Raw genomic sequence first — 54,964 nt, forward strand, 5'->3', positions numbered from 1 at the left:
CGCAACGTCAATTACCGTCCCCTCTTGTCGCAGCGCGACATCTGGACAACCTTCACCACCGCATCCGCGGCGCTCATCATAGTTGACGCCCAGCGCTCATCCCAATCGACGTGCTACAAAGCTTGCAGGGGCCGTGCGAACGGGAAGCAGAACCACGCCGGGACCGTGCGCAGGACCGCGCACGCCGCACCTTAGGTGCAATGGTGTATGGAGACCCCTTTTCTGCGTCCAGGTGACGTCCAGCAAATGGTCAGCTGATGGCCAAGAGGCGTCCAGCCGACGACCAGGGTGCGGCCACGTCGCGTCCAGATGATGTCCAGTCAGCCAGGTCCCGTTCGCACGGTTGGGACTGACAATGCCCGGCAGCAGCAGCGAGGCGCGAGCATGAAAAACATATCCGAACGGGACCTGAGATGGCTCGACGAGCATGGCCTGAAAGGCAGGTCGCCCCTTTACAAGTTCATTAGGAAGAACTTCGCCAAGCTGAAGGCGCGACGCGCAGGAGAGGACGACGGCCCGAGCTGGGCCCGGCTAGCCGAATGGCTGGCCAGCCAGGGGCAGACCAATAGCCGCGGCGAGCCGCTCTCTTGGGACGCCGTCCGGAAGGTGTTCACGCGCGTGAGCCGTGACCTTGAAGCCGAGGACCGTGCCCGCCGGTTTGGCGTAGCAGCCAAGGCCAAGCCCGCCAGGGCGCCGGCCGGCTGGCAACCGCCCGTCGTATCCCCAAGGCCGGCGGCGCCCACATTGCCGACCACCCCACGACCTGAAGCCCCCCGAAAAGACGTGGCGCCGTTCGCACGCTCCCCCACTACCGATGGAGAGCACGCCACGGACGATGAGGTGAGCCCGGAGGAGCTGATGGCTGGGTTCAAGGCGATCGTGGCGCAGCGGAGCGGTCGATAAGAGGAGCAGACCATTGAACGAGATAAGCAAGCCGAAGGGGGCGGCCCCAATCGGGTCGACCCAGGGGGACCGGGGCATCACCATCGCCATGCGACACGGGCGGGGCCGGGTGGGTGGTAGCACATTTCTCGACCTGCTGATTCAGATGGCTCGCGCCGAGGGTCGACCGGTGCTGATCGGGGATGGCGACCGCCGTAACCCGACACTGGCTGGCTACTACCCGCCCAACGCAGAGGGTGGCGCCACTCGGCCGCGATCGGACGAGACCGCCGATGTGAAGGATTGGCTGACGAACACGGTCGCCGAGGCGCTCAGGATGCAGTCGTCGCTGGTCATCGACCTTGGCGGCGGCGACCGGGTCATGCAGGAATATGGATACGACCTGGCGCTGGTAGACTTCTGCGAGGCCAGCGGGGCACATCCGCTCGGCATCTTCATCTCGGGGCCGGAGCCAGACGACTTCGAGCATGTCCTGGCCATCTGGCGGGCAGGTTATTTCCGTCCCCGTCGCTCGCTGCTGGTGATGAATGAACACCTGATTCCGCCAGGACGGTCGCCGCAGGGCGCGTTCGACCCATTGTCCGAGACGGACGGGTTCAAGGAGATGGTGAGCCAGGGCGCGCGGCCCATGTATCTTCCGCGCCTGCCGTGCATGAAGGAGATGCGGGCCCTCGGCCTGGGCTTCCTTGATGCCGCTGCCGGCAAGCCGGGCACAACAGGAAAGCCGCTCGATCCGGTGCGCCAGTTCATGGTCAAGCAGTGGATCGGCAAGGTGCAGAAGGAGTTCGAGCGGCTCAAGGTCACGGGGTGGCTGCCATGAGCGGGGAGCTGACGCCAACCTCCGTGGCGGCCGACGACCTGCGCGCCGCCGCTGAGGACATGGAGCAAGCTGCGTGGCGGATGGGTCTCGCTCCCCACGAGCCGCTCGGGATCTGGGTGGCGAGCATGCGGCGGACCGTGACGGGGCTTGCTGACTTGACGGAAAGGCAGGCGGAAGCGGTCGCGGCCACGGTCGAGGGCACTCGGAAAGTGCTGGACGCGGAGGTCGCCCAGCTTCGTGCGGCCAGCGAAGCGGCGGCGCACCAGATGCACGAGGCCAAGGCGGTGCTGACCAGGGCGCAGGTCGAGGCCGAGAAGCTGACGCTCAAGACACTGCAGGACCTGACGCCGAAGATCCTGGAGGAGATCCGCGATGCCGTGGTCATCCGGGAGAAGCGCTACAACAAGAAGATGGAATGGCGCCGGTACGGGTTGGTCGGGCTCACGGCCATCTGCCTGTTGCTGGGCGGCTACGCCGGCCGGGCCTGGCAGGACTGGCCGGCGACCACGGCGCTGGCCCACTGCGTCGAGCATCCGCTCGCGGCGGCGGACGGCGAGCGCTACTGCGCCCTCAAGGCGCTGATGCCGGAGTGAGGGCGGGCTGAAAAAGCCAGTCTCCATTCGCACGCCACGCTCCGAGGATCGGAGACGCAGGACTGCGAAGGAGGACATGGTGTGGTCTGATCCCCATGGGCCGGCGTGCCGGCCTCGAAAGCGTCCGGCGCCCCAGCGGCGTCGGACGCTTCCCGCCATCTGGCTGCCGCACGTGTTGGCGGTAGGTGTGCTGGCGTCGAGCACCGGGCTGGCCGGTGCGTCACCGAGCCCGGTGACGATGGATGGGGTGCCCGAGCAGGTGCATCCTCAGGTGTCTGATGTGGGTCTCGGCAGCTTCACCATGCCGACGGGCACGACGTCGATCATGCCCGGTGCGGGGACAGGCACTGAGACCGGCGACACGGGGTCTGGAACCGGGAGCGGGGCCGATGCAGCGTCGCTCAGCGGCGCTGCCTACGAGACGATGATGGAACAGAGTTGGGGAGCACTGGCCAGTACCAACGCGCAGACGGTCGGCATCAACCCGACTGCCTTAGCTGCGACCTGCGTGCTGGAGAGCGGCTGCTCGAACAGCGATACGTCAGGAGACATTCGGGGCGCGTTCCAGATGATGGGGTCGAGTTACACCTCAAGCCTGAATGCGGCGCTTCAGGCACATCCAGAACTGGCGGCGAACATCACACCCGGTCTTGCAGGGCAGAATGACCCTGCGACCCAAGCCACTGCAGCGGCGCAGTATCTCAAGACGTCTGCAGAACAGTTGCAAACGGCTGGCATCGCAAATCCTACGGTCCTCGATGTTCGCGGGTCCTACAACTTTGGCCCGACGAACGGCACCGCAATTGCGAGAGCCCCTGGCGATATGCCGATGAGCGATGTGCTCCAGGGATTGTCGCCAAGCACGCTGGCGGCAAACGGCATAACATCCACCACAACTGTTCAACAATGGCGTGACAGCGTAGCCGCAAAGATCGGATCCGCTGCGACACAGCCTGTGCTGATAGGAGCGTAATATGAGGACCCGTGCAGCCACCTGCATCATCTCACTTATTGGTTTGGGCCTGGGAGCCGTTACTCAGGTGGAGGCCCAGCCCCTTCGGGCAATTCGGCCTTTGTCCGGCTACTCCTGTATGGCGCTCAATCTGACTGAACAGCAGATGTTCGACCCGAGCGCAGTTCCTCCAGTAATGGCAGAGCCCTCCCCAACAGCGAGACGGATCGGCTCAGCAGGGGCGATCGTCATCACGGCGGACCCTCTCCGTTCCCAGAATGGCTATGTCGCGATGATGATGCCGGACGGCAAGCACGGATGGATCGCTGCCGACAAGCTGAAGCCATATCGGAGTGCCGCGAATCCTACTGCGCGCTGCATTCCTTCCATGATGTCGGACGGGCGCCCGGGGTTCACCTTTCAGCATTGAGTGCTGCACAATATCTGCCGAGTCTACGTGCGACCCGGAGATATCGAGATGCTGTCAAACTTCTACCGCGCGCTACCACCAGGCGGCGTCTGGCTCTTGGCCAGCGCCGCTCTTTTTGCTTTGGGGTCGATAGGTTTTTCCGGGTCAGGCGCCCGCAGCCTGAGCGCGCTGGGCATTGCCGGCATGTTGCTGGCCGTGCTGATCGTGCTCGCGTTCCGCGACCGTGGAGCGCATCCGCGGCGCTAGACGCGGCGCGGGGTGCTCCAAGTGGAAGCGCTCCAGCATTTCGAGCCACGCGGCGACGGCGGGATCGACGGGCGAGAGGCCGTCGATCCAGCGCCGGACGGTGGTCTGGTGTCGGCCGGTGCGACGGGCGAGTTCCCGCTCGGGCCATCCGAGGGTGACAAGGGCGCGCAGGATGCGATAGCCTGACATTGGCGCTGCGGTCGTCGCCTTGTCTGAGGGAAGGCCGCTGTGTTCATTTTGAACACACGCGCCGCTGACCGTCTCGGGTTCCTCCAACATCAGACTCTCCCGCGCAGCATTGGCTTTCATGCCGTGATGCTGGCGGTGTGCCGTGCGAACGGCGCTCGTCTTTTGGCCGACATCACGCTCTGGCTGCCCCGGAGGCATGCGCCCTGGCGGAGCTGGGTTGCGGCGGGGGCGGGGTCGCGGAGCGGCCCTGAGCCCGACGCGGCCCCGCTGTGCCGGAGGGGGCATGCCGGAGCCGCGCGAAGCGCGGCGCGACCGGAGGGAGCGGGGTCGGTTTGTGAGGTGGGAGGGCAGTGCGCTGGACGGGCGGGGGGTCCAGGGGGGCAGAGCCCGGAGGGCGGCGCCCCCCTGGTCGGCCTGACGGGCGGCGGGGCGTTCGGAGAGGAAGCGGGGGCCGAAGCCCCCGCGGTGTGTGTCAGTCGAAGGCGGCGGCGCGGGCTGCGGCGGTCTGGCGGCTGAGGCTCTGGCTGTCGGGGGTATTGCCGACGTAGGGCTTCCACTCGTTGCCGGTGATGTGCTCGTAAGCGCGGACGGCACCCTCGGCGGCGGCAAGGGTTGCGTAGGACTGGCGGGCCATCTCGGCAGCGAAGCTCTGGGCGCGCTCCACGCGGCTTTCAAAACCGCTCGGGCCGTCGCGGTCCTCGTCGCGGTCGTCGTTGAGCTTGCTGGCGAGGTCGCGGGCGATGGCGCGCTTGCCATCGTAGAAGACGGCGGCGCCATAGGCGGACCCGACATAGGCGCCGACGATGCGCTGGAAGTGCATTTCCATGGCCTTGTCGGAGAGGGTGAGGCGGAGTTCCTCGGCCTGCTGCTGGAGGGTGTGGGCGGTGAGGTCTGCGATGCTGTCGGAGTCCACGGGGTCCATGCCGAAGATGCGGGTGAGCTGGGCCATCTTGTCGGGGGTGGGAGCGAGCAAGGCGGCGCTGGCGAGGGTGATGACCTGCCGGGCGGCCATGTCGCGGCGGGCGGGAGCCTGGGCGGGCTGCGGCTTGGTGGCGGGCTTGCGGGTGGCCGTGTTCTTCGGGGCGGCCTTGCGGGCAGCGGTCAGGGCCGCGCCCATCGCGGTGTCGGCATCGGCCTTGTCGGCGGCGGCGGGAGCGGCGATGTTCTGAGCAGCCTGGGACATGATCTATCCATCCTGTTCCGGTTAGCCCTCGCTCGGTGGTGCAAACACTGGGCGGGGGCGCTTTGTTTGCGGTCATCAGCAACCGCATTTGTATTATGCACGCCCCCGCCAAATACTCAACAGAAAAACGCGCCAAGACGCTGATTTATTTGCGTATATTCCCCTTTACTTCCTCTTTCAATACTCATGTTTTTCTTGATCGTCCTGCGGGTCTGGGCCGGCGAGGCCCAGCGTTGGCCGCGAGAGTGGAAGGGGACTGGCGTTTTTCTCGACCCGTCCTGCGAATGCCTGGAGGTGCGGCGGCGGGTTGCGTCAAAAGCGGCGAAGCCGGGACCGGAGCCGCGCGGAGCCACGCGCAGCCCGCAGGGCGAGCATGGCGAGCACGGCGAGGACCCACCTTTTGATGCGGGCCGTCGGCGTGCCTCATGCTGGTCGCCACGACGGCGAGGCCAGTCCCCTGGAACGTGCCCACCCCCTTCAGGGGGTGGGTTGAGCGGCCAACACCGCGCGGCTGGTGGCAGGCGAGGCGCCGGGGTTGAGCGATGGCCGCTGTCCCGGCCTGCGGCATGGGGGCGTGACCCGAATGGGCGGAGACACGCTTGCGTGGCTCCGGTCCGCCCGCTTGGGCGGACTAGCACCCGGTCCCCGCGCAGCGGGGAGCCGCCCGGACTGTTCTGCTTGCAACAGGCAGCACGCTCTCCGTTCGCATGGATCGTGGTGAAGCTGCTGAACCGGAGGCTCATGCATTTGAAGAAGCTGGAGGCCAAGATGGTGCGGAAGCTATTAGTCGCTGTGGCGCTGTTGCTGCCGGGCATGGCCCAAGCGCAACTCCCTGGGCAGAATTACCCGTATCAGAGCTACATCCCTCCGAATGTGGTGGTGGCGCCGCCGCCCTTTGCCGGGAGCGGTGCGGGCGCTGGCTACCCGCTGCCGTTCGAGACGCAGCAGATGCAGCAGCAGCGGCTGCTGGAGATGCTCGACACCGGCGGGATCGCGCGGCCGGCGACGGCAGCGACACCGCCCGGCTGCGTGTATGCGGGACAGGTGTACACGGAGGGTGCGACGGTGCGGAGCGAGGGCGGGGAGCGCCAGGTCTGTGGGCCGCGGCCGGGGGCGCGTCCGGACCTGAACGGGCAGGTTCCGCTGGCGTGGCAGCCGGCGCCGGGCTGATGCGGTTGACGCGGGGGCCGCGTCGGCGGCTGAAGCCGGACGGCGCGGTGGTGCGGACACCGGAGGAGGCGCGGATCTGGTCGAACTTCCGCGCCTTCAAGGCTGGGATTACGGGCGAGAAGGGCGAGGCGTCGGTGCGTGAGGCGCTGGAGGCGCTGCGCGTTCCGGCGCTGCACGACGTGATCCTGCGGGATGGGCGCGGGCTGACGCAGATCGACCATGTGGTGCGTGCGCCGGACGCGGTGCTGGTGCTGGAGACGAAGCGCTACGCCGGGATCGTGTCGGGTGCGATCGACGGTCGCGCGTGGGTGCAGCGGTTCGATGAGAGTGCAGAGCGTTTCACGCTGCCGAACCCACTGCGCCAGAACTATCAACACCGCCGTGCGGTGGAGGAGTTGATCGCGGATCGTGCGGTGCTGGTGCGGACGCATGTGGTTGCGGCCGGCAGTGCGGTGTTCGAGGGCGAGCTGGCCGACACGATCGTGCCGGTCACTGCCTTGGCGTCGCTGTTGGGCGGCACGCCGCCTGTGTCGCAGCGTTGGCTGGATGCGGCGTGGTGCAAGCTGCAGATGGCCGCGGAGCGGAGCCTGCAGCTGCGCGAAGCGCATCGGCAGCAGGTGGAGCGTCGACCAGGGTGAGGGCGAGCGGGAGGAAGCAGCACGATCCGCAGGCCAGTTCTGTATGCCCCGAGGGAGAGCCAGCACAGCCGGGTGCCCTTCAGCGGCGCCGAAATATGTGAGGGCTCGGGGGCGTCCGCAACGTCGCGCCACAACGCGCTGAAAGGCAGCCATTTTGTTTCTCATGGCTCTGAATCGGCAAACGTTTCCAGACAGTTCGGCAAGGGTTTCAGGAATCGGCCGGGCGATTCGTTCTTGATTTGTTCGTGTATCGCGACATAGCGTGACCGCATGACTGACGATCTCCCCCCCGATTCGGACCCGGTCCCGCTCACTGCCGCATCCTCGGAGGAGATCGCCGAGGTGTTGTCCTATGCGCTGCGCTACGATGCGCGTGGCAGGCCGCGCCGGGGCGGCGGCGAGTTCGCCGCCGGTATCGCGGCGGACTGGCTGGTCGAACACCTGCGTCGCTCCGGCTATGTCGTCATGCGCGGGCGCGGCGCGCGACCGCACAGCACCGGATAGGGCTGTGCGGGATGGCTGCCGCTGACCAGCCGCTGGATCGTGCTGCTGTCCTCGCCTCCCTTCGCGCCAGCGTCGCGCGGCTGGAGCGCGGCGGCGCCGCGCCGGACACCGGCACGATCCCGCTCTGTGATGCGATTGACCGCACCCTGCCGGGCGGCGGCCTGGCCCGAGCCGCCGTGCACGAGGTTCTCGCGGCGGATCCGGGCGCGGCGCTGGCCTTCTGCGCGCTGCTGCTGGCCCGCGCGGCGGGACCGGTGCTGTGGATCGGGGCTGAGCCGGATGCGTGGCCGCCGGGGCTGATGGCCTTCGGCCTGAACCCGGCCGACCTGGTGCTGGTGCGGGCGCAGCGTCCTGCGGACGGGCTCTGGGCCTTCGAGGAGGCGCTGCGCTCGCCGGCAACGGCCGGCGCGCTGTTAATGGTGCGCGGGGCTGTGCCGGACATGGTGGCGTCGCGGCGGCTGCAGCTTGCGGCCGAGGCGGGCGGCGGCATCGGGCTGCTGGTCTTATCGGACACGGCGTTGATCCCGGCTTCGACGGCGCGGAGCCGGTGGCGCGTGCGCGCGGCGGCGACAGCCGACCGTCTGCGGCCGAGTTGGGAGGTGACGCTGCTGCGCTGCATCGGCGGCCGGGATGGCACCTGGCGCGTGATGTGGGACTGCGACGCGGCAAGGCTCGAACTGGCGCTGGACGGCGAGGCGACCTCGTCCGGCGCCGTCGCGGCACGATGACCGGACGGCGCTACCTCGTGCTGCATCTGCCGCAGCTGGCAACGGATCGCCTCCGGCATGCCGAGCCCGCGCTACAGGGCCAGCGGCTCGCCTGCTGGGCGGCGATGGGCAACCGCCGGGTGCTGACAGCGGTGGATGCACCGGGCACGGCACTGCACCCGGGACAGGCGCTCGCGGACGCCCAGGCCATGCACCCTGAGCTGGTGCTCCGCCCGGCGGAGCCGGCGGCGGACCTCGCCCTGCTGGAGCGCCTGGCGCTCTGGGCGCTGCGCTTCACCCCCCTCTCGGCCGCCGATCCGCCGGACGAGCTGGTGCTCGACACCACCGGTTGTGCCGACTTGTTCGGCGGCGAGGCGCTGCTGCTCGCGCGTATCAGCGCCGGGCTCGGCCGGAGTGGCATCGCCGCCCACGCCGTGATCGCGAGCGTGGTCGAGGTCGCGGCGGCGTTGGCGCGCGCTGGCCGGCACGGGATGATCCTGCCCGCAGGGCAGGAGAGAGCTGTGACCGGCGCCCTGCCCCTTTCCCTGCTCCGGCTGTCCCAGGACTGCCTGTCCGGACTGCATCGGCTCGGGCTGCAGCGGGTCGGCGACGTGCTGAGCCAGCCCCGCGCGCCGCTGGCCCGGCGCTTCGGGCGGGAGCTGCTCGATGTCCTGGATGCACTGACCAGCGAGCGGCCGCGACCGATGATCCCGGTACGGCCGCCAGCAGAGTTCGAGGCGATAGGCAATTTCGTGGAGCCGATCGTCACCCGCCCCGGCATCGACCGGGCGGTGGACCGGCTCCTCGAGCAGCTCTGCGAGAGGCTGACGGAGGCAGGCCAGGGCGCGCGGCAAGTGACGCTCCGGGCATTCCGGGTGGATGGGGATGTGCAGGAGCTCACCATCGGCACGGGTTTGCCGACGCGGACGCCGGCGCATCTGCGGCGGCTGTTCGCGGAGGTGCTGGAGCGGCTGGAGCCGGATCTCGGTTTCGAGCGGATCACCCTGCAGGCCGGCGTGACCAATTCGTTCACGGCGGCACAGGACGGGATCGCATCTATCAGCGCCGATCGGCAGCGTGCCCGTGAGGAACTCGGGCAGCTGCTGGATCGCCTCGGCCAGCGATTGCCCCTCTGGCGCCTGTCGCTGGCGGAGAGCCACTGGCCCGAGCGGGCGGTCCGGCAGCTCGAGGCCTTCGCCGAGGTGCGGCGGAGCGGCGCCTGGCCCGGCCTCGCGCATCCCGTGCGGCTGCTGTCCCGGCCCGTGCCGCTGATGGTGGTGGCGGCGGTGCCGGATGGGCCGCCGGCCCGGGTGCGGCTGGACGGCACCGTGCATGCGGTGCTCTGGGCGGAAGGGCCGGACCGGATCGAGGCGGAGTGGTGGCGCGAGCCGGAGGCACGGCCCGGGCGCGACTACTACCGGGTGGCGCTGGCCTCGGGGCCGCGGCTGTGGATCGGCCGGGCGGGGGTTTATCGGCCCGGTCAACCAACCCGTTGGTTCCTGCATGGCTACCTGCCATGACGGCGGGCTTCGCCGAACTTTGTGCTCGGTCGAACTTCTCCCTGCTCGACGGGGCGTCGCACCCGGCCGAGCTGGTCGCCACGGCTAAGGCGCTCGGGCATGCGGGGATCAGCATCTGCGACCTGAACAGCCTGGCGGGCGTGGTGCGAGGCCATGTCGCGGCCAGGGAGGTCGGGCTGCCGTACGTCGTCGGCACCCGGCTCCTGCTGAAGGACGGTTCGGCCTATCTCGCCTGGCCCACGGGTCGCGACAGCTACGGGCGGCTGACGCGGCTGCTGTCGCTCGGCCGGATGCGGGCGCCGAAGGGTGCCTGCGAGATCGGCCGGGACGAGCTGATCGGGCATGCGGAAGAGTGGGTGATGGCGGCGATCCCCCCTGCCCTGCCGGATGCCGCCTTCGCGGCGCGGCTGCGGGAGGATGCCGCGGCGCTGCGCCGAAAGCTCGCGCTCCCCCTGTTCTGCACCGCCCCGGTGCTGCGGGACGGAGCCGACCGGCTCCGGCTGGAGATGCTCGCGGGCATGGCGGGGGGAGCCAAGGTCGGGCTGCTGGCCACCACGGACCCGCGCTACCACCATCCTGACCGACGGCGCCTCGCCGACGTGCTGACGGCGATCCGGCTCGGCCGAACCGTGGATGCGATTGGCTTCGCCGCCGAGCGCAATGCCGAGCGCTGCCTCAAGAGCACCGCCGAGATGGCGCGGCTCTTTGCCGGCCATCCGGAAGCGCTGGCCAACACGCTGCGGGTGCTGGAAGCAGGGTCGGGCTTCAGCCTCGACCAGCTGCGGCACGAATACCCGGATGAAATTCTGGAGCCGGGAAGGACACCGCAAGAGACGCTGACCGATCGCGTGCGCGAGGCCGCGGCCAAACGCTGGCCGGAGGGCGTGCCGGCCGACATCGGGGCGCGCATCGCGCATGAGCTGCAGCTCATCGCGCAGCTGGGTTATGCGCCCTACTTCCTGACCGTGGACGAGGTGGTCCGCTTTGCCCGGCACAAAGGCATCCTGTGCCAGGGCCGCGGCTCAGCGGCGAACAGCACGGTCTGCTACGTGTTGGGCATCACCGCGGTCGATCCGAGCAAACACGACCTGCTGTTCGAGCGGTTCGTCTCGGCCAGCCGCAACGAGCCGCCCGACATCGACGTCGATTTCGAGCATGAGCGGCGCGAGGAGGTGATCCAGCACATCTATGAGCGCTACGGCCGCGATCGCGCAGCGATCGTCGGCACGGTGATCCGCTATCGCGGTCGCAGCGCCATTCGGGAGGTTGGCCGGGCGCTTGGGCTGTCGGAGGACATCACGGGCAAGCTCGCCAAGGCGAGCTGGGGACCGGGCCGCGAGCAAGGCCTCGCCGAGCTGGCGGAAGCCGAAGGCCTCGATCTCTCGGATCGCCGCCTCTCCCTCGCCCTGCAGCTGGCCGAGGAAATCCAGGACTTCCCGCGCCATCTCGCGACCCATGTCGGCGGCTTCGTCATGTCGCGCGGCAAGCTGACCGAGATGGCGGTCGTTGGTAACGCGGCCATGGAAGGCCGGACGGTGCTCGAGTGGGACAAGGATGACGTCGATGCGCTGAAGCTGCTGAAGGTGGATATCCTGGCGCTCGGCATGCTGTCCTGCCTGCGCCGTGGCTTCGATCTGCTGCGCCGGCACCGCCGGCTCGATCTCGACCTCGCCGGTGTGCCGCGCGATTGCGAGGAGACCTATGGCATGCTGCGCCGGGCGGACAGCCTCGGCGTGTTCCAGGTCGAGAGCCGGGCGCAGATGGCGATGCTGCCGCGGCTGCGGCCCAGCACCTTCTACGACCTGGTGGTGCAGGTCGCCATCATCCGCCCCGGGCCGATCCAGGGCGACATGGTGCATCCCTATCTGCGCCGCCGCTGGGATCTGGAGAAGCCCGAATACCCGAGACCCTCGGCGGAGTATGACCAGGACGAGTTGAAGAAGGTGCTGGGCCGCACTCTGGGCGTGCCGCTCTTTCAGGAGCAGGCGATGCGCGTCGCGATCGTCGCCGCCGGCTTCACGCCGGAGGAGGCGGACAAGCTCCGCCGGGCCATGGCGACCTTCAAGCACACGCAGGGGGTGTCGGAATATCGCGACCGGCTGGTGGGCGGCATGGTCCGGCGGGGCTATGACCCGGAACTCGCCGAGCGGGTGTTCAAGCAGATCGAGGGCTTCGGCAGCTATGGCTTCCCCGAAAGCCATGCGGCGAGCTTCGCCCACCTCGTCTATGCCTCGGCCTGGGTGAAGCGGCACCATCCGACGGTCTTCGCAGCGGCGCTGCTGAACAGCCAGCCGATGGGCTTCTACGCCCCGGCGCAGATCGTGCGCGATGCGCGCCAGCACGGGGTGCTGGTGCGGCCGGTCGACGTGAACGCCTCCGACTGGGATTGCACGTTGGAGCCTGACGCGCGCAGCGCGGAGGAGCATGCGCTGCGGCTGGGGCTGCGCTTGGCAGCGGGGCTGGCGGAGGAAGAGGGGCGACGGATCGCCAAGGTGCGGCGGGCCGGCAACGGCTCCCCTTATGGCTCAGTCGAGGAGGTGGCGCGGCGGGCGGCGGTGAGTCGCCGCGCCATCGAGGCGCTGGCGGAGGCGGATGCCTTCGCGAGCCTCGGCGCCAGCCGGCGGGCGGCGATGTGGGACGCGAAGGCGATCGAGCGGGAGGTGCCGCCGCTCCTGCGGCTTGCGGGCGAAGCCGCGAACCTCGGCGAGCCGCCCCTCATCCGAGAGCCCTCCCCCGCCCTGCCGGCGGAAGCCGCCGGACAGTCGGTGGTGCTGGACTACACCGCGACCGGACTCTCGCTGCGCCAGCATCCGCTGGCGCTGCTGCGCGAGGAGCTGCAGCGCCTCGGGCTCGATGACACCCGTCGCCTCGGCACGACCAGGCCGGGCAGCCGGATCAGGCTGCCTGGGCTGGTGCTGATGCGCCAGCGGCCGGGCACGGCCAAGGGGGTGGTGTTCGTGACCATCGAGGACGAGTTCGGCCATGGCAACCTCGTGGTCTATGCCGACATCGCGGCCCGCGACCGCGCGGCGCTGATTGGGGCGCGGCTCCTGATCGCGGAAGGGCGGGTGGAGCGTGAGACGGAGCATGCGGAGGTGCCGATCACGCATCTGATCTGTCGCCGGCTGATCGACCGCTCCGACATGCTGAATGGTCTCATGCGGGAACATGAGGGGGGCACGTTCGGCGATGCGGCGCTGCTGCGCGGAGATGAGGTGCGGCGCCCGGATCCGGGCTCAGCCCGGTCCAGAGCGAAGATGCCGATCAGCAGGGACTTCCGGTAGCGGCGTGAAGCGGACATCGGCTGGAGTGGTTATGTTTATCCGAGGTCCAGCTGTGTGATGCTTAGAACCCGCGATGCGGTTTGCCATCAAAGATGCCCTTGGCGTGGGCGAGATCCTTGTCCGAGCTGCCCAGGCAGAGATCATGCCGCAATTCGGCAAGTTGGCCGCCGGGCAGATTCGGGAAAAGTCATCGCGGTTCGACATTGTGACGGCGGTCGATGAGGCAGCCGAGCGGGCCATATCGGCGGCACTGGCGGCCGCCTACCCCAGTGCCATCCTCGTCGGTGAGGAGGCCACCGAAAGGAACCGCAGCCTGCTCGGGGCCATAGGCGGGGCAGACCTCGCCTTCGTGGTCGACCCGCTCGACGGCACCAAGAACTTTGTATCCGGCCTGCCGCTCTTCGGGGTCATGGTCGCGGCTACAGTGCGAGGAGAGGTTGTCCTGGCCGCCATCCATGACCCCGTCAGCAGCAGCACCGCATTCGCGCTGCGGGGCGAAGGTGCCTGGCTGCAAGGCCAGGACGGCTCCCGCACGGACCTGAGAGTAGCGGAGGCAGTGCCGGTCGACAGGATGGACGCCATCATCGGGACGAACTTCCTGCCGGAGCCGCTCCGGACGGTCGTCAACGGCAACCTCCCGCGGCTGGCCATGAGTTCGTGGCTGAGGTGCGCCGCGCACGAGTATCGAATGGCCGCGGCCGGGCACTGCCACCTGCTGTTCTACAACAAGCTGATGCCCTGGGATCACGCGGCGGGCTGGCTTCTCCATCGGGAGGCGGGCGGCTTCAGCGCCCATTTCGACGGGACCGCCTACCGCCCGACCGACCTGACCGGGGGGCTCATCTGCGCCCCAGATGAAGCAAGCTGGCGGCTCGCCAGGGACGCGCTGATGAATCAAACTGGCCCTTGAGGTGATCCTCGGAGTTCGGGCAGGGGACCATTCCAGACCGCCGGCCGATCCAGACCGCCGGCCGATCCAGACCGCCGGCCGAAGCCGGCGGTCCGAAGGCCGCTAGGCGGCCTTGTGCTGCTCGACCTCCTGCTTGAAGCCGAGCTCAAGCTTGATGAAGGGCGGAAGGGACAGGGTGAGTGTCGCGCTGACGATGCTCTTGCCCGTGAGGTGGCGCAGCAGGCGCTTGATGGTCCGGCGCGCGCTGCGGGAGAGCCTCTTGAGGTAGGTTGCTGGTTTCATGGTGTCGCTCCTCTGAGTGGGTCTGCCGTGATCGGCGGATGCGACAAGCGACGCGGCGCAGCGGGCCTCACCCCGCAGGGGGCGCAACACCGTGGAGCACCGTCAGGTTGAAGCACGCTGCGCCGTGGCGCAGCTTCCGCCCATGAGATCACGGTGGACCCACTCAGGGGAGCCGGGCGTCACCAGGGCAACCTGCCTCGCTGGAGAAGCGATCCGGCTCCTGCCGGACCTGGGTTGCTGCAGAACCAGGGTGGATCAGTGGGCGTGACCGTTGGGCGGCGTCACCGCCCGCACCTCCTCGCCACGCTCGTCGAGCAGGAGGAACGAGACGCGGCGCGCGATGATGTCGGTGCGCTCGATCAGCTGCACCTGGCCGTCCGGCAGCCTCACGAGACTGGAGCCCTCGGCCATCGCCACCTTCCACGCACGATTGAGGATGGCTGCCGCCGCTTCAGGGCTGTCGGCCTCCAGTGTGAAGTCGCCGCTTCCCTCCTCGGTGGTTTGCTGCACCAGTCGCATCCTGATCCTGGCCACGGGGCAATCTCCTCTTCCATTGCGAGTCTGGATGTCAGTGGTGGGCGGGAGCGCGACGGTGGCGTCCCGGCGTCCGGGGGCGGGATTGCGCGACGCCACCCTCGGGCCCGTGCCCGGCGCCGCTGGCGGTGTCCAGCCGGTACGCCAGGAGCCAGCTCGGCCCGTGGGTGTTGCGCAGACGGTGCAGCAGCGGCTCGGCCGTGGCCTTGATCCACTCGGCGAGCAGGTATTCCTTCCACCGCCGGCCATGCTTGGCCGCGTAGGCGCGCAGCGCGACCCGTTGCTCATGCAGCAGCGGCGGGTAGTCGGGATCCGAGGGGGTGCTCATTGCAGCAGCCCCTCAAGGCCCGTGCCAGACGTCCCGGGGCCGTAGTCGTCGGCGCCAGCCACCCACCAGTCGGCCTGCCGGTCGCAGGCCTCGGCCTCGGCCAGCAGCGCCTCGCGCTGCTCGGGCCGGAGATAGCCGCGCTGGGCATGGTCACGGAGGTGACCGGCCTGCCGGCGCCACTGCTCGGCGCTGGACAGGCAGCTCTGGCGCTCCAAGGCGGGGGTCAGCATGTCGGACCCTCCGGCGGGAGGGGCGCGCCGGGCGCGTGCGCAGCCGCGGACGCGCCCGTGCGCGAGCGTGGACGAGGCATGGTGGTGCTCCTGAGATGGGATTGGGACCGCTGTGGCCCCGGCGCCTTCCGGGCGCCCGTGAACCTACGCGGCGAGGGTTGTGGCTGCTGACCGGCGGTAGAGCCGCAGGTCCGGCAGGGGCGGGTAGCCCGTCGGCTCCTTCCAGAGCCCGAGATCGTCATGCAGCTGCAGGGTGCGGACGGCGACCTCCTGTCGGCGGCCATCGCGCAGCGAGCGGACCACCGCCCTGTCGGAACGGCCGGCCATGAAGACGCTGACCCAGCGCCCGGTGTCCGGGTCGCGGCGGGCAGCATGGTACTGGCCGTTGAGGAAGGCCTCGACGATCCAGGGATTCCGGCAGACGGCCCGACCGCCGAAGCGGTCCCTGAAGAAGCCCTCATCCTGCAGGTAGTAGATCGAGCCGAGGGCCACCACGCCGACGCAGAGCGGGTTCATGCCGCCTTGGCAGCGTTGGGCGAAATACTGGCGGATCATGGCGTCTCCCTTCCGAACAGCGAGCCGAACCGCTGGAGCGGGCTCGGTCCACGATCGAGATCGGCCGCGCGATCGGCACGCAGCTGCTCGAGCTGCGGCGCCGTCAGCTCGGCGAAGGGTGTGAGCGGCTTCGCCAGATCCTCCCGTCGGGTTACCTCGCCGTGCCGGGTGCCAATCCAGAGCAGGACCGGATCGGTGCCCTCCTCGGCCTGCTCATCAAACACCTGGGCGAAGAAGGTCATCATCGGATTGTCCCAGCCGATGACGACGGACGTCCCCGGCCGCTTGGCCGGGAGCTCATGACGGCTCATCGCGGGAATCCTCAGAATGGGATTTCGCTGTCGTCGAAGACCGCCCGCGGCGGCGGCACGTAGCCTGGCGTGTGCAGGCGGTAGCCGTCGTAGCCGTAGCGGTCGCACATCAGGGCGGCGAAGCCGCTCGCCGCCTTGCGCGACGCGAACGGGTAAGGGTGCGGCGCGCTCATGACGTGGCAGCGGCCATATCCGGTCTCGAAGCCCTCCTCGTGAACGGCCTCGAAAACGACCGTGGTGAGCGCAGGGGTGCGCGGCAGCACGTTGCGGGTGAGCATGGTGAACCTCGCGCGCAGGCGCAGCCGCGCATCGAGCGCGGCCGGCCGGGAAAGCTGCATGTGGTCGGGGAAGGCGGAGCGGCGCCCGTCAGGGCGCCGAAGCCGGGTGGCTCAGAACGGCACCTCGTCGTCCAGGTCGCCCGCGCCTGCACCCGCACCGGCCGGCTGCCGCGCGCGTCGCGCGCTTCCCTCGTTGCGGCCATTGCCGTTCGGCGCATCGAGCAGCACCAGGTTGCTCTGGAAGGGCCGCAGCGCGACTTCCGTGCTGTAGCGCTCCACGCCCTGCTGGTCGGTCCACTTCCGGTTCTCGAGCTTGCCCTGGAGCAGGACCTTGCTGCCCTTGCGCAGGTATTTCTCGCCGATGTCGATCAGACCGTCGACGAAGACGGAGATGCGGTGCCATTCGGTGCGCTCGCGCTGCTCACCGTTGCCGTCGCGCCAGAACTCGCTGGTCGCGAGATTGAAGGTCAGCACCCGGCCGCCGTTCTGGAAGTTCCGCACCTCCGGGTCGCCGCCGAGGTTGCCGAGCAGGGTCACCTGGTTCACGTAGCGGGCCATCGTCTCATCCTCTCTCTTCTCACCTCGAGAGGCGGTCCGGCCCGTGCCGGTCATCGTCCTCTCGGGTGCGGCCGAAAGGAACCGGGCGGCCGGACGGGACAACGGCGTGCGGGCGGGTCCCATCGCGCGAGCGCGATGGGTGCCCGGCACGGGACCGGAGCCACGCGCAGCGCAGCGAGCATGGCGAGGACCCACCCGTTGTCGCGGCCGGACGTTCGGTTCAGGCCGCAGCAAACCCGAGAGGGCGGTGACCGGCACGGGCAGCAGAACCGGCACAGCCCCTTTGCTCACCACTCATCTCGCCCCCTCACCTGATCTCCTCTCTCTTCTCTCAGGCTGCTCTCTTCTCTCAGGCTGCCAGGGACAGTGCCGACAGCCGCTCCAGCTGGACGATCTCCTGGTGCAGGCGACGCAGCTGCGGGCCGAGCTTCTGCTCCTGCGCGGCAGCCTCGCGCAGGTAGCGGCCCCAGGTGCTGCGATTCCATTCGCCACGGTTCTCCGGCGGGCGGCGGCCCGGCCGGCCGTGGCCGGCGGCGCGCTCGCAGGCCGAGACGAGCCGGTCCTCGATGAGGATGATCTGCTGACGGCGCAGCGCGATACGCGCCGCGATGATCTGGCGGTCCATGTGGTCCTCCGTGCCACTCAGGGAATGAAGGCCCGCCCGGCTGTGCCGGGCGGGCGCGGGTCAGGCAGCGGCCTGGACCGGCTCGCCGTCGTTGCTGGCGGGCGGGAGGTCAGGCGTGAGCCCGTCCTCGACCTCCTCTCCGGCCGCCTCGGCATCGAGGTCCTCAGGGAGCCCGTCGAGATCCTCCTCGTCGCTGTCCGGGTCGGCGGCATCGTCGGCCGCCCTGGCATCCAGCCTCGCCACTTCGGCGGCGGTCAGGGCGAAGCGAGCCGCCGGGAGGACGTAGGTGCCCTGCCCGACATGGGCGATCAGGGCCTCGCGGGTCGCCTTGCCAGTGTTGCGCGGCAGGACGTTCTCGGCCGAGGCGGCGCGTTCCATGGCGGCCTTGCTCAGGCACTTCAGGAACTCATCTGTCGCCATGTTCGGCAGGAACTGGTCGGCGCCGATCGCGTCGCCCGCCACCCGGGCCACCGGACCGCTGCTGGTCATGCCGTCCCGGCAGGACAGCACGTTCTGCAGCATCGCGCGGGCCGCCGCGCGCAGCGCCTCGGGGTCGCGGGTCAGCACGCCGCCCGCCATGACCGTGCCGGCGACCCGGCCGCGCTCACCGTAGCGGCTGGAGGTCTGGGGCGACTGCACCGAGACATTCTGTCCGGCGAGTGCCAGCACCAGCAGGCCGATGAGGGTCTGGTCGTCGATCGGGTTCTCGCGCAGCGCCTGATGCAGGGCATCAGTGCGGTAGTCGCCGATCATCGCCATGCCCTTCTGGGTCACATCCGCCCGCGCGCCGGGCGCCTTGGCCGCGCCGGAGCCAGCGCCCGCGCTGCCCCGCTCGCTGCGGGTGCGGACGGGCACCCGGAAAGGAATGCTCTCCACCCTGCCGGTCTGGCGATCGAGATAGAACGCCACCTCGTCCGTGTCCTGCGGCTTGCCATAGACCCGCTCGGCGCCTGGCGGCAGCTCGATGCTGCCGTACTTGCCCGCCTCGACGATGCAGGCGTTCGGGTGCAGGCTCGCCAGATTGGTCGCCAGCCATTCGGTCTGCGCGTCGAAGAACTCCTGGACCTTGGTGGTGTAGAGGTTGTCCTCGCCGCCGGGGCCGAAGAGATCGTCCTCCCACGAGATTCCGAACTTCCGGGCGAGATCGTCGTCGAAGCGTGCATCCTTGCGCAGCAGCCGGCGCTTGCGGAGCGGGTTGACGATGCTCCACCAGCTCGCCTCCTGGCCCTTCTTCGGCTTGTGCTGCTTCCAGACCGCCTCCTGCTCCTCGATCGGCGCGTTGGCGAGGATCTGCAGGTCGTCGGGATCGGGCTCATCCCCCTTGGCCATGTGGTCCAGGATGGCGGGATGGATGTTGGCCAGCAGCCGCAGGCGCTTCACCCCCCGCACGGACATATTGAGCGCATTGGCGACCCCCTGCTCGGTCCAGCCCTGGTCGCTGCCGAGCATGGCCTCGATGTGCCGCCACAGGTCGACCGAGCACATCTCGGCCCGGACCACGTTCTCGGCCAGGGACCGCATCGCGTCGGCGCCATCATCCGCGCCGCGGACCAGCACCGGGATCTCGGCCAGCCTGGCCTTGATCGAGCAGCGCACCCGGCGTTCGCCCGCGACAATGACCAGCTCCTCGCCGTCCTCGCGGACGACGGGTGGCTGGATCAGGCCGTGTGCCAGGATATTTGCCGTGAGCTGGGCATCCTGCTCCGGCATCGCCTTGGTGCGGCGGGGATTGTTCGGGTTGAACTTCAGCGTGCGCGGGTTGACGGTCCTGAGTTCCACGGTGGTCGCTCCTGGCGAAGGTTGCTCTCCGTCCTCTCCATCCCTGGCGAAGACCCCTCCCGCGCAGGCGGCGCGGCGGGCCCGACACCATTGCCGGCGAGCGGCCCTGCCCGGTGCGGGACGCGGCCCATAGGGCTGCGGCCTAGCCGGGCTGGGTTGCGACGGCGGCGATGGAGCGCAGCGGTGCCGGGACAGCGGCGATGCCAACCGCTCCGACCTTCGGTCTTCTCTTCCTCTCGGCTGGTTCCTCGGAGGGGTTTCCGGCACCTGGGCGCGTAAGGGACGATCAGAACAGCGATGGCTGGTCGGAGGCCCAATCCGCCGGACGCGGGCGCGGCAGCTCGGCGACAGGCACCTTGTCGGGCTGGTAGCGTGCCTGCAGGCGGTTCAGCAGGGTGCGCTCCGCGGCCTCGGTCTCGCGGGCAAGAGCGTCGCGGAGCCGGGCAACGAGGCCCGCGTTGCGGACGCGCGCCACCACGGCGCGCTCCAGGTCGGAGAAGGTGAAGGCGGGATCGCCCCGGCACGGGTGAGTGCTGATCTGCTCCAGGAAGCGCAGCTTGTCGGCGGCACTGGTGAAGAACTCGGCCCAGAACCCATGCTGATCGTAATGCGCGATCATGCCGAAATGCTGGCACAGCACACGGTAGAACTTCAGCGTGAAGCGCTTGCGCGGAAAGTCCTCCGCGATGAAGGCGAGCAGCTGGTTGCCGAAATCGGCCTTCGCTGCGGCACTGTCGAACTTCGTCGCGGTAAACTGTCCGGCGGTGAGCAGCGGCAGCTGGAAGGCAGCGAGGGCGGGGCTCACGACACGCGCTCCGCCCCTGTGTGCTTCCGGAACAGCTTCAGCGCTTCCTCTTCCGGTAGGCTGTTGAGCCAGGTCTCGACGCGCCATTTCGCCTTGATCTCGGCTGAGCCGAGGATCTGCGCGATTTTCTCGGGCGGCAGCACCTTGGTCTGCATGATCCCGTGTTGGCCCAGCTCGACGTAGAGCACGCGCTTCTTCAGCCGCTTGCGGAGGTCGCGCAACAGGATCCAGTCATCGAGCAACTGGCCGACGATCCACTCCGCGTCCTGGACGATCAGGTGGGGCTCGCCACCAAGGGATGCGCCAATGTCCACCTTCGGCAGCGTCTTGCCGTACTCGTCCAGGCGAGCGCGCAGCGTGTTCGGATGTACGTCGGTCGGGCCGCCCGTGCCGTGGTTCTGAGCATGGCCCTCCTTCTTGCCGTCGATCCACACCTCGGCGCTGAAGGCGTTGGTCTCCTCGCTCAGCGACGCGCTGTAATCGATCTTGCGCAGCTCGATCTTCATGCTGGGCTCCTGCCCCAGGGTCCGCGGGGCACCGGTCCGGCCGGGTGCCGAAAGGGGAGACGCCCCGGCCGCGCATCTCCCCTCGCCGTGCCCGGTTGGGTCAGGACAGAGCGGAGGCAGCGCATGGCGGAGGCGAAGGACGAGATCAGGGTGAACCGGGCGCCGGTGCTGACACTCTGGGCAGCCGTGGCCGCCGAGCGGCCCGGCTATGACCGGGATGCGGCGATCATCCTGGGGCACGCGGTCGCGGGACCGAGTGCGACGCTGACATCCTGCCGGCCCTCCACACCCGAAATGGCCGAAATGCTGCGTTGCACAATTTGACTAGCTCGTTCCGGGTGCGATGCGGCATAATTGCTTCGATGGCGATCCGGCCTTGCCGGTGCCGTCTTTCTTGGACGTTTCCTCCCTAAACTCAGGCGGCACCTTCGGGCGCCGCCTTTTCTTTTACCCGGGCTCAGGCCGCCGACTCGGCGGCAGGCTCCTGCGGGTCGCTGTCCCGGTTGTCGTTCGCGGCGAGATCGGCCTCGAGCGCCTTGAGCTCGGCGGCCTTGGCCTCCAGCTCCGCCTCCAGGGCGAAGGGCTCGCCCAGCCGACGCTCGTAGCCGGGCAGCCGCGCCTCGGCCTCCGCCAGGGCTCGCCGCTCCTCGGCCAGTTCCACCTCGAACCGGTCGAGGGCATATTCCAGCCGGGAGATCAGCCCCATCGGCGTCAGATCGCCGTCGAGCCGGACCGCCTGCTCGGTGCCGGTGCGCTCGATCCAGACCTCCAGGTCGTAGCTCTCGCCCCTGAACCGGCTCTTACCCTCCATCTTGATCTCGAAGCCGCCGAGGGTGCCCAGAGTCCATTGCCCCTCCTGCCGCGCCCGCTCGGTGAGCCGGATGCGGCTGAGCAGCGAGCCGCCGGCCACCTTGCGGTCATCGAACACCTTTTCGCCGGCCGTGAGCCGGAAGGCGTCGCCCCGGGTCGAGACCCGCGCCGCGATGTCGTGTTCGATCTGGCCGATACGGGTGCTGGCACGGGCGATGGTGCTCCGGGCGGCATGAATCTGCCGGCGGATCGCGTGCTGGTCGTCGAAATGGGCCGACTGCAGCCGCTCCAGCCGGGCCAGCTCGGCCTCCAGCCCCGCCTTCTGCATCAGACGCTGGTCGCCCGAGGCCAGCGCCTTGGCCAGAGCGAACTGGCTCGCGCTGTCCGCCACGTCCTCCAGCCGGCGGATCGAGCGGTCGCCGCCCAGCGCCGCCTCGATGAACCGGGCCTTGCGCTCCAGCAGCTGCCAGTTGGTCGCGTCCACGCTGCCGAGCGTGGCATAGGCGTAGATGTCGATCTCCTCGTTCTGGTTGCCCTGCCGCTCGATCCGGCCCTCGCGCTGCTCGATGTCGGACGGCAGCCAGGGCACGTCGAGGTGGTGGAGTGCGGCCAGGCGCTGCTGCGCGTTCACGCCCGTGCCCATGGTCTGGGTCGAGCCGAGCAGGATGCGCACCCGGCCACTGTTCACGTCGTTGAACAGCCCCTGCTTGGCCGCGGCCTTCTTGTAGTGCTGCATGAAGGCGATCTCGGACGCCGGCACGCCGAGGCGGATCAGCTCCGAGCGGATCCACTCATAGGCCGAGAAGCCCCGCGTCGCCGCGGCGTTCTCCGTGCCGAGGTCGGAGAAGATCATCTGCGCCGCCCCGGTGACAGGGTAGGTCTCGCCGGTCAGCGGGTTGCGGTAGGTGTTGTCGCGCGTCTCCCGCCAGATGCGGTGGACATTGCGGACCAGGTTGTTGAGCTTGTTCTCCGGCTCATTGTCGTTGCCCGGCAGCACGAAGCGCAGGTCGATCGCGGCATGTCGGCCATCGGTGATGACCGAGAGCAGGATGTCGTCGCCCTTGTTGGGCTTGCCCTTGCGCTCCTTGATCGCGTCGATCCGCTTGGCCAGGATCTTCTGGTAGGCCTTGAAGGTCGGGCTCGCGGGCGAGGTCAGGATTTGCCGCTTGCCGGTGCGGATCGCCGGCAGTTTGGCGTAACCGCGCAGGTCGGTCTTGCTCACCACGTCCGCGACCGAGCGGAACATGGCGATCAGGTCGGCCACGTTGACGAAGTTGGCGAAGCGCGTCACCGGCTGGTAGTTGCCCGAGGGCTGCAGCTCCAGCTCGGTCACGGTGTCGCCGAAGGTGCTCGCCCAGGCGTCGAACTCGTGCAGGCCCCGCTCGGCCAGGGCGTCGGGCTGCATGAAGCGCTGCAGGCTGAACATCTCGCCCATCGTGTTGGTGATCGGTGTGCCGGAGGCGAGGATCAGGTTCCGGAAGGGCTGGGTCTGCGCGATGTAGCGGGACTTGGCGTAGAGGTCCCAGGCGCGCTGCGAGCCATCCGGGCTGATGCCCTTGAGGCTCGCCATGTTGGTCGCGAAGCTGAGCTTCCTGAACTCCTGCGCCTCATCGACCACCAGCTGATCGACGCCGATCTCGCCGATGGTGAGCATGTCGTCCTTGCGGGTGGCGAGCGCCTCCAGCTTTGCCTCCATGCGCTCCTTCAGCCGCTCCAGCCGCTTGCGGGTGATGCGATCGTCGGCGTCCACCTTCTCCAGCAGGTCGACGTAGCTCTGGATCTGCGCGTCGATCAGCCCCTTCTCGAACTGCGCCGGCGCCGGGATGAACTTGAAGGCCGAGTGCGTGATGATGATGCAGTCCCAGTTGCCCGTCGCGGCGCGGGCCAGGAAGCGCTGGCGCTTCTCCTTCACGAAGTTGGTCTCGTCCGCGACCAGGATCCGGGCATTCGGGTAGAGCAGCAGGAACTCGCGGCTGGCCTGGGCCAGGCAGTGGCCCGGCACTACCATCATCGCCTTGGTGATGAGCCCGAGCCGGCGTTGCTCCATGATCGCCGCGGCCATGCTGAAGGTCTTCCCGGCGCCGACCGCGTGGGCGATGTAGGTCGAGCCCGTGCTGATGATGCGCCAGATCACCCGCTTCTGGTGTTCGCGCATCGAGATGATGCTGGACGCACCCGGCAGCTGCAGGTGGCGCCCGTCGAAGGCGCGCGGGACGAGGTTGTTGAAGCGGTCGTTGTAGATGCGCGCGAGCCGGTCGGCGCGGTCGGCATCCTGCCACACCCAGCGCTCGAAGGCCGACTTGATCCTGGCCAGCTTCTCCTTGGCTGCCTCGGTCTCGGCCGGGTTGATCTCCCGGCGCTCCTTCCCGTCCTCCATCCAGGTGTCGTAGATCTGCGGGATGGCGGCATTCAGCGCGTCGTCCAGCAGATAGCCCGCGTGCCGCCGCTCGGTGCCCCATTCGGAGGTGGCGGCAGCGTGCCCGTCGAAGGCATGGACGTTGAACGACCAGGAGGCGATCTCGACGGTGTGCCGGATCTGCACCGTGATGCCCATCTGCTCGGCGACGAAAGCCTCCACCACATCGGCCGGCATCCAGGGAGCGCCGAGCCGGGCGGTGATGTCGGAGGGCTTCAGGTCCTCCGGCTGCACGGCCCGCAGCGCCGGGACGTTGCGTCCGTAGCGCGGATCCACGGCCGCGGCGGCCTCGGCGACGACGAGCTTGGTGCGGACCGAGCCGGACAGGTAGGCGTCCGCCGTCTCCCAGACCTCGATCCCCTCCGTGGTGAGGGCCGGGTTCAGGAACACCGCGTCGCCCAGCTCGGCCAGGGTCTCCTCGCGCGAGCGGCCGATCAGCTCCGCGATGCGGTCGGGATCGACATGGCCAACCTCATGCAGGGTGACGGCGAGCGCGTCGGCGGCCGAGGTGATGACTGGCTCGACAGGCGGATGGATCACCCGCTGGGTGAAGATCGGGCCCTGCTTGGCCGTGTCGGCGTCCTCGTCGTAGTCCTCGATCGAGGCGACAAGCCAGCAATCGGGGTCGTCGAGGAAGGGCGCGAGGTTCGGCCGCCGCACCGTCTCGCTCACCTCGCCCGTTTCCTCATCCGTGCGGGTGGTGATCCGGGCCTGGTTGATGGGCCCGAACTGCCGGACGAAGCTCTGGTAGGCGGCCCGGAGGCGGATCTGCGCCTGACCCCAGGGCTCGTTGGCCTCCTGCGCCCGCAGCACCGCCCGCACCGCGTCGCGGATCGGGATCAGGCCGCGGATGATCCGGGCGTGCTTGGCAAAGATGCCCTCCTTGTTCGTGGCCGACTTGACGGCGACCGGCACAGGCTGGCCGTCGATGACCTGCATCAGCTCGCCGCCGAGCAGGACGTAGCTCCCCTCCTTGGTGGTCGCGCCCTCGGCGGCGGTGCCCACCACGATGCGGGGCGCCTTGGCCCTCGGCGCGGCAGCCGACTCACTGACAGGGATGCGGGCCGCCGTGCTGACCACCTCCAGCGCGCGGCCGAGCGCGGCCTCGGTATCCACGCCGCCGCGGGCACGGCAGGTATAGGTCGGGCCGAAGGGGCTGCTGGTCCGGGCGTGCTCGCCCAGCACCATCTCGGGGTGCTCGGCGAAGTACCGGTTCACGGCGAGCGCGTCCTCGCCGTCCTCGGCGGGGACCACCTCGCTCATACCCTCCCATGCGGCGCCTCCTGGCTCCTGGCCGGGGCGGCGCTTCTGCAGGAACAGGATGTCCACCACGACCTCGGTGCCGGCGGCGGCCAGCATCGCGCCCTGCGGCAGTCGCACCGCGCCGATCAGGTCCGCCATGGCGCCGATGTGCTCGCGCGCCACGGAGGACGTCTTGTCCATGGTCCAGCGCGAGGTTACGAACGCCGCCACGCCGCCCGGCTTCAGGCGCTCGACCGAGCGCGCGATGAAGTAGTCGTGGAGGCTGAGGCCCAGCTTGCCGCTCGGATCGTCGGCCCGCACGGTGCGGTCGGAGAACGGCGGGTTGCCGATCGCCAGGTCGAAGCTCTCGGCGAGCCGGGCCTTGGTGAAGTCCTCGGCCCGGATCCAGGCATCCGGAAACAGGCGCTGGGCGATGCGGGCGGTGACCGGGTCCGCCTCGATGCCGGTCAGGCTGGTCTTGCTCGCCAGGGCGTCCGGGAGGAGCGATAGGAACAGGCCCGTGCCGCAGCCGGGCTCGAGGACCGAGCCGCCGGCGAAACCCATGCGGGTCAGCGCCTGCCAGATCGCCCGCACCATGAACTCGGGCGTGTAGTGGGCGTACTGCGTCGCCCGGGCGAGGCCGGCGAGCTCGGCCGGTGTCACCAGCTGCTCCAGCTCGGTCCCCATCTCCTCCCAGCCGGCACGGAACGCCTCGCCCGCCCGGCGGAACAGCGTGTTGGCCAGTTCCGAGGCCCCGAAGCCGGTGAACCTTGCCAGCCGGGCCTGCTCTTCGGCCGTTGCCGGCCGGTCCTCGGCCTCGATCTCCTGCAGCAGCCGGATGGCGGCGAGATTGTCGGCGGCGCGGCCTTTCCAGGTCGGGGCGAGCGCTCGGTCGCCCGTCAGGCGGTAGTTGCGGGCGACCGGCTTGCTGGGCGCGGGCGCCAGGACGGGGGTGTCGTCCTCCGGCACCGGCACGCGGTCGCGCAGCGAGCTCGGGCTGCCGGGCGGAGCAGACAGTGCGGTGCTGTCGAAGAGCGAGAACTGCAACAGGCTGGAGCGGGCCTTGGCCATGGAAACCTCGTGCGCAGCGCGCAGCACCCGGCGCCCGACTGCCGGGGCAGACGGGGGACCGAGAGCGAATGGCGCGGATGGATGGAGGGCGTGCGGAGGCACGCCGGGTCTCACGGACCCGGCGCGCGCTCAGGCGGGGGTGTGGACTCTGGCGGGCGGCGCGGGGTGGCGACCCGGGGCCGCTACGGCCGGCCGGCGTGTCGCTCGATCAGCGCCCGCTCGATCGGATCGACCAGGGCCAGCGCCTGCCGGTGCAGGGGCGAACCCTGCCGGGCGCGCGCGGCGACGTGCCGCCAGGCGTCCAGGTCATCGGGGAAGGTGCCCTCACCAGGCTGGGGATCGTCGAGGCGCTGCAGCTCGATCCGGCGGCGTCCGCCGTCATCGACCCCGCAGCCTGAAATCACCCAGCCCTCCCGCCGGGCCGCGGCCTCATCGAACGGGGTGGACTCTGCTGACGGCCGCATCATCACTGCTGTGGTCATCGGGCTCTCCTCTGCTGTTCCCTGACCCCTCCTCCGCAGGCGGCGCGGGTGGCCCGGCACCATTGCCGGCGAGCGGCCCTGCCCGGTGCGGGACGCGGCCCGTCAGGGCTGCGGCCTAGCCGGGCTGGGTTGCGACGGCGGCGATGGAGCGCAGCGGTGCCGGGACAGCGGCGATGCCAAAACCTTTCTCCGTCCAGCTTCCTTCTTGATGCTGTCCAGATTCCATCAGGCTGGCCTCAGGAAGAGATCTGTCTGGATGAGACGTCGGCCCTCGCGGAGAATGCGGACCATGGCTCCATAAGCGGGGGTGGCGATGGCCTTGCGATAGCGCTTCTGCCCGGCCTTGCTGTCGTTGCCGCCCCAGAGGCTGAGCCACCGCATCCGGCCGTCCTCACCGAGCGCACCCTGGAGCAGGAAGTGAGCACGACCTTTGACCGGCATCTCCACCTGGATGTGACCGCGTTGGTAGGGGGGATCGCCGAGCCGGGTGATGCGGGCTTTGAGCCCCGCCCCGACCAGCGCGCCCAGCATGTTGGGCACCGAGAACGGGTCGGCCCGCACCTCGGGCGGCAGCGGCACCCGTCGGCGCCGTACCGCCGGGTCGGGGTCGAAGGCCTGCGGCCGGGGCCGGGCGAAACAGGAGGCAGAGGCGACCGGCTCGACCCACAGGTCGGCCATGGTGGGCGGTGCGTTGGAACGCCGCGCCCACCTGGCCTCGGCCAGCATCCAGGTGCGCTTGCCGGGCGCGAGGCTGATCCGCTCGGCGCAGGCGTCGAACTGCCGCTTGAGCCGGATCTGCATCTGCCACTCGGCCTCCGGCACTGCGGCCACGGCACGGGCGAGGGTCCGCAGGCGGTGCTCGAAGTCGTCGCGTGTCACCGGCTCGCGGCCGGGCACGCGCGGCCCCTGCAGCAGTTCGCGGGCGCGTTCCCGGATCTCGCCCCGGGTCATCACCACCTCGACGGTCGCGATCTCGTCCGCCCGAAGTGGTCCTTCCACTTGCCCTATCAGGGGCAGGCCCGGGCCAGTGCAGTGGAGGAAGTGCTGGCCCGCAATCGGGTTGTAGGCACCCTCGATCACCCGCCCGTCGCGCAGCGCGAGGCGCAGGCGCGAGCGCTCCTCTTGGCCGTCGAGAGGATGCGGCGCGGACTCCGGCAGCACGTCCGGCAGATCGTCCCAGTCCATAGCCGCGCTCATGCCGGCCCCGCCGCCTCGCCGAAGGCGCCAGCCGGCATCTGCCAGCGGGCCGTGCGGATCGGCCCGAGCCAGCGCGGCGCGACCGCCTTTGCCACGAGGCCGGGTTGAGCCAGGGCAGCCGGATAGGGAGTGCCGCGATCGGCGAGGTCGCGCACGGAGCGGGCGCGCTGGATGGTGCAGCCGAACTGCTGTTCGTAGCCGGCATTGCGCTCGAACCAGGCCCGCTCGATATGGCGGATCGTCGCGCAGAGCGAGGGCGTGCCGAAGATGCACGTCATGCAGCTCAGGCGGCCGAAGCCGAGCTGATAAGGAATGGCGGGCACCACGCCGTGCCGGGCCAGGATGTCCCAGACCATCCCCTCGGACCACGCATGCACAGGGCGCCAGTGATCGACGTAGCGCCGTCGCCGCGTGCCGTCACGGGTGTCGGTGCGGTGCCGCTCGGCGACGGCGTAGCGGGCCCGCGTCGGGCTTTCCTCCGCACGCTCGCCAGTCACGACCAGGGTGCGGGTGCCGAGGAAGCGCTCCTGCGCCCGGATCAGCGTGTCCATCACGCCGATCTTGAGCGCGGCCGAGCACCAACGGACGGACAGGTCGGTCGAGACCTGGGGAAAGCGCAGCCGGGTGTTGCGCGGGCCGTCGCCGCCCCGTGTCTCCAGACCGTGCGGCGTCTCGAACACGATCGGCGCCGTGGCCGCGTCCTGGCGCAGCATCTCACGCAGGAATCCGCCTTCGCGCCAGGAGAAGTAGATCGGCAGGCCGAAGCTGTCCGCGAGCGCCTGGCAGTAGGGCGCGCTGCTGGGCCAGTCCATGAAGGACGGACCACGCCCGTCCACCTCATGGTGGTGCAGCTCGATGCGGGCCGGATCGGCGCCTGCCTCCAGCAGGGTGAGCAGGCAGGCCACGCTGTCCTTGCCGCCCGATAGGGCGACAAGGATGTGGTCGTAGGCCGAGAGCGGCAGTGGCGGATCGGTGTCGCGCATCACGCGGCCTCCGCCACGTCGCTGGACGCGGCGCTCTCCTCGCCGTCGGCGGTATCCTCGGCCTCGGCGTAGTCGGGATGGAAGGCGAGCAGGTAATCGGCGATGCGCTGCGCGTCGGCGGCGGCGCGGAAGATCTCGCGCTTGTCCTCCTTCAGCTTCCTGGCCCAGCTCGCGACATAGCTCGCGTGGTTTGGGATGTCGCACGGCAGACCGAGCGTCCCGCCGATGAACACCGATGCGAGTTCCGCGCGCAGTTCTTCCTGCGCGTAAGCTGCCGAGCCGAAGCGTCCTGACAGGTCACGGTTCAAGCGATGGCTCGCACCTGACCAGTGCGCGGCCTCATGCAGCGCCGTGGCGGCGAAGTCCTCGGCGCTGTTGAAAGCCGCGGGATCCGGCAACTGGATGAAGTCGAGGCTTGGGCTGTAGAATGCGCGGTCACCGCCGAACCGCACCACGGCCTTGCTGTTGGCGAGGATGATGTCAGCCGCCTCGGGACGGCGCCATGGCGTCTCGGCCGTATCGGGCCGCACATAGGCCGGAATGCCCTCGATCTGCGATCCGTTGAATACCGTGTACGCGCGCAACATCGGGATCGCCTTGGTGCGATCCTCGGCGTCCGGAGCAGCGTTGCGGTCCTCCACCAGCATGCGCTTGAAGAAGAACACTGTCGTGCCGCGCTCGCCCTTGCGGACCTGCCACCCACGATCGGACGCCTGCTTGTAGGAGCAGAAGCGGGGATCGCCGCCGAGCGCGAAGCTGGTCATCGCGAGGATCAGTGTGTTGATCCCATGGTAGCGACGGCCGGTCGTGGCGTTGACCGGCATGCCTGGTGCGCCGTTCTTCCACGGCTGCTGCCAGGGACGGGTGCCAGCTTCCAGCGCGGCGACGATGCGATCCGTCACCTCCTGGTAGTGGTCGCGACGGTCGGTGAACGGCTTGCCGCTGCGGTGCCTCATCATCGGTGTTCCCTTTCCTCTTTCGGAACACCTCCTCGGCCACCGACGCCTGGCCTCGCGGGGCAAGGGCGCGCGCAGCGCGGGCCGCAGGCCTTACCTTGCCGCGCGAGGATGGCGGCGGTAGCCGATCCCCTCTCACCTCATCTCTGCCGCTTTCCCTCTCACCCTGCCGCGCTTTCGCCGCCCGACCAGTCGGGCGACTTCACCGAGAGCGCGACCGCAACGTTGCGCACCCAGATGGGCGTGTTGGACAGCATGAAGCTCTCGCCGCTCCAGGCGAGCAGGAGGGTGGTGCCCATCGTGCTCGCGATGGCAGCCGCGGCGTCGGGCGGCACGGCATTGCCGATCCGTTCGCGCCAGTCGGCATCGGACAGGCCGTCAAGCTCGAGGTACTCCTCGGGGTCGACCAGGCTCTGCAGGGCGGCGAGCTCAAGGGTCGAGAACGGCCGGTGCCAGGTGCCGTCCAGGCTGCGGATCCGGGCCACCACCCGGTCCGTAGTGTCCGGCAGCCGGGGATCAGCGACACTCCAACGGCCATTGTCATAGCCGGCCGCCGAGGATACGGCGCCGGTCGAGGCGCCCCAGGGCACCACGCCGTAGTGGCCGGCGCCGTAGTAGTTGTCGCCCGGTGCGCGCTCCATGCCGGGGCGTGGGTCGGCGACGGCGAACGCGCCATTGCTGGGCAGGCTCTCGCCGGCCACAGTGCCGGCCCGCTCCGTCCAGGGGATGACCCCGAGCGCGCCGGAGCGGCGCTCCTCCGGACGCGGGTCAGCCACCGCGAAGGCGCCGTTGCCGGTGCCTGAGGCACTGATGACCGTCCCGGACTGATCCTCCCAGCCGGTCACGCGGTACTTGCCATGGCCGCCATAGGCAGAGGTCGCACGCGGGTCGGCCACCACCATGGCACCGCCCGAGGGGTGGTGCGCCCCGGTCACCGTGCCGCTCCGCTCAGCCCAGGAGGTGACGCGCAGCACGGTGCTGTGGGTGTTCTCCCCATAGGCGGTGCGCGGATCGGCCACGGCGAGGCCGCCCGCGCTCGGGCCAGTGCCGCCCGTGACGGTCGGCGACACGTCGCGCCAGCGCACCACCCGATAGCAGTTGTTGAACTTGGCCTCGCCGCCATGGCGTGGGTCCGCCACGGCATAGGCGCCCTGCCCCGGCGCCTGCGAGCCAGCGATGCAGTGCGCGGTGTCGCCCCAGCCTTTCACCCCATACTGCTGCCCGTCCTTCCACTTCTCCGAGGAAAAGAACCGCGGGTCGGCAACCGAATAGGCGCCGTTGGTGGGCGAGCTGCGCCCGGCCACGGTGCCGCAGGGCTCGTCCCAGGGCCGCACGCCGAGCACACTGGCCCGCCAGTCGTCCGGCACGAGCGCGAAGTCGCGCAGGTGCCCGTCCTCGATCGCCAGCTTGGCGAGCGAGCGCCAGTCGCTGCCGGCCTCGACGAAGGCGAGCCGCACCCAGGTCTGCCAGCGCAGGCTGGGGATGCGGTGCATCGGCCCGCCCAGGCCGGAGCCTGGCAGCGGCATGCGGCCGAGCACGTCGCCGACCGAGCGCAGTGGCCGGTGCGGCGGCTCGTACAGAAAGGGCGGCACCTTCTCGCGGTGCCGCGCGACCAGCAGGAAGCGCTTGCGTGACTGCGCGAGTCCTCCCAACCGGCCGCAATCGTGCGTCGTCTCGGCCACCTCGTAACCGTAGCTGCGCAGCAGACCGCAGATGCGGTCGAGCAACTGCCGCCCGCGTGTCTGGATGCGGGGCACGTTCTCGAAGATGATGAGCTCGGGCAGGTCGGATGCAAATGCCTCCAGCGTCAGCCAGATGCCGCGCAGCGTCAGCCGGTTCAGCGCCTGGTACTTGGCGCTCTGCGACTTGCTCTCGGACAGCAGGCCGCTGAAGCCTTTGCAGGGCGCGGACAGGAAGACGATGTGCGGCCGCTCATGGCCAGCCGCGGCGTGGATGTCGGCCGTGGTCGCCTCGCGCCAGTCGCGCGGCGGCTCGCACCCGTGGAACGCGCGATACTGCTCGCGGTCGAACAGGTCGAGCACGGTGCCCTTGACGCCGGCCAGGCGCTCGAAATCGCGCATCGCGCCCGGGTCCACGTCGATCCCGCCGAGGCAGCGGAACTGCGCGACCATGTTGCCGACGCGTGCGCTGCCGGCGTTGAAGCCCCTGGCGCCGCCGCCCAACCCGGCGAACAGGTGGAAGTGCCGGATCTCGCGGCGGTCGGTGAGCGAGTGCGTCTGCATCGGGGTCTCTTTCGAGGGTTTCTGAACCCCTCCCCCGCGGACGCCCCGGGACTGCCGGGGCAAGGGCGCGCGCAGCGCGGGCGGAGCCCTCGCCCTTGCGGCGGCGGGCCTGGGGTGTCAGGCGTCTCCCCTCCTCACCCCTTCCCGCTTGCTTTCCCCGCTTCAGGCAGCCTGCAGCCACGCCGATGCCGAGCGATGGCGCATGGTCTTACGAAGCGGTGTCTGCGTCGCGGAGCTCCGCATTGGCTTCGGTTTGAGAAGCCGTGACCAGCGCAGCTTGGGCACGAAAGCGTTGTTGGTGTTGCGCCGCCGCGCGCCGCTGTTCCAGCTGCGGCCGCCCGCAGGGCCTTCGCATTGCCAACCCGCAGCTCTGAGGCTGGTGCCTTCCTCGTCCTCACGGATGTAGGTGATGATCTTGCTGAAGCCGCGCCGCTCGGCTTCGCGCGCCGCGTAGCCGTAGAGCTGCGAACACGCGCACCAGCGGAGCTGCGGCGCGGTGTCGCGCCGGATGCACAGGCGGTTCACCTCGACCCAGCCGCGATGCATGTAGGCGCGGGCGACGGGATTGCCGACCGAGACGACGCCGATCTGCGTCCGGCCGTTGAAGATCGCTGCGCCGAAGCGCCAGGTCACCGGCGGCGGGCAGTGTGCGTGGTGGTCGCGCACGAAGGCCTGCATCGTTGCGAACTGCACCGGCTCGACAGTGAGACGGAAGTCCAATACGGGCGGACTGCATTGGTTGTCGTAGAGCCGGCGCAGACGGAAGCCGGTCAGCTCCTCGGCGCCGAGGTGGCGCAGCAAGCCGGTTGCCCAATCGGGATCGTCGGCCATTTCGGCCACCAGCTGCTCATGGCGCGCGGAACAGCAGGTCTCCATCATGAATTCATGGCTGCTCCAGATTTCCGCGATCTCCAGCACCTCCGGCTGGCCGCACCAAAGGCAGGCCGGCCGGGTCACGGCTGCACCACGATGAAGTCGGTGTCATTGCTGAGCGACCGCAGAGCGTCGGCGACCTGCTCGTGCTCGGCCGCCTCGCCCTCCAGCTGCCGCGACAGGCTTGGCTCATGGCCCATCACCGCGCGGAGCGCCTGCGCCTTTTCGCGCAGGGTCTCCTCCGCGGTGTCCATCGCGCTCGCGGTGACGACTGCCATGCGGATGTTCGGCATCGGATTGCCCGGCACCTGCAGCCAGAGCAGCAGCTCCGCAAGCGTGATGTTGAACACCTCCCGGTCCTGGTCCTTCAGCGCCTGCAGCAGCAGGTGCATATGTTCGTTCGGGCAGATAGCCATGGATCGTCCTTTCAGCCGCACGCATGCGGCAGCGTCTGCTGCCAACGGCAGGTTGGGCATTCGGGAAGGAGGCGGAGGTCAGGCCGTTGTGGCGGGCTCGGCGAAGTCCGGATGCAGGATGGGCAGGTCCTCCATCGGGACCGCATCGCAGTCGAAGAGGACGTATTCGCAGCCACGCTGCCGCGCGAGGCGGAACACCGCGGCGAGATCGGCGGGGATCGCCTCCCCGGGCTCCTCGTCGGCGTAGATGAACCAGCCGTAGCGCATGCCGCCGGCCAGCACGACCTGGGCACTCGGGCCGAGGCTGCGCACCACCTCGTCCGTGGTCTGGGCGTCGAGCCAGGTCCAGGTCTCCGGTGAGAGATGACCGCTGGACAGGTCGAGGAAGGAGCGGATCACCGGCGCGCTCCCTCACGGTGCCCGGCGTGCGACACGGTCGGTAGCCGCTCCGGGGCTGCGGCGATCCGGCTCTGCAGCCAGTGCTCGGTGTCGAGCCAGCCGACCGTCTCACGGCGGCCGAGGTCGAGGAGGTGGGCGCCGCCCCCAAAGCCGTCGAGACGGCCCCGCGAGCAGGTCAGTGCCCAACGGAAGCCCCAGAGGCCCTGAAGATCGAAGGCCTCGGCGCAGCGGAGCACGAAGTCAATGACGTGCTCGGGGTCACCGGAGCCGTCTGCGCCCAGGAAGACCCCGTCGGGTGAGAGATCCGGATGATGGTCTGCGTCGAAGCCCAGGGTCTCGCCCTGCTGGTCCTTCTGATCCTGCATCACGCGGTAGATCGCGAGCGCAGGCTCGATGTTCTCGGCTTTGCCGAGCGGCAAGTGGCAGGAGAACAGGGTAAAATAGTTGGCCATGGTGGTTCTCCAGATGCACGAAAGCCCGCGCGAGGCGGGCTCCCGGTCAAGGCAGGTCGTGGGTCGGGTCAGCCGCGAACGGGCGTGATCGGGGCCGAAAGCTTGGCCTTGGCGCGCGCCCGCCAGATGGCGAAGCGCTCGACCAGATCGGCCCCAGGGACCTCCTCGTCCCCCTCGAACTCCTCCCCAAAGATGGACAGTGCCTCGCTCAGGAGGCGCAGCATGGTGGGGGACCGGGCCAGCAGGCGGGCGTGGCCCTCGGCCTCGCCGATCCCGTAGCCGGCGCCGTCCGGGACGACGGCGACCAGCACCGGCTCGCTCCAGTCGGTGCGGCTGAGGGCGAAGCCCTCGCCGTCGGCGCCGCTGCTCGGCGTGATGGTGAGGTCGCCCTCGATCTCGGGGTAAAGGTCGCGGAGGTTCACCGGTGCGCCTCCCGCACCGAATGGAGGGGGACGGTGCTGTCGCGGTCCGTCAGCAGACCGGGCAGCACCGCGGCGCTTGCCATGATCGCCAGGAAGGCCAGCAGCCCGGCGACCGCGCCCAGGTCTGCCTTGAGATCTCGCAGCGTGTAGCTGCCTCGCTTCTGCTTGCTCATCGTCGCCGTCCTTCTGTGAGGTCTCTCCTCGAGACCCCACCCGGCGGCCGATCCGGCCTGGCCGGCTCAAGGGCGCGCGGACGGGTCCCATCGCGTTTGCGCGATGGGTGTCCTGCGCGGGCGAAGCCCTTGCCCTTGAACCGGACCGGGCGAGAGCGGCACGGCTTCCCCGCCCGTCATCTCGCCTACACTTCCCGGCAATCCTGTCTGGAGACCTGCAGATCGTGCCGGGCCCTCTCCGGAACCCTCGCCGCTCTCCTTACCGATGCTCGGTCGCCGTAATCGATTGGCGAAGGTACGCCGATTACCCGGCCTCGCTCGGATAGACAGCGACGGGCGTCAGCCAGGCGACAGAACGCCCTTCCGTGAGGTCGGCCAGGATCTGCTCGTAGGGTTGCCGATAGGGACGAGAATACTCCTCCTTCAGCCAGCTCTCGCGCGTGCCGCGCCAAGTCTCGTAAACCACCACGTCATCAGACTGCTCGACATCGTCGTGGATCACCGCGTTGATGAAGTTTGTCTCGCGGCTCATCGTCCGAACCAGGTTTGTAAGATGTTCGACGAGTTCGGCCTTCCTGCCCGATTTCGTGCGAATCCGCACGACCAGAACGATCTTGTCCGCCATTTGTGCCTTCTTTCAGGGAGTTGCGCTCCAGGCACAAAAGCTAGATTGACCCTGGCGGGCTATCCAGAACCGACCCTCCCGTAAGTGCCCGGCATGACGCGTTCGCTGGCCAGGATGCAGGATTGATATGCCGTTCGACGGACGATTGCTCTCGGGCGTGAGCGTGCTGGCCGCGGTGGTGGAGAGCGGCAGTTTCGCCAGGGCGGCCGAAGCCCTGGGCCTTTCCCCGTCGGGGGTCAGCCGCGCCGTCGCGCGGCTCGAAGCCCGTATCGGGGTCCGCCTGCTGGACCGGACCACACGCACGCTTCGGCTGACCGACGAAGGCGCCCGGTTCTATGAACAGGTCGCTCCCCACCTGGATGGCATCGAGGAGGCGGCGGTGCTGGCCTCCGGCTCCTTGGCGACCGTGCGGGGCCGCCTGCGCGTCAACGTCGATCCGTTCTTCTCTCGCCTGGTCCTGGCGCCCTGCCTCAGCGAGTTCCTCCGCCGCTATCCCGACCTGGATGTGGAGGTGATGACACGGGAGATCATGGGCGACCTCGTCGCGGACGGCATCGACGTGGCCGTCCGGTTCGGGCCCCAGCCGGCCTCCTCGATGGTGGCCCGGCGACTGTTGGAGACCCGGATCCTGACGGTCGCCTCACCTGGGTACCTGGAGCGGAACGGGCGGCCCCAGGCGCCGCCCGACCTCGAGCGCCACGCCTGCATCCAGTTTCGCGACCCCCTCGCCGGGCGGCCGTTCGAATGGGAATTCCACCGCCGCGGCGACGTCGTTCCCGTCCGGACACGCGGTCCGCTGCTCGTGACCGATGTGGGGACCATGCTGGGCGCCTGCCTTTCCGACGCCGGCGTTGCCCAGGTCATGGCCCTCGGCGTGCGGGACCTGCTGGAGGAGGGCCGCCTGGTGGAGCTCTTTCCGGACTGGTCGGACGAGACCTTCCCCCTTTACGCCGTCCACCCGTCCCGGCAGCACACGCCGGCCAAGGTCAAGGCCTTCATCGACTTCTGCGTCGAGATCACCCGGCGCCCTTGAACGGTGTCACAGATGAAGTGACCAAAGCGCAATTCCGCCCGCGCCACCTCGGCCACATCCTTCCCGCCGGCGCTCAAGCCGGGCTTCGAGCGTGCAAGGTCAATCCAATCGAGGACGAGACGAGCGATGTCGAAGGTGTTCATCACGGGGTCTTCTACCGGGCTCGGCCTGATGGCGGGCCGCCTGCTCGCCGAGGAGGGCCACCAGGTCGTCCTGCATGCCCGCGATGCCGCGCGCGCGGACGGCACGCGCAGGGCCTTGCCCCAGGCCGAGGCGGTGGCCGTCGGCGACCTGTCGAGCCTCGCCGGAGCGCGTGCCGTGGCCGAGCAGGCGAACCGGCTCGGGCCCTTCGACGCCGTGATCCACAACGCCGGGGTCGGCTATCGCGAACGTCGGCGGATCGAGACCGAAGACGGCCTGCTCCATGTATTCGCGATCAACACGCTGGCCCCGTACGTGCTGACGGCCCTGATGCAGCGGCCGGCGCGGCTCGTCTATCTGAGCTCCGGCATGCATCGCAGCACCGAGGCCAATTTCGACGATCTGCTCTGGGAGACGCGGCACTGGGACGGCGCGGAAGCCTATGCGGAGAGCAAGCTCCATGACGTGCTTCTGGCGTTCGCCGTCGCCCGGCGCTGGCCCGGCGTGCTGTCCAATGCGCTGGAACCGGGTTGGGTGCCGACCCGGATGGGCGGCCCGGGTGCGCCCGACGACATGGACCAGGCCCATCGAACCCAGGCTTGGCTGGCGGTCGGCGACGATCCGGCCGCCAAGGTCTCAGGCCAGTATTTCTATCACATGCGGCCGCGCACGCCGAACCCGCAGGTCCATGATGCGGGTCTGCAGGACCGGCTGATCGAGGCCTGCGAGCGTCTGTCGGGCATCGCCTTGCCGTCCTAATGCGATATCGGGTCTGGCGGCGGAAGGGGAGCGCCGGCCTCACGGCCGCGCGCTCCTTCTCCCTGCGCCGGACTTCAGGCCGCCAGCAGCTTGTCCGGGGTGATCGGCAGGTCGCGCACCCGGATCCCGATGGCGTCATAGACGGCATTGGCCACAGCCGCCGCGACCCCGGTCGCGCCGAGTTCGCCGATCCCCTTGGCGCCGAGCGGGCCGGACCTGGCGTCGAACTCCTCGACGAATGCCACCTCGATCTCGGGCGGGATGTCGGCGTTCACGGGAATGGCCACGCCGGCAAGGTCCTTCGACAGCCAGCGGCCGAGCTTCGGCTCGTAGTGGCTCGCCTCCATGGCCGCCATGCCCCAGCCCCAGATGATGCCGCCGATCATCTGGGATCGGGCGGTGCGGGGGTTCAGGATCCGCCCGGCACTGTAGGCGCCCACGGCGCGGCGAAGCCGGAGAAGCCCCAGCTCCGGGTCCACCCCGACCTCCACGAAGATCGCGCCGAAGGTGCGGGCCGGCGCCCCGGCCTCTCCCATATCGACGGGTGCGCCGCCGGGCAGGTCGAAAGCGCCGTCCGAGCTCAGCTCGGGAAGGCCGGCCGCGCCCAGCACCTCCTGGATCGTCCGGCTCTCGTTCGCCCGCGTGATCCGCCCTTCGCGCATCGTCGTCTCCTCGGGCGCCCAGCCGGCGAGCGCGGCCAGCCGCCCCCGCACGCGCTCGGCCGCCCGCTGCACCGCGGCCCCGGTGCTGAGGGTCGTGCCCGAGCCATAGGTCGGCCCCGAATAGGGCAGGTCAGTGTCGCCCGAGCGCACCGTCACCTGCCGGGGATCGAGCCCCAGCGCCTCGGCGGCGACCTGCGCGAAGACCGTGGCGGGACCCGTCCCGATGTCGCAGAAGCTGGATTCCACGACCGCCGCCCCCTCCGCCGCCAGCCTCACCCGGGCGGTGGAATGGAAGCGCGCCTGTCCCTGGCTGCAATCCGCCATGCCGCAGCCGATCCGCCAGTGGCCGTCGCGGGTCCCGCCGCGCGGGCGCTCGCGCCATCCGAACCGGCGCGCACCCTCCTCATAGGCCTCGCGCAGCTTCTTGGACGACCAGGGCTGGCCGCTCTCCGGATCGGTGTCGGCATGGTTCGCCAGGCGCAGATCGAGCGGATCGACGCCGAGCCGCCGGGCCAGCTCGTCCATCGCCGAGCCCAGCGCCCAGGAGCCCGGCCCGTCCCAGGGCGAGCGCATGAAGGTCGGCAGGGTGACGTGACCGCGCCGCACGCGGTGGTCGGTCGTGATGTTGTCGCAGGCGTAGAAGGCGCGGCTCGGGATCGCGCCGAACTCCACATAGTCGTCGGTCACGCTGGTGATGTTGGCTGTCGCGTGGGTCAGCCCCGCCAGCCGGCCATCGGGCCGCGCGCCGAGCTCGAGGTCATGGGTCATCTGCGGCTGGGGCCCGACCATGGCGTGCATGTGCTGGCGGCTGAGCGCCAGCTTGACCGGACGACCCACCACCCTGGCCGCCATGGCCGTCAGGATCTCATGGGGCCAGATGAAGGCCTTGGCACCGAAGCCGCCGCCGGTGTGCGGAGAGACCACGCGCACCTTGTCCGCGCCCAGCCCAAAGACGGCGGCGAGGGCGCCCTGGACCGCCGGCAGGTGCTGGACGGCGTCGTAGACCGTCAGCCGGTCGCCTTCCCAGGCCGCCAGGATGGCGGAGGGCTCCATGGGGTTGGCATGGCGCGAGGGCTGGGTGTAGCGGGCAGCGAGCCTGACCGGCGCGGCCGCGATTGCCGCGGCCGCATCGCCCTTCTGGAACGTCACCGCGCTCGATTTGGAATAGTCCCCCTTGGCCGGGTCGGGCGGCTCGGCCGGCGCGGTCTCAGGTGGCGTGAACGCGTCGCGCTGGTAGCAGACCCGGATGGCCGCCGCGGCGGCCTCGGCCGGCTCCAGCCGCTCGGCCAGCACGATGGCCACGGGCTGGCCCTCATAGAGGACCTGATCGCCTTGCATGGGCAGGAAGCGGGTGGCGAGCGGCGGACAGGTGATCTTGTCCAGGTCCGGATGCACCCTGGTCATGTCCGAGGCGGTCAGCACCCTGACCACCCCTGGTGTCGCGAGCGCCGCACGGGCGTCGATCCCCGTGACGCGGCCGGCCGGAATGGTCGAGGGGACCAGCACGGCATGGAGCTGCCCTGGCAGAGCCTGGTCGCCGGCGTAGCGGGCGGCGCCCGTCGTCTTGGCCGGGCCATCGAGGCGGGTGATCGGGTCTCCTGAGGTCTTCATGACGCCCTCGTTGCGAGGTTCAGGGTACGGAGCACGGCATTGCGCGCGAGCCGGATCTTGTAGGCATTGGACGAGAGCGGCCGGGCCTCGGCGAAGCCGGCGTCCACCGCGGCCTCCACCTCCGGCCCGCCCAGGCGCTGGCCTTGGAGCCGCCGCTCCGCCTCGTCCAGCCGCCAGGGCCGCATGGCGACCGAGCCGAGCGCGATGCGGGCGCGGCGGATGACCTCCCCATCGAGGTCGAGCACCACCGCGGCGGACACCGTCGCATATTCGTAGCTCTCGCGCTCGCGCAGCTTCAGATAGGCGGATCGCGTCGCAGGCTCCGCGATTTCGATGGACACGATAAGCTCGCCCGGCTCCAGCACAGTGTGGGCGGTCGGGTCCTCGGACGGCAGGACATGGAAGCTGCGCGCCGGGATGCGCCGACCGTCCGCGTCACGGCGCTCGGTCACATAGACCGCGTCCAGCGCCGCCAGCGCCGCAGCCGGATCGGAGGGCTGCACGGCCACGCAGTCCTCGGTCCAGCCGAAGATCGCGTGCTTTTCGTTGAACCCGTGCAGGGCGGCGCAGCCGGACCCGGGTGCGCGCTTGTTGCAGGGCGTCGGCTCCTCGGCCCGGAAATAGGGGCAGCGCACCCGCTGAAGCGGATTGCCGCCGATGGTCGCCAGGTTCCGGAGCTGGGCGGAGGCCGATTTCAGGATGGCCTGCGACAGCACGGGGTAGGAGTGCTGGATCAACGGGTGCTGCGCGGCGTCGTTCAGCCTGGTCAGAGCTCCGATCCGCGCGCCGCCGCCGGGCAGCGCCTCGACACCATCCATGCCGGGCGTGCGGCTGATATCGACAACCCGTCCTGGCGCGGCGATGCCGATCCGCAGCCAGTTCAGAAGCTCGGTGCCGCCCGCCAGGATCGCCGTGTCGCCCTCGGCCGCGAGGGCCAGCGCCTCGGCGCGCGAGGTGGCGCGGGCGTAGCTGAAATCCTGCATCAGGCCGCCTCCGATGCCGACATGTCCCGGGCCGCGGCCGCCACGGCCTCGGCGATCTGCGGATAGGCGGCGCAGCGGCACAAATTGCCGCTCATCCACTCACGGATCTCCGCGTTCGAGCCCGTATGGCCTTCCGTGATGCAGGCGAGCGCCGACATAATCTGGCCCGAGGTGCAGAAACCGCACTGGAAGGCGTCGTGCTCGATGAAGGCCTGCTGGACCGGGTGCAGCCGCCCGTCCTGCGCCAGGCCCTCCACGGTCGTGACCGCACACCCCTCGGCGGAGGCGGCGAGGACGAGGCAGGCGTTCACCCGCCGGCCGTCCAGGAGGACTGTGCAGGCGCCGCATTCGCCCCGGTTGCAGCCCTTCTTGGCGCCGGTGAGTTGTAGACGCTCGCGCAGCAGATCGAGCAGGGTCACCCGCGGCTCGACCTCCAGCTCGTGCGACTGGCCGTTCACCGTCAGGCGCACGAGGCAGCGGGCCGAGAACCGCGTCTCTTCTGGACACATGATTGAGCCTCCCAAGGTTTGAAAACCATCATCGGATCAGCGGATCACCGCTCAGACCGCCCAGGCGCGGCCCTCATCCCACAGCGTCTGGCCCAAACTCCGGAGCTGTGCGGGATCGGCCCGGAACATCGCCCAGAGATCCTCGGCCGCCTTGTCGGCGCGGACGTCGTCCCAGCCGCGCCGAATGCCTTCCAAAGCGCGCTCGGCGACCTGTCGGGGTGCGGTCTTCTCGCCCTGGACACGCGCGGCCATATCCGTGTCGATGAAGCCGGCATAGACGCCCACGACCCGCGTGCCCTGCGCTTTCAGCTCGATGCGCAGCGCGTCGGTCGCAGCCAGAGCCGCGAACTTGGACGTGCAGTAAGTGGCGTTGAACGGATAGACGTACCAGCTCACGACCGAGAGCATGTTGACCAGCGCCCCGCCCCCGTTGCGCCGGAGCACGGGCGCGAAGGCGCGCGCCATGCCGAGGACGCCGAAGACGTTCACCTCCATCTCCTGGCGCAGCGCCGCCTCGGAGTCCTCGGCCAGGATGGAGCGCGCGAGCATCACCCCGGCATTGTTGACGAGCAGGTTCACGTCCGCGCAGGCCTCGGCCGCCGCGGCGATGTCGGCCGGGCGGGTGACGTCCAGCCCGATCGGCTGGATCCGCGGATCAGCCCACGCTCCCGGCTTGCGGCTACCGGCGTAGACCTTGGCGGCGCCCGCTTGCAGCAGCGCCTCGACGAAGGCCTTGCCGAGGCCCCTGTTGGCGCCCGTCACGAGCGCCGTGCAACCAGCGATCTCCATCGTCGCGAACTCCTGGCCCTTGTGTTGGGGCAGAATGTCGCTGAGAGCTGCCGTTGACAGAAGTGCGATGAAGTCAGGTCATTCGTGACTGGGAGTCGTGTATCGCCCCATCAGGCCTCGCCAGGCCCGGAGGGCGTCGTGCCGTTCAAGCTGTTGGGACGTGCCAGGAGGAGGATGGCAGGCCTTCCTGGTCGCGGATCAGGCCAATGAGCTGCCGCAGCCCCGGCGGTGTCTGTCTGCGGCTCGGATAATACATCGCGAAGGGTGGCCCCATGGAGGACCAATCGGGCATCACCACTTCAAGCTGGCCGCTTCGGAGCTCTGCCTCCACGCGGTTTTCAAGGCAGTAGGCCAGGCCCGCACCTCGGACCGCTGCGTCGACGGAGATGTCAGTCTCATTCGCACAGAAGGGGCCTGGCACATCAATGCGGACCATGGCCGCACCGTCGCCGAGTTCCCAGGGGAAGGCGGTGTTGTCGCCAACGCGCATCTGAATGCAGGAATGCTGCAGCAGATCTTCGGGCCGGCTGGGCCGGCCATGACGTGAGAGATACGCCGGCGCCCCGACCACCACCCACCGCAACGGCGCCGTCAATGCCACCGCGATCATGTCTTTCGGGATGGTGGACTCGTAGCGTATGCCGGCATCAAAGCCTTCCGCGATGATGTCGACAGGCCGGTCCTCCACTGTGACATCCAGGCGGATTTGCGGATACGCCCGCAGAAAGTCCACGAGCACAGGTGACACCAGCAGCCGCGAGGCATCCTTCGGGATGTTGAGACGCAGCCGCCCGACGGGAAAGCGGCGATAGAGGTCAAGCGCCGCGAGAGCTTCACTGATCGTCTGAAATCCGTCCGCCAGCCGGCGGGCGAGCTCGGCGCCGATGTCTGTCGGAACAACGGAACGGCTGGTCCTGTTGAGCAACCGGACTCCGAGCCGGCTTTCCAGCTTCTTGACTGAATGGCTGAGGGCCGATGTCGTGAGGTCCAGCTCGATCGCTGCCTGCCGAAAGCTTCCGCGCCGCACGATGGTCACGAACACGGTCAGGTCGGACAGATCGGAGCGTGTGAACGGGGCCATGCAGGATCCTTGAATATGGTTCATTAGAACGTTGAGCCATATTCAACGCAAGCCGGGTTCTCATTGTCAGCTCCCGTGACAAATATCCGACCGTTCCTCCTGAAGCTTCAACATCTTCCTTTGGCATCGAGGGCAGAACTCATGGACGGCGCGGCGGGAGGAACCGCGGCAACGAAGGTGCAGAGGTATGTCATCGGAGCATTGGGGCTCGCGGGCGCGTCAGTCCGGCGGAGCCGAGCCAGACGATAGCCTACAGCCGGTCCGGACCATCCAGACCGTGCGCGATGCCGACATTGTTCGCGCTAGATCAGGAAACCACCACCATGTCACTCGCCCTTTCCCCTGATTCCGTTGCTGTTGTCACGGGCGGCGCGTCGGGCATCGGCCTGGCCGCGGCGGCGCGCTTCGCCCGGCTTGGCCTGCGTGTCTGCATCGCCGATCTCGGCGAGGACCGGCTGGCCCGGGCCGCCAGCCTGCTGGCCGACGCAGCGCCGGGCGGATCGGCCGGCATCATGACTGTCGTGGCGGATGTTAGCCGCGTCGAGGATGTCCAGCGCCTCGAAGCCGCCGTCCGCGAGCGGTTCGGCGGCACGGACGTGCTGATGAACAATGCTGGCGTCCAGCCGGGGAGCGCCCTGTTCGGGCCAGGCGAGAACTGGGAGCGCATCATTGGCGTCAATCTCTGGGGCGTCGTCCATGGTACCCGGGTCTTTGCCCCCGGCATGATCGCGCGTGGGCGGCCGGGCCTCATCATCAACACCGGGTCCAAGCAGGGCATTACCACGCCGCCCGGCGACCCGGCCTACAACGTCTCCAAGGCCGGCGTGAAGGTCTTCACCGAGGCGCTGGAGCATGAGTTGCGGAACACGCCGGGTTGCCGGATCACGGCGCATTTGCTGATCCCCGGCTTCGTCTTCACGCCACTCACGGCCCAGGGCCGGACCGAGAAGCCGGAGGCTGCCTGGACGCCGGAGCAGACGGTGGACTTCATGATGGAGCGCCTGGAGGCCGGGGACTTCTACATTCTCTGCCCTGACAATGACGTCTCCAGCGCCCTTGATGAACGGCGCATCCTCTGGGCGGCCGGCGACATCGTCGAGAACCGTCCACCCCTTTCCCGGTGGCATCCGGATTACGCGGCAGCCTTCAAGGCCTTCGTGGAAGCCGGACGCGACATGCACCCGCAGCCTGCCGCTGCATCGTCCCGCCAGCCCTGAGAGGCTGTGCAGGGGCTTTGATCGAGCTTGCCGGCGCCGCCGTCAGCAGCGCCGCTTAACAAGGGCAGTGGTCATGAAAGTCGGTTTCATCGGGATTGGGCGCATGGGCTCCGCCATGGCGGCGAACTTGCTGAAGGCCGGTCATGCGGTGACGGTGTACAACCGCACCCGGCAAAAGGCCGATGCGCTCGTCGCACAGGGCGCGAGGGCTGCGGCAAGCATCGCCGATGCCTGCCAGGCGGATGCCGTCGTGACGATGCTCGCCGACGACGCTGCGGTCAGCAGCGCCGTGCATGGCGAGGGAGGTATCCTGTCCAGCCTGCCGAAAGGCGTGCTCCACATTTCCTCGAGCACCATCAGCGTGGCCTTCGCGGAGCAGCTGGCGGCAGCCCATGCGGAGGCCGGGCAGCATTTCGTCGCCGCGCCGGTTTTCGGGCGGCCCGACGCCGCAGCGAAAGGCGAGCTATTCGTGATCGCGGCCGGGTCCGCCAAGGCGCTCGCCGCCGCCGGGCCGCTGCTCGATGCGATCGGCAAGCAGACCTTCACCGTGGGGGAGGCGCCTCAGGCCGCGAACCTGGTGAAGCTGAGCGGCAACTTCCTGATCGCCTCGGTGATCGAGGCCCTCGGAGAGGCCATGGCCCTCGTTTCCAAGGGCGGAGTCGATCGCGAGCAGTATCTCGAGATCCTCACCTCCACGCTGTTCGGCGCGCCCGTCTATCGGACCTATGGCGGGCTGATCGCCAGGAGGCAGTTCGAGCCTGCCGGCTTCGCGGCACCGCTTGGACAGAAGGATATCCGCCTTGCCCTCGCGGCCGGCGAGATGCTGCGGGTGCCCATGCCGATCGCCAGCCTGCTGCGCGACCGCTTCCTGAGCTTGATCGCGCAGGGTGGTGACCATCTCGACTGGTCCGCCATTGGCCAGCTCGCGGCACGGGACGCCGGTGAGGCCGGCAACTGAACAGACATCATGCACCAAGCATTCCGCCGCTTCGAGGAGGATAGCGATGAATAGCCTCGACCGACGGCATTTCGCCGCCGCCATTGCCGGTCTCGGACTCACGGGGCCAGGGCATGCGCTGGGCCAGACAGGCCCCGCCGCGCCGGCACCGGAGGTGCTGCGGCTGGCGCGCAATGGCTGGGTGCCTAACAATGAGCGCCTTCCGGTGTTGCTCTACCGCGGCGTCGTGCCGGCGACAGGCGATGCGCCGGCCGCGGCCTTCGAGGCCTTGTTCCAGCGCACCGGCTGGCCCTCGCAGTGGCGGAACGGGGTCTACGCCTATCACCACTACCACTCGACCGCGCATGAGGTGCTGGGCTTTGCCCGGGGTACGGCGCGGCTGATGCTTGGTGGCCCGAATGGCCACGACGTCGAGGTCAGGGCAGGCGATGTGGCGGTCCTCCCAGCCGGCACCGGGCACTGCCGGCTGGAAGCGACGCCGGATTTCCTGGTGGTCGGCGCTTATCCACCCGGTCAGCGCTGGGACATCTGCCGTGAGGCACCCACCCCCGCGATGCAGGCGCGCATGACGGCCTTGCCATACCCCCGTTCGGACCCGGTTGCGGGAAGCGGCGGGCCCTTGCTCTCGCTATGGCCCGGCGCCTGACGCCCGGGAAACGGCTCCGGGCACAGCCTGCGGGCGCGCGACGTCAGGCGCCAGCCACTTTCCACGATCCATCGAACACCCAGTCCTGGCGCCTCGCCGGCGCCGGCCAGGAGACCGACAATGCCTGACCCTTCCTCTTCCGTTGACGTCAGTCCTCTTCCCACACGTCGGCTGGGTATGACCGACATGCACATCACCCGCGTCGGCTTCGGCGCCTGGGCCATCGGCGGGGGGGACTGGGCCGCCGGCTGGGGTACCCAGGATGACCGCGAGTCGATTGCTGCCATTCGTCATGCCGTTGCGCGTGGCATCAACTGGATCGACACCGCGGCCGTCTACGGCCTGGGCCATTCAGAGGAGGTCGTGCGTCAGGCCCTGGTTGGCATCCCGGCGAGCGAGCGTCCCTATGTCTTCACCAAATGCGGCCTTGTCTGGGACGAGAGCGACCGCAGGGCCCCACCGCGCCGGGTCGGCGCAGCGGCCAGCATCCGGCGCGAAGTCGATGCTTCTCTGAAGCGCCTCGGCGTCGAGCGGATCGACCTTTACCAGATGCACTGGCCTGCCGGGGACGGCACCCCGCTCGAAGAATACTGGCAAGTGCTGCTGGATCTGAAGAAGGCAGGCAAGGTGCGTGCGGTGGGCCTTTCCAACCACAACGTCGCGCAGCTGGAAGCGGCCGAGGCACTCGGCCACGTCGATACGCTGCAGCCGCCCTTTTCCGCCATCCGTCGGGAGGTGGCAGAGGCGGAACTGCCCTGGTGCCACGCCCACGGGACCGGCGTGATCGTCTACAGCCCCATGCAGTCGGGCCTGCTGACCGGCCGCTTCTCCGCCCAGCGTGCTGCCGCGCTTCCGCAGGATGACTGGCGTTCGCGCAACCCCGAGTTCACGGGCGAGAAGCTCGAGCGCAACCTCAAGCTCGCCGCGGCCCTCGCCCCGATCGCCGCGCGGCATGGCACCACCGTCCCGGCGGTCGCCGTCGCCTGGACACTCGCCTGGCCCGGGGTGACCGGCGCCATCGTCGGCGCCCGCGACCCGGCGCAGGTGGATGGCTGGCTCGGCGCGGCCCGGCTCGAACTGACCAGGGACGACCTTGCTGAAATCGCCGCCGCCATTGCGGCCACAGGTGCCGGCACCGGGCCTGCTTCGCCCCTCACCTCCCAGGAACAGGAATAAGCGTCATGTCGGTCAGCACCACCAGGCCCGTTCGCCTTCTCGGTCTCCCAGGCAGCCTGCGCCAGAACTCCTATTCGCTCGCCATCCTGCGCGGGTTGCAGGCAGGGCTCGGCGCCGAAGCCGTGCTGGAGATTCGTGATCTGCAGCTACCGCTTTACAACCAGGACGAGGACGGGCCGAACGGGCCGGAAGCCGTGCACGCCTTCCGGCGGGCGATTGCCGAGGCCGATGGCCTGGTGATCGCCACTCCGGAGTACAATCACGGTGCGCCGGGCGTGCTCAAGAACGCGCTCGATTGGGCGTCGCGCCCTTATGGCCAGTCTGTTCTGACCGGCAAGCCTGTTCTGATCATCTCGTCGTCCCCGGCCTTTACCGGCGGGGTTCGCGCCCAGGCCCAGCTCAACGAGACACTGTTATCCGTACAGGCCCTTCTCGTTCCTGGCCCGCAGGTCGTGATCGGCAACGTGGCGGCCAAGGTGCAGGACGGGCGGCTGGTGGACGAGGCCAGCCTGGAGTTCGCCCTCGCGGCGCTCCGGGGGCTGGCGGCTCTCTGCCGAAGCGCCAGCCGGCTGGAGGCCCCGGCAGCTGTGGGAAGCTGACCGGCACCCGCACAAGCAGATGGGCGGACCATGCCTGGCGGAAGCCTGCCAGGTGGACCGCCGGCCTATCCCCGGGCGAAGCAGGCGTCTCAGCAAAGGCTCAAACAAGGACGATCCGTCAAACATGGAGGCTCGCATGCCGCAGAAAGCAGATCTTTCTTCCCTGGACATTACGAGGCGCAGATTGATGGAAGCTGGAATTGGCACGGCGGTCGGAACCGCCGTCACGACCCTTGCGGGACCGGTCGCCGCCCAGGCGATTTCCCGAGAGTCAACCGGGCTCACAGTGCGACTGAAGGTGAATGGCACCGAACATGACCTCGCGCTTGACCCTCGCACGACACTGCTGGATGCGCTGCGGGAGCACCTGCATCTGACTGGCAGCAAGAAGGGCTGCGATCACGGCCAGTGCGGCGCCTGCACGGCTTTGGTCAACGGGCGCCGGATCAATTCCTGCCTGACGCTCGCGGTGATGCATGCGGGCGACGAGGTCACGACGATCGAGGGTCTGGGCACGCCGGAAAAGCTGCATCCGATGCAGGCAGCCTTCGTGAAGCATGACGGCTATCAGTGCGGCTACTGCACGCCGGGGCAGATCTGTTCCGCGGTTGCGGTGCTGCAGGAGATTGAGGCTGGCATTCCCAGCTATGTCACCGAAGATCTGACGGCGGCGCCGCAGCGCACCGAGGCGGAGCTGCGCGAGCGGATGAGCGGCAATATCTGCCGTTGCGGCGCCTATTCCAACATCGTGGAGGCCATCACCGAGGTGGCGGGGAGGCCGGCATGAGGCCCTTCACCTATGAGCGTGCCGCCTCGCCGGCCGAGGCCGCGGCGGCGGCCGCGCGCAATCCGGGCGCCCGGTTCATTGCCGGCGGCACCAACCTCCTCGACCTGATGAAGCTGCAGATCGAGACGCCGTCGCATCTGATCGACGTCAATGGCCTGGCGCTCGACCGGATCGAGCCAACGCCGGAGGGCGGGTTGCGCATTGGCGCGCTGGTGCGCAACACCGACCTCGCGGCGGATGCGCGGGTGCGGCGCGACTATGGCGTGCTGTCGCGGGCGCTGCTGGCCGGCGCCTCGGGCCAGCTGCGCAACAAGGCGACCACGGCGGGCAACATGCTGCAGCGGACGCGCTGCCCGTACTTCTATGACACCAGCCAGCCTTGTAACAAACGCCAGCCCGGCAGCGGCTGCGCGGCGATCGGTGGATTCAGCCGCCAGCTCGCAGTGATCGGCGGCAGCGAGGCCTGCATCGCGACGCATCCCTCCGACATGGCGGTGGCCATGCGGGCGCTGGACGCGGTGGTGGAGACGGTGCGGCCGGACGGCACGACGCGGTCCATTCCGATCGCCGAGTTCCACCGCCTACCCGGCGAGACGCCACATGTCGAGACGGTGCTGGAGCCGGGCGAGCTGATCACCGCGGTGACGCTGCCGCCGCCGGCAGGCGGTGTGCAGATCTATCGCAAGGTGCGGGACCGCGCCTCCTATGCCTTTGCGCTGGTCTCGGTGGCGGCGGTGGTGCAGCGCGACGGCACGGCGCGGGTGGCGCTGGGCGGCGTGGCGCATAAGCCCTGGCGGGTGGAGGCGGCAGAGGCCGAGATCCCGCGCGGGGCCAAGGCCGTGACGGCGGCGATGCTGGATGGCGCGAAGCCGACGCATGACAACGCATTCAAGCTGAGGCTGGTGGAGCGCACGCTGGGCGCCGTGCTGGCCGAGGCGAAGGGCTGATCCGATGAAGTTCGACACGCCAGCCGGCAGCAACCCGATCGACCAGCTCAAGGTCGTCGGGCATCCGATAGACCGCATCGACGGGCCGCTGAAGACCACCGGCCACGCCCCTTATGCCTATGAGCGGCATGATGTGGTGGCAAACCCGGCCTATGGTTATGTAATCGGCGCGGCGATCGCCAAGGGCCGCATCACCGCCATGGACGTCGGCGCCGCCAGGGCAGCACCCGGGGTACTCGCCGTCGTCACCCATGAGAATGCCGGGCCGCTAGGCAAGGGCAGCATGAACACCGCTAGGCTGCTCGGCGGGCCGGAGATCGAGCACTACCACCAGGCCATCGGTGTGGTGGTCGCCGAGACCTTTGAGCAGGCGCGCGACGCGGCCGCCCTGGTCAAGGTCACCTATGCGCGCGAGGAGGGCGCCTTCGACCTGGCGGCGGTTCGGGATTCCGCGAGGAAGGTGGAGCAGTCCGCGAGCGCGGTGGGCGATTTCGAGGGAGCCTTCGCCGCCGCGCCGGTGCAGCTCGACCAGACCTACACCACACCCGACCAGAGCCACGCGATGATGGAGCCGCACGCCTCCACCGCCGCCTGGGACGGGGACAGCGTCACTGTCTGGACCTCCAACCAGATGATCGACTGGGGCGTCACCGACCTGGCCAAGACGCTGAACCTGCCGAAGGAGAAGGTGCGGCTGGTCTCGCCCTTCATCGGCGGTGGCTTCGGCGGCAAGCTGTTCCTGCGCGCCGATGCACTGCTGGCGGCGCTCGGCGCACGCGCCGCGGGGCGGCCGGTGAAGGTGGCCTTGCCGCGGCCGCTGATGATGAACAACACCACGCACCGGCCGGCGACCATCCAGCGCATCCGCATCGGCTGCACGCGGGACGGCCGGATCACCGCCATCGGCCATGAAAGCTGGTCCGGCGACCTGCCAGGGGGCCAGCCCGAGACAGCGGTGGACCAGACCCGGCTGCTCTATGCCGGGGCGAACCGGCTGACAGCGCTGCGGCTCGCGGTGCTCGACCTGCCGGAAGGCAACGCCATGCGCGCGCCGGGCGAGGCGCCGGGCCTGATGGCGCTGGAGATCGCCATGGACGAGATGGCGGAAAAGCTCGGCATCGATCCGGTCGAGTTCCGCATCATCAACGACACCCAGGTCGATCCGGGCCAGCCGGACCGCTCCTTCTCGCGGCGGCAGCTGGTGGAGTGCCTGCGCCTCGGCGCCGAGCGCTTCGGCTGGCGCAACCGCGACCCCGTCCCCGGCCGGCGGCGCAACGGGCGCTGGCTGACCGGGTTGGGCATGGCGGCGGCCTTCCGCAACAACCTCGTCATGGCTTCCGGCGCCCGGGTGAGGCTGGACCGGCAGGGTCGCGTCACGGTCGAGACCGACATGACCGATATCGGCACCGGCAGCTACACCATCATCGCGCAGACGGCCGCCGAGATGATAGGCGTGCCGCTCGAGCACGTAACGGTGCGGCTCGGCGATTCGCGCTTCCCCGTCTCGGCCGGCTCCGGCGGGCAGTGGGGCGCCAACAGCGCCACGGCCGGCGTCTATGCCGCCTGCGTGAAGCTGCGCGAGGCGGTGGCGCAGAAGGCGGGCTTCAACACCGCGGATGCGGTCTTCGCCGAGGGCCAGGTCCGCGCCGGCAACCGCAGCGTGTCACTGGCAGAGGCGGCGGGCGAGGCCGGCCTCGTGGCGGAGGACGTCATGGAGTTCGGCGATCTCGCCAAGCGCTACCAGCAATCCACCTTCGGCTCGCATTTCGTCGAGGTGGCGGTGGATGCCCATACCGGCGAGGTGCGCATCCGCCGCATGCTGGCCGTCTGCGCCGCAGGCCGCATCCTCAACCCGAAATCGGCGCGCAGCCAGGTGATCGGCGCCATGACCATGGGCGTCGGCGCAGCGCTGATGGAGGAGCTGGCGGTGGACCGGCGTCACGGCTTCTTCGTCAACCACGACCTTGCGGGCTACGAGGTGCCTGTGCACGCCGACATCCCGCATCAGGAGGTTATCTTCCTCGACGAGGTCGATCCGATCTCCTCTCCGATGAAGGCCAAGGGCGTCGGTGAGCTGGGCTTGTGCGGCGTCGGCGCTGCCATCGCCAATGCCATCTACAACGCCACGGGGGCTCGGGTGCGCGACTACCCGATCACGCTCGACAAGTATCTGGACCGGCTGCCAGACGTCGCATGAGCTGGCGCGGGAGGAGTGCCCTGCTCCTCCCCCGGTTGCCTCGAAGCAGTAGGCCGTGCCGAGATTGCACGAAGGAGGGCAGACCCGCCGTCGAGGTACCCGGACTCTCAGACATCCTCGACGTAGTGACGGCCGATCCGGGACGGCCCGCCTCCGTCACCGCGTTGCGAGCGAAGCCACCCTTTGACGTGGCTCGTCGCCGGGATGTCGAGGAGAAAGGGCGATGGCCGGGTGTAGCCGCGCCGATACTCGACATGGCTGATGCTGACGCGCTCCATGCCGCGCGTCAGTGCGACGTAAGCAAGGCGGCGCTCCTCCTCCGGGTCACCGAAGGTGCTCGGAAAATTATTCTGGTCCCATCCGGGCAGGAACACATGGCGGAACTCCAGTCCCTTCCCTTTGTGCAGCGTCATCAGCTGCACTCGTCCACCACCCTCTTCGCCAGGTGCAGCACTGGCGAGAGCCGCATGGTCGAGCAGTTCTGGGATGCTGTGGAAGCTGCCGGCGAGCGACAGCAACTCCTGCAGGTTCTCCAGCTTGCCCTCGGTGGTCTCGGCGCGGCTGTCGCGCAACATCGCGCGATAGCCGGTGCGGTCGAGCACGAGCGAGAGCGTGTCGGCCACGCTGAGTGCCATGTCCAGGCTGACGCTCCGGATCGCACCGGCGAATGCCAGCGCGGCGCTTCGCGCTTTCGGCGGCAGTGTCGCTGTCTCGACCGCGCGGAGCAGCGACGTGTGGCGGAACGCAGCCTCGGCTTCCAGTGAGGCCATCGCCTTTGGTCCGAGCCCGCGCGGCGGCGTGTTGCACACGCGGCGGAATGCTTCGTCCGATTGCGGGGTGTCGGGATTGAGCGCCAGGCGCAACAGCGCCAGCGCATCCTTGATCTCGGCGCGCTGGTAGAATCCGACGTCTCCCACGATGACGTAAGGGACCTTCGCCCGTATCAGCGCTTCCTCGAAGCCGCGGCTCATGAAGTTGCTGCGGTAGAGAATCGCCATGTCCTCCCACGGCAGGCCTTCGCTGGCCCGGCGGCGGATCTCGGCGACGATGCCAGCCGCCTCGTCCTCGGCGTCCCGGAAGTCGACCACCTCGATCGGATCACCGATCTGCTTGGTCGTGCGCAGCGTCTTCTCCAGCCGGCTCTCATCCTTGGCGATGACGGCATTCGCCGCGGCGAGGATGTGCCCGGTCGAGCGGAAGTTGTCCTCAAGGTTGATCTGAACGGCGTGCGGGAAGTCGCGCGTGAAGCGGCGAATATAGATGATATCGGAACCGCGCCATGAATAAATGCTCTGCGAATCATCGCCGACCACGAACAGCTTGCCATGGGCCTGCGCGTAGGCCCGCAGCCAAACATACTGGACATAGTTGATGTCCTGGTATTCGTCTGCGAGCACGCAGTCGAAGCGGCCTGCCCAGCGCTCACGATAGACCTTGTCGCGGAGCATGGCCCGTGCCGGCCAGAGCAACAGGTCACCGAAATCGGCGCTGTTGGCCTCGCGCAGTCGGCGCTGGTACTCGAGGTAGACGCGCGCCGTGAGGCGCAGGGCATGCGCGTCGACCATCTGGCGCGTCTGGTTGGCGCGGGCGATCTGGCCCTCGACGTGAACGATGGCCTCTTCCGGTGCGATCAGACGGTCCTTCAGCTTGCCGATCAGGTTGCAGATGGTCTTCACCGGATCGCGCTCGTCGGGTCCGCCCTCCTCCGCTTCGCTCAGGTTCATCGCCTTCACAATACGCTTTACCAAGCGCTTGCTGTCGTCGGCGTCGAGGATGTCGAAGTTCTCGCGCAACCCGCCGACCTCGGGGTCGGCCCGGAGCTGGCGGGCGCCGAGGCCGTGGAAGGTGCCGACCCAGCTCGGGAGCTCATAGCCCACCAGCATCGTGGCGATACGCTCCTTCATCTCCGCTGCCGCCTTGTTGGTGAAGGTGACGCACAGGATCCGGTTGGGCCGGATGCCCTGCTCGGCGATGCGCAGCGCGACGCCCGCGGTGAGCGTGCGCGTCTTGCCGGTCCCTGCCCCGGCCAGGACCAGGATCGCGCCGTCATTCGCCGCGGCCGCCGCCTGCGCCGGTGTCAGCCCGGCCGTGATCTCGGCCCGGCTCGCCATGCGGGTCTCGGCGGCTGGCAGGTCGGCCCAGCTCTCGTCAGAGAAGCTCAACATGGCAGTTCCATCCCTGAACAGTGATGAGCTGACCCTCGGGCCGCTCGTCGTCGGTGAAGATCGTGAACTCGGAATCGAGCAGCCACGCGCCCGCCTCGTCGCGCTCACCGGCGACGATGACGCCCTCCCAGGCCTCGCCGGTCGGCGCTTCCGCTCGGACCAGCGTGTCGTGACGGGCGTCGCCCTGGACCTGCGCGGCGCAGCGATGGCGCAGGCGGTCGGGCGCTCGGGAGAAGGCGGCAGCCAGTTGCGCCAGGGCGCGGTCGCGCCACGACTGGTCGCTCAGATTCTGCAGGCGGGTCAGGAACAGCCGGGCGGAGAGCTTCGGCGGCCAGGGCTCCCAGGGTCTGAGGCCGGGGGGAAGGGCGAGACCGCCCTGGTGCAGCGGATCCTCCTCGAGGATCTCGGCTGTGCCGAATTCCTCCCGGATCTCGTCCAGCGACCAGCCGGCGACGTGGCGGGCCTCGCTGTTTGCGGCGAGGCGGTCCGCCCGCTTGTGCAGCAGGTATTCCTCGCTGCTCCAAGGAAGCAGCCGATACCGGTCAGCAATCGCGGCCTGCAGGTTCCGGGTCAGGCGGGCGTAGCCCTCCCCCATATGCGGCTTGAGCGGGGTGATGCAATCGAAACCGAGCAGGCCCTCGTCCGCATCGTGCAACAGCTCGCGGAAGGCGGCACTGGCCGCGAGCCCCCTCCCCTCCATCCGCTGCCGGATCGCCAGCACGGTCAGGCTGTGCTGGGCGACCGAGAGTGGCAGCTCCCAGCGGGAGTGCCCGCCCCAGCGGTAGGTGCGCGACAACCCGGTCGCGAGATCCTCGTCGGTCCAGGCATCCGGGCGAAGGTCAAGCAGGTTGAGGCGCCGATCGGGACCGAGGCGCACCCAGGCGCGGTCGGCCCTCATGCGTCCGCCCTCCGCGTGAGCACCTGATTCCAGTCGTTCCAACCGTCAGGGGGCGTCAGCCGCTCAGTTGGAATGCCAGCTCTGGCCGCCAGCTCGGCGAAAAAGCCAGCATAGCGTTCGCCCTGCGGGTCGGCATCGAAGGCCGCGACAGCCCGGGCGGCCGGGTTGCCGGCGAGCGCCTGCATCAGCTGCTCCAGGGCCTCCAG

The 54,964-nt window shown here is 69.2% G+C and carries 58 protein-coding genes (1 of these 58 cut by a window edge); 23 read left to right on the forward strand and 35 right to left on the reverse strand.

The window, feature by feature from the left end; translation table 11 throughout:
• The first annotated feature begins 384 nt into the window (after positions 1–384).
• The 5 genes from QMO56_RS18880 (at position 385) to QMO56_RS18900 (ending at position 3,698) form a co-directional block, all read left to right on the forward strand.
• Positions 385–903: a hypothetical protein gene (locus QMO56_RS18880; protein WP_283528285.1), complete on the forward strand. Its 519-nt coding sequence runs from the start codon at positions 385–387 to the stop codon at positions 901–903.
• A 13-nt stretch (positions 904–916) separates the two neighbouring features.
• Positions 917–1,723 (forward strand): hypothetical protein, encoded by an 807-nt coding sequence (locus tag QMO56_RS18885; protein WP_283528287.1) that lies wholly within the window; start codon positions 917–919, stop codon positions 1,721–1,723.
• Positions 1,720–2,316 (forward strand): hypothetical protein, encoded by a 597-nt coding sequence (locus QMO56_RS18890; RefSeq protein ID WP_283528289.1) that lies wholly within the window; start codon positions 1,720–1,722, stop codon positions 2,314–2,316. The genes QMO56_RS18885 and QMO56_RS18890 overlap by 4 nt, the downstream gene beginning before the upstream one ends.
• Before the next feature lie 175 nt (positions 2,317–2,491).
• On the forward strand, positions 2,492–3,289 hold the full coding sequence (locus QMO56_RS18895; RefSeq protein WP_283528291.1) for a hypothetical protein: 798 nt from the start codon (positions 2,492–2,494) through the stop codon (positions 3,287–3,289).
• Position 3,290: 1 nt separating this feature from the next.
• Positions 3,291–3,698 carry a hypothetical protein gene (locus QMO56_RS18900; RefSeq protein WP_283528294.1) on the forward strand — a complete coding sequence of 136 codons (408 nt, stop codon included), beginning with the start codon at positions 3,291–3,293 and terminating at the stop codon, positions 3,696–3,698.
• Between the two features lie 144 nt (positions 3,699–3,842).
• Here the strand turns inward: QMO56_RS18900 and QMO56_RS18905 are convergent, their stop codons facing one another.
• Both QMO56_RS18905 and QMO56_RS18910 read right to left on the reverse strand, forming a co-directional pair.
• Positions 3,843–4,223, reverse strand: a complete 381-nt coding sequence (locus QMO56_RS18905) for a helix-turn-helix domain-containing protein (RefSeq protein ID WP_283528295.1) — start codon at positions 4,221–4,223, stop codon at positions 3,843–3,845.
• Positions 4,224–4,605: 382 nt separating this feature from the next.
• Positions 4,606–5,316: a hypothetical protein gene (locus tag QMO56_RS18910; protein ID WP_283528297.1), complete on the reverse strand. Its 711-nt coding sequence runs from the start codon at positions 5,314–5,316 to the stop codon at positions 4,606–4,608.
• Positions 5,317–6,033: 717 nt separating this feature from the next.
• Between QMO56_RS18910 and QMO56_RS18915 the strand changes: the two genes are divergently transcribed.
• The 7 genes from QMO56_RS18915 (at position 6,034) to QMO56_RS18945 (ending at position 14,049) form a co-directional block, all read left to right on the forward strand.
• Positions 6,034–6,486, forward strand: a complete 453-nt coding sequence (locus tag QMO56_RS18915; protein ID WP_283528299.1) for a hypothetical protein — start codon at positions 6,034–6,036, stop codon at positions 6,484–6,486.
• Positions 6,465–7,124, forward strand: a complete 660-nt coding sequence (locus QMO56_RS18920) for a nuclease-related domain-containing protein (protein ID WP_283528301.1) — start codon at positions 6,465–6,467, stop codon at positions 7,122–7,124. Before QMO56_RS18915 ends, QMO56_RS18920 begins: the two co-directional genes overlap by 22 nt.
• A gap of 270 nt (positions 7,125–7,394) precedes the next feature.
• A complete protein-coding gene (locus QMO56_RS18925) occupies positions 7,395–7,628 on the forward strand; it encodes a hypothetical protein (protein ID WP_283528303.1) in 234 nt (77 codons plus the stop codon).
• 11 nt (positions 7,629–7,639) lie between these two features.
• A complete protein-coding gene (locus QMO56_RS18930; protein WP_283528305.1) occupies positions 7,640–8,356 on the forward strand; it encodes an ImuA family protein in 717 nt (238 codons plus the stop codon).
• On the forward strand, positions 8,353–9,855 hold the full coding sequence (locus tag QMO56_RS18935) for a DNA polymerase Y family protein (protein WP_283528307.1): 1,503 nt from the start codon (positions 8,353–8,355) through the stop codon (positions 9,853–9,855). Before QMO56_RS18930 ends, QMO56_RS18935 begins: the two co-directional genes overlap by 4 nt.
• Positions 9,852–13,139 carry an error-prone DNA polymerase gene (locus QMO56_RS18940; protein ID WP_283528309.1) on the forward strand — a complete coding sequence of 1,096 codons (3,288 nt, stop codon included), beginning with the start codon at positions 9,852–9,854 and terminating at the stop codon, positions 13,137–13,139. Before QMO56_RS18935 ends, QMO56_RS18940 begins: the two co-directional genes overlap by 4 nt.
• A 73-nt stretch (positions 13,140–13,212) precedes the next feature.
• Complete coding sequence (locus tag QMO56_RS18945; RefSeq protein WP_283528311.1) at positions 13,213–14,049, forward strand: inositol monophosphatase; 837 nt, start codon at positions 13,213–13,215, stop codon at positions 14,047–14,049.
• A 102-nt stretch (positions 14,050–14,151) separates the two neighbouring features.
• Here the strand turns inward: QMO56_RS18945 and QMO56_RS18950 are convergent, their stop codons facing one another.
• The 12 genes from QMO56_RS18950 to QMO56_RS19005 form a co-directional block, all read right to left on the reverse strand.
• Positions 14,152–14,331: a hypothetical protein gene (locus QMO56_RS18950; RefSeq protein WP_283528313.1), complete on the reverse strand. Its 180-nt coding sequence runs from the start codon at positions 14,329–14,331 to the stop codon at positions 14,152–14,154.
• A gap of 255 nt (positions 14,332–14,586) precedes the next feature.
• The gene (locus QMO56_RS18955; RefSeq protein ID WP_283528314.1) at positions 14,587–14,841 is read right to left on the reverse strand and encodes a hypothetical protein; all 255 of its coding nucleotides are present in this window, start codon (positions 14,839–14,841) and stop codon (positions 14,587–14,589) included.
• A 58-nt stretch (positions 14,842–14,899) separates the two neighbouring features.
• Positions 14,900–15,193 (reverse strand): hypothetical protein, encoded by a 294-nt coding sequence (locus tag QMO56_RS18960; RefSeq protein WP_283528316.1) that lies wholly within the window; start codon positions 15,191–15,193, stop codon positions 14,900–14,902.
• Positions 15,190–15,423 (reverse strand): hypothetical protein, encoded by a 234-nt coding sequence (locus tag QMO56_RS18965; protein ID WP_283528318.1) that lies wholly within the window; start codon positions 15,421–15,423, stop codon positions 15,190–15,192. Before QMO56_RS18965 ends, QMO56_RS18960 begins: the two co-directional genes overlap by 4 nt.
• 144 nt (positions 15,424–15,567) lie before the next feature.
• Positions 15,568–15,978 (reverse strand): hypothetical protein, encoded by a 411-nt coding sequence (locus QMO56_RS18970; RefSeq protein WP_283528320.1) that lies wholly within the window; start codon positions 15,976–15,978, stop codon positions 15,568–15,570.
• On the reverse strand, positions 15,975–16,289 hold the full coding sequence (locus QMO56_RS18975; RefSeq protein WP_283528322.1) for a hypothetical protein: 315 nt from the start codon (positions 16,287–16,289) through the stop codon (positions 15,975–15,977). Before QMO56_RS18975 ends, QMO56_RS18970 begins: the two co-directional genes overlap by 4 nt.
• Positions 16,290–16,300: 11 nt before the next feature.
• Positions 16,301–16,627 carry a hypothetical protein gene (locus tag QMO56_RS18980; RefSeq protein WP_283528324.1) on the reverse strand — a complete coding sequence of 109 codons (327 nt, stop codon included), beginning with the start codon at positions 16,625–16,627 and terminating at the stop codon, positions 16,301–16,303.
• Between the two features lie 51 nt (positions 16,628–16,678).
• The gene (gene ssb / locus QMO56_RS18985; protein ID WP_283528326.1) at positions 16,679–17,125 is read right to left on the reverse strand and encodes a single-stranded DNA-binding protein; all 447 of its coding nucleotides are present in this window, start codon (positions 17,123–17,125) and stop codon (positions 16,679–16,681) included.
• 349 nt (positions 17,126–17,474) lie between these two features.
• The gene (locus QMO56_RS18990) at positions 17,475–17,750 is read right to left on the reverse strand and encodes a hypothetical protein (protein WP_283528328.1); all 276 of its coding nucleotides are present in this window, start codon (positions 17,748–17,750) and stop codon (positions 17,475–17,477) included.
• 60 nt (positions 17,751–17,810) lie between these two features.
• Positions 17,811–19,529 (reverse strand): ParB/RepB/Spo0J family partition protein, encoded by a 1,719-nt coding sequence (locus tag QMO56_RS18995; protein ID WP_283528330.1) that lies wholly within the window; start codon positions 19,527–19,529, stop codon positions 17,811–17,813.
• A 286-nt stretch (positions 19,530–19,815) separates the two neighbouring features.
• A complete protein-coding gene (locus tag QMO56_RS19000) occupies positions 19,816–20,334 on the reverse strand; it encodes a hypothetical protein (RefSeq protein WP_283528331.1) in 519 nt (172 codons plus the stop codon).
• On the reverse strand, positions 20,331–20,840 hold the full coding sequence (locus QMO56_RS19005) for a hypothetical protein (RefSeq protein WP_283528333.1): 510 nt from the start codon (positions 20,838–20,840) through the stop codon (positions 20,331–20,333). Before QMO56_RS19005 ends, QMO56_RS19000 begins: the two co-directional genes overlap by 4 nt.
• 123 nt (positions 20,841–20,963) lie before the next feature.
• On the opposite strand from QMO56_RS19005, the gene QMO56_RS19010 reads away from it, so the two are divergent.
• Positions 20,964–21,164, forward strand: coding sequence for a hypothetical protein (locus QMO56_RS19010; protein WP_283528335.1), 201 nt, complete (start codon positions 20,964–20,966; stop codon positions 21,162–21,164).
• A gap of 133 nt (positions 21,165–21,297) precedes the next feature.
• Here QMO56_RS19010 and QMO56_RS19015 read toward each other — a convergent pair whose 3' ends face one another.
• The 13 genes from QMO56_RS19015 to QMO56_RS19075 all read right to left on the reverse strand — a co-directional run bounded on the left by QMO56_RS19015 (position 21,298) and on the right by QMO56_RS19075 (position 35,600).
• Complete coding sequence (locus QMO56_RS19015; protein WP_283528336.1) at positions 21,298–26,379, reverse strand: DEAD/DEAH box helicase family protein; 5,082 nt, start codon at positions 26,377–26,379, stop codon at positions 21,298–21,300.
• Positions 26,380–26,561: 182 nt separating this feature from the next.
• Positions 26,562–26,861 (reverse strand): hypothetical protein, encoded by a 300-nt coding sequence (locus QMO56_RS19020; RefSeq protein WP_283528338.1) that lies wholly within the window; start codon positions 26,859–26,861, stop codon positions 26,562–26,564.
• A 225-nt stretch (positions 26,862–27,086) separates the two neighbouring features.
• Positions 27,087–28,058 carry a hypothetical protein gene (locus QMO56_RS19025; RefSeq protein WP_283528340.1) on the reverse strand — a complete coding sequence of 324 codons (972 nt, stop codon included), beginning with the start codon at positions 28,056–28,058 and terminating at the stop codon, positions 27,087–27,089.
• Complete coding sequence (locus QMO56_RS19030; RefSeq protein ID WP_283528342.1) at positions 28,055–29,041, reverse strand: phosphoadenosine phosphosulfate reductase family protein; 987 nt, start codon at positions 29,039–29,041, stop codon at positions 28,055–28,057. The genes QMO56_RS19025 and QMO56_RS19030 overlap by 4 nt, the downstream gene beginning before the upstream one ends.
• Entirely contained in the window at positions 29,041–30,000 is a 960-nt protein-coding gene (locus tag QMO56_RS19035; RefSeq protein WP_283528344.1) for an ArdC family protein, read from the reverse strand. Before QMO56_RS19035 ends, QMO56_RS19030 begins: the two co-directional genes overlap by 1 nt.
• A 158-nt stretch (positions 30,001–30,158) precedes the next feature.
• On the reverse strand, positions 30,159–32,240 hold the full coding sequence (locus QMO56_RS19040) for a DNA cytosine methyltransferase (protein ID WP_283528346.1): 2,082 nt from the start codon (positions 32,238–32,240) through the stop codon (positions 30,159–30,161).
• A gap of 162 nt (positions 32,241–32,402) precedes the next feature.
• On the reverse strand, positions 32,403–33,158 hold the full coding sequence (locus QMO56_RS19045; protein ID WP_283528348.1) for an XF1762 family protein: 756 nt from the start codon (positions 33,156–33,158) through the stop codon (positions 32,403–32,405).
• A 35-nt stretch (positions 33,159–33,193) separates the two neighbouring features.
• Entirely contained in the window at positions 33,194–33,529 is a 336-nt protein-coding gene (locus tag QMO56_RS19050) for a hypothetical protein (protein WP_283528349.1), read from the reverse strand.
• Positions 33,530–33,607: 78 nt separating this feature from the next.
• Positions 33,608–33,928, reverse strand: coding sequence for a hypothetical protein (locus QMO56_RS19055; protein ID WP_283528351.1), 321 nt, complete (start codon positions 33,926–33,928; stop codon positions 33,608–33,610).
• Complete coding sequence (locus tag QMO56_RS19060; RefSeq protein ID WP_283528353.1) at positions 33,925–34,380, reverse strand: hypothetical protein; 456 nt, start codon at positions 34,378–34,380, stop codon at positions 33,925–33,927. Before QMO56_RS19060 ends, QMO56_RS19055 begins: the two co-directional genes overlap by 4 nt.
• Before the next feature lie 68 nt (positions 34,381–34,448).
• Positions 34,449–34,802: a hypothetical protein gene (locus QMO56_RS19065; RefSeq protein WP_283528355.1), complete on the reverse strand. Its 354-nt coding sequence runs from the start codon at positions 34,800–34,802 to the stop codon at positions 34,449–34,451.
• On the reverse strand, positions 34,799–34,975 hold the full coding sequence (locus tag QMO56_RS19070) for a hypothetical protein (protein WP_283528357.1): 177 nt from the start codon (positions 34,973–34,975) through the stop codon (positions 34,799–34,801). The genes QMO56_RS19065 and QMO56_RS19070 overlap by 4 nt, the downstream gene beginning before the upstream one ends.
• Before the next feature lie 304 nt (positions 34,976–35,279).
• The gene (locus QMO56_RS19075; protein WP_283528359.1) at positions 35,280–35,600 is read right to left on the reverse strand and encodes an antibiotic biosynthesis monooxygenase family protein; all 321 of its coding nucleotides are present in this window, start codon (positions 35,598–35,600) and stop codon (positions 35,280–35,282) included.
• 127 nt (positions 35,601–35,727) lie between these two features.
• Between QMO56_RS19075 and QMO56_RS19080 the strand changes: the two genes are divergently transcribed.
• Both QMO56_RS19080 and QMO56_RS19085 read left to right on the forward strand, forming a co-directional pair.
• Positions 35,728–36,633, forward strand: a complete 906-nt coding sequence (locus tag QMO56_RS19080; RefSeq protein WP_283528361.1) for a LysR family transcriptional regulator — start codon at positions 35,728–35,730, stop codon at positions 36,631–36,633.
• Positions 36,634–36,759: 126 nt separating this feature from the next.
• Positions 36,760–37,533, forward strand: coding sequence for an SDR family NAD(P)-dependent oxidoreductase (locus QMO56_RS19085; protein WP_283528363.1), 774 nt, complete (start codon positions 36,760–36,762; stop codon positions 37,531–37,533).
• Between the two features lie 74 nt (positions 37,534–37,607).
• Here QMO56_RS19085 and QMO56_RS19090 read toward each other — a convergent pair whose 3' ends face one another.
• The 5 genes from QMO56_RS19090 to QMO56_RS19110 form a co-directional block, all read right to left on the reverse strand.
• A complete protein-coding gene (locus QMO56_RS19090; RefSeq protein WP_283528365.1) occupies positions 37,608–39,806 on the reverse strand; it encodes a xanthine dehydrogenase family protein molybdopterin-binding subunit in 2,199 nt (732 codons plus the stop codon).
• Positions 39,803–40,789: a xanthine dehydrogenase family protein subunit M gene (locus tag QMO56_RS19095; RefSeq protein WP_283528367.1), complete on the reverse strand. Its 987-nt coding sequence runs from the start codon at positions 40,787–40,789 to the stop codon at positions 39,803–39,805. The genes QMO56_RS19090 and QMO56_RS19095 overlap by 4 nt, the downstream gene beginning before the upstream one ends.
• Entirely contained in the window at positions 40,789–41,298 is a 510-nt protein-coding gene (locus QMO56_RS19100) for a (2Fe-2S)-binding protein (protein ID WP_283528369.1), read from the reverse strand. Before QMO56_RS19100 ends, QMO56_RS19095 begins: the two co-directional genes overlap by 1 nt.
• A gap of 51 nt (positions 41,299–41,349) precedes the next feature.
• A complete protein-coding gene (locus tag QMO56_RS19105) occupies positions 41,350–42,087 on the reverse strand; it encodes an SDR family oxidoreductase (protein ID WP_283528371.1) in 738 nt (245 codons plus the stop codon).
• Between the two features lie 145 nt (positions 42,088–42,232).
• Entirely contained in the window at positions 42,233–43,168 is a 936-nt protein-coding gene (locus QMO56_RS19110; protein WP_283528373.1) for a LysR family transcriptional regulator, read from the reverse strand.
• Positions 43,169–43,491: 323 nt separating this feature from the next.
• Between QMO56_RS19110 and QMO56_RS19115 the strand changes: the two genes are divergently transcribed.
• From QMO56_RS19115 to paoC, 8 genes are all read left to right on the forward strand, one after another.
• Positions 43,492–44,385, forward strand: a complete 894-nt coding sequence (locus QMO56_RS19115) for an SDR family NAD(P)-dependent oxidoreductase (protein ID WP_283528375.1) — start codon at positions 43,492–43,494, stop codon at positions 44,383–44,385.
• A 4-nt stretch (positions 44,386–44,389) separates the two neighbouring features.
• Entirely contained in the window at positions 44,390–45,343 is a 954-nt protein-coding gene (locus tag QMO56_RS19120) for an NAD(P)-dependent oxidoreductase (protein ID WP_349362372.1), read from the forward strand.
• A 46-nt stretch (positions 45,344–45,389) separates the two neighbouring features.
• A complete protein-coding gene (locus QMO56_RS19125) occupies positions 45,390–45,989 on the forward strand; it encodes a cupin domain-containing protein (RefSeq protein ID WP_283528379.1) in 600 nt (199 codons plus the stop codon).
• 186 nt (positions 45,990–46,175) lie between these two features.
• A complete protein-coding gene (locus QMO56_RS19130; protein WP_283528381.1) occupies positions 46,176–47,165 on the forward strand; it encodes an aldo/keto reductase in 990 nt (329 codons plus the stop codon).
• 5 nt (positions 47,166–47,170) lie between these two features.
• Positions 47,171–47,764, forward strand: coding sequence for an NADPH-dependent FMN reductase (locus QMO56_RS19135; protein ID WP_283528383.1), 594 nt, complete (start codon positions 47,171–47,173; stop codon positions 47,762–47,764).
• Positions 47,765–47,900: 136 nt separating this feature from the next.
• Entirely contained in the window at positions 47,901–48,551 is a 651-nt protein-coding gene (gene paoA, locus QMO56_RS19140) for an aldehyde dehydrogenase iron-sulfur subunit PaoA (protein WP_283528385.1), read from the forward strand.
• Positions 48,548–49,498 (forward strand): xanthine dehydrogenase family protein subunit M, encoded by a 951-nt coding sequence (locus QMO56_RS19145; RefSeq protein ID WP_283528387.1) that lies wholly within the window; start codon positions 48,548–48,550, stop codon positions 49,496–49,498. Before paoA ends, QMO56_RS19145 begins: the two co-directional genes overlap by 4 nt.
• Positions 49,499–49,502: 4 nt before the next feature.
• Positions 49,503–51,695 carry an aldehyde oxidoreductase molybdenum-binding subunit PaoC gene (paoC, locus tag QMO56_RS19150; RefSeq protein WP_283528389.1) on the forward strand — a complete coding sequence of 731 codons (2,193 nt, stop codon included), beginning with the start codon at positions 49,503–49,505 and terminating at the stop codon, positions 51,693–51,695.
• Between the two features lie 107 nt (positions 51,696–51,802).
• Here the strand turns inward: paoC and QMO56_RS19155 are convergent, their stop codons facing one another.
• The 3 genes in view from QMO56_RS19155 to QMO56_RS19165 are tightly spaced (each overlapping or abutting the next) and all read right to left on the reverse strand, a layout consistent with a single transcriptional unit that may run on beyond the window.
• On the reverse strand, positions 51,803–53,860 hold the full coding sequence (locus QMO56_RS19155; RefSeq protein WP_283528391.1) for an ATP-dependent helicase: 2,058 nt from the start codon (positions 53,858–53,860) through the stop codon (positions 51,803–51,805).
• A complete protein-coding gene (locus QMO56_RS19160) occupies positions 53,844–54,758 on the reverse strand; it encodes a hypothetical protein (protein ID WP_283528393.1) in 915 nt (304 codons plus the stop codon). The genes QMO56_RS19155 and QMO56_RS19160 overlap by 17 nt, the downstream gene beginning before the upstream one ends.
• Positions 54,755–54,964, reverse strand: the final stretch of a protein-coding gene (locus QMO56_RS19165) for a DUF3991 and TOPRIM domain-containing protein (RefSeq protein WP_283528395.1). Its footprint extends 744 nt past the window's final position; only the last 210 of its 954 coding nucleotides appear in the window; its start codon lies beyond the right edge, outside the window — the gene reads right to left on this strand; its stop codon occupies positions 54,755–54,757. The genes QMO56_RS19160 and QMO56_RS19165 overlap by 4 nt, the downstream gene beginning before the upstream one ends.

This window comes from Roseomonas sp. E05 (assembly GCF_030063475.1).
GTDB lineage: Bacteria > Pseudomonadota > Alphaproteobacteria > Acetobacterales > Acetobacteraceae > Pseudoroseomonas.

Bases quoted from the DNA above. Each gene is read 5' to 3' on its own strand.
- QMO56_RS18880 (WP_283528285.1), top strand. From the start codon at position 385: ATGAAAAACATATCCGAACGGGACCTGAGATGGCTCGACGAGCATGGC.
- QMO56_RS18890 (WP_283528289.1), top strand. From the start codon at position 1,720: ATGAGCGGGGAGCTGACGCCAACCTCCGTGGCGGCCGACGACCTGCGC.
- QMO56_RS18900 (WP_283528294.1), top strand. From the start codon at position 3,291: ATGAGGACCCGTGCAGCCACCTGCATCATCTCACTTATTGGTTTGGGC.
- QMO56_RS18905 (WP_283528295.1), bottom strand. From the start codon at position 4,223: ATGTTGGAGGAACCCGAGACGGTCAGCGGCGCGTGTGTTCAAAATGAA.
- QMO56_RS18910 (WP_283528297.1), bottom strand. From the start codon at position 5,316: ATGTCCCAGGCTGCTCAGAACATCGCCGCTCCCGCCGCCGCCGACAAG.
- QMO56_RS18925 (WP_283528303.1), top strand. From the start codon at position 7,395: ATGACTGACGATCTCCCCCCCGATTCGGACCCGGTCCCGCTCACTGCC.
- QMO56_RS18930 (WP_283528305.1), top strand. From the start codon at position 7,640: ATGGCTGCCGCTGACCAGCCGCTGGATCGTGCTGCTGTCCTCGCCTCC.
- QMO56_RS18935 (WP_283528307.1), top strand. From the start codon at position 8,353: ATGACCGGACGGCGCTACCTCGTGCTGCATCTGCCGCAGCTGGCAACG.
- QMO56_RS18940 (WP_283528309.1), top strand. From the start codon at position 9,852: ATGACGGCGGGCTTCGCCGAACTTTGTGCTCGGTCGAACTTCTCCCTG.
- QMO56_RS18945 (WP_283528311.1), top strand. From the start codon at position 13,213: ATGCGGTTTGCCATCAAAGATGCCCTTGGCGTGGGCGAGATCCTTGTC.
- QMO56_RS18950 (WP_283528313.1), bottom strand. From the start codon at position 14,331: ATGAAACCAGCAACCTACCTCAAGAGGCTCTCCCGCAGCGCGCGCCGG.
- QMO56_RS18960 (WP_283528316.1), bottom strand. From the start codon at position 15,193: ATGAGCACCCCCTCGGATCCCGACTACCCGCCGCTGCTGCATGAGCAA.
- QMO56_RS18965 (WP_283528318.1), bottom strand. From the start codon at position 15,423: ATGCTGACCCCCGCCTTGGAGCGCCAGAGCTGCCTGTCCAGCGCCGAG.
- QMO56_RS18970 (WP_283528320.1), bottom strand. From the start codon at position 15,978: ATGATCCGCCAGTATTTCGCCCAACGCTGCCAAGGCGGCATGAACCCG.
- QMO56_RS18975 (WP_283528322.1), bottom strand. From the start codon at position 16,289: ATGAGCCGTCATGAGCTCCCGGCCAAGCGGCCGGGGACGTCCGTCGTC.
- QMO56_RS18980 (WP_283528324.1), bottom strand. From the start codon at position 16,627: ATGCAGCTTTCCCGGCCGGCCGCGCTCGATGCGCGGCTGCGCCTGCGC.
- ssb (WP_283528326.1), bottom strand. From the start codon at position 17,125: ATGGCCCGCTACGTGAACCAGGTGACCCTGCTCGGCAACCTCGGCGGC.
- QMO56_RS18990 (WP_283528328.1), bottom strand. From the start codon at position 17,750: ATGGACCGCCAGATCATCGCGGCGCGTATCGCGCTGCGCCGTCAGCAG.
- QMO56_RS19005 (WP_283528333.1), bottom strand. From the start codon at position 20,840: ATGAAGATCGAGCTGCGCAAGATCGATTACAGCGCGTCGCTGAGCGAG.
- QMO56_RS19010 (WP_283528335.1), top strand. From the start codon at position 20,964: ATGGCGGAGGCGAAGGACGAGATCAGGGTGAACCGGGCGCCGGTGCTG.
- QMO56_RS19015 (WP_283528336.1), bottom strand. From the start codon at position 26,379: ATGGCCAAGGCCCGCTCCAGCCTGTTGCAGTTCTCGCTCTTCGACAGC.
- QMO56_RS19020 (WP_283528338.1), bottom strand. From the start codon at position 26,861: ATGACCACAGCAGTGATGATGCGGCCGTCAGCAGAGTCCACCCCGTTC.
- QMO56_RS19025 (WP_283528340.1), bottom strand. From the start codon at position 28,058: ATGAGCGCGGCTATGGACTGGGACGATCTGCCGGACGTGCTGCCGGAG.
- QMO56_RS19030 (WP_283528342.1), bottom strand. From the start codon at position 29,041: ATGCGCGACACCGATCCGCCACTGCCGCTCTCGGCCTACGACCACATC.
- QMO56_RS19035 (WP_283528344.1), bottom strand. From the start codon at position 30,000: ATGATGAGGCACCGCAGCGGCAAGCCGTTCACCGACCGTCGCGACCAC.
- QMO56_RS19040 (WP_283528346.1), bottom strand. From the start codon at position 32,240: ATGCAGACGCACTCGCTCACCGACCGCCGCGAGATCCGGCACTTCCAC.
- QMO56_RS19050 (WP_283528349.1), bottom strand. From the start codon at position 33,529: ATGGCTATCTGCCCGAACGAACATATGCACCTGCTGCTGCAGGCGCTG.
- QMO56_RS19060 (WP_283528353.1), bottom strand. From the start codon at position 34,380: ATGGCCAACTATTTTACCCTGTTCTCCTGCCACTTGCCGCTCGGCAAA.
- QMO56_RS19070 (WP_283528357.1), bottom strand. From the start codon at position 34,975: ATGAGCAAGCAGAAGCGAGGCAGCTACACGCTGCGAGATCTCAAGGCA.
- QMO56_RS19075 (WP_283528359.1), bottom strand. From the start codon at position 35,600: ATGGCGGACAAGATCGTTCTGGTCGTGCGGATTCGCACGAAATCGGGC.
- QMO56_RS19080 (WP_283528361.1), top strand. From the start codon at position 35,728: ATGCCGTTCGACGGACGATTGCTCTCGGGCGTGAGCGTGCTGGCCGCG.
- QMO56_RS19085 (WP_283528363.1), top strand. From the start codon at position 36,760: ATGTCGAAGGTGTTCATCACGGGGTCTTCTACCGGGCTCGGCCTGATG.
- QMO56_RS19090 (WP_283528365.1), bottom strand. From the start codon at position 39,806: ATGAAGACCTCAGGAGACCCGATCACCCGCCTCGATGGCCCGGCCAAG.
- QMO56_RS19095 (WP_283528367.1), bottom strand. From the start codon at position 40,789: ATGCAGGATTTCAGCTACGCCCGCGCCACCTCGCGCGCCGAGGCGCTG.
- QMO56_RS19100 (WP_283528369.1), bottom strand. From the start codon at position 41,298: ATGTGTCCAGAAGAGACGCGGTTCTCGGCCCGCTGCCTCGTGCGCCTG.
- QMO56_RS19105 (WP_283528371.1), bottom strand. From the start codon at position 42,087: ATGGAGATCGCTGGTTGCACGGCGCTCGTGACGGGCGCCAACAGGGGC.
- QMO56_RS19110 (WP_283528373.1), bottom strand. From the start codon at position 43,168: ATGGCCCCGTTCACACGCTCCGATCTGTCCGACCTGACCGTGTTCGTG.
- QMO56_RS19115 (WP_283528375.1), top strand. From the start codon at position 43,492: ATGTCACTCGCCCTTTCCCCTGATTCCGTTGCTGTTGTCACGGGCGGC.
- QMO56_RS19125 (WP_283528379.1), top strand. From the start codon at position 45,390: ATGAATAGCCTCGACCGACGGCATTTCGCCGCCGCCATTGCCGGTCTC.
- QMO56_RS19130 (WP_283528381.1), top strand. From the start codon at position 46,176: ATGCACATCACCCGCGTCGGCTTCGGCGCCTGGGCCATCGGCGGGGGG.
- QMO56_RS19135 (WP_283528383.1), top strand. From the start codon at position 47,171: ATGTCGGTCAGCACCACCAGGCCCGTTCGCCTTCTCGGTCTCCCAGGC.
- paoA (WP_283528385.1), top strand. From the start codon at position 47,901: ATGCCGCAGAAAGCAGATCTTTCTTCCCTGGACATTACGAGGCGCAGA.
- QMO56_RS19145 (WP_283528387.1), top strand. From the start codon at position 48,548: ATGAGGCCCTTCACCTATGAGCGTGCCGCCTCGCCGGCCGAGGCCGCG.
- paoC (WP_283528389.1), top strand. From the start codon at position 49,503: ATGAAGTTCGACACGCCAGCCGGCAGCAACCCGATCGACCAGCTCAAG.
- QMO56_RS19155 (WP_283528391.1), bottom strand. From the start codon at position 53,860: ATGTTGAGCTTCTCTGACGAGAGCTGGGCCGACCTGCCAGCCGCCGAG.
- QMO56_RS19160 (WP_283528393.1), bottom strand. From the start codon at position 54,758: ATGAGGGCCGACCGCGCCTGGGTGCGCCTCGGTCCCGATCGGCGCCTC.